Annotated in this window: 56 protein-coding genes (1 of these 56 only partly in view); 22 read left to right on the forward strand and 34 right to left on the reverse strand. The window is 69.8% G+C overall.

The window, feature by feature from the left end; genetic code table 11:
* The 6 genes in view from PCA76_RS20275 to PCA76_RS20300 are tightly spaced (at most 5 nt apart) and all read right to left on the reverse strand, a layout consistent with a single transcriptional unit that may run on beyond the window.
* Window positions 1-27, reverse strand: partial view of an ABC transporter ATP-binding protein gene (locus tag PCA76_RS20275; RefSeq protein WP_272612037.1) — the 5' end (the start) only. The gene continues 1,815 nt to the left of window position 1, outside the view; 27 of the gene's 1,842 nt are visible here — the first part of the coding sequence; its start codon is at window positions 25-27; the stop codon falls past the left edge of the window.
* Window positions 24-1,730 (reverse strand): ABC transporter ATP-binding protein, encoded by a 1,707-nt coding sequence (locus PCA76_RS20280; RefSeq protein ID WP_272612038.1) that lies wholly within the window; start codon window positions 1,728-1,730, stop codon window positions 24-26. Before PCA76_RS20280 ends, PCA76_RS20275 begins: the two co-directional genes overlap by 4 nt.
* 5 nt (window positions 1,731-1,735) lie before the next feature.
* Window positions 1,736-2,584 (reverse strand): ABC transporter ATP-binding protein, encoded by an 849-nt coding sequence (locus PCA76_RS20285; protein ID WP_272612039.1) that lies wholly within the window; start codon window positions 2,582-2,584, stop codon window positions 1,736-1,738.
* Window positions 2,581-3,615, reverse strand: a complete 1,035-nt coding sequence (locus PCA76_RS20290; RefSeq protein WP_272612040.1) for a FecCD family ABC transporter permease — start codon at window positions 3,613-3,615, stop codon at window positions 2,581-2,583. Before PCA76_RS20290 ends, PCA76_RS20285 begins: the two co-directional genes overlap by 4 nt.
* On the reverse strand, window positions 3,612-4,655 hold the full coding sequence (locus PCA76_RS20295; protein ID WP_272612041.1) for a FecCD family ABC transporter permease: 1,044 nt from the start codon (window positions 4,653-4,655) through the stop codon (window positions 3,612-3,614). Before PCA76_RS20295 ends, PCA76_RS20290 begins: the two co-directional genes overlap by 4 nt.
* Window positions 4,652-5,680 (reverse strand): iron-siderophore ABC transporter substrate-binding protein, encoded by a 1,029-nt coding sequence (locus PCA76_RS20300; RefSeq protein ID WP_272612042.1) that lies wholly within the window; start codon window positions 5,678-5,680, stop codon window positions 4,652-4,654. Before PCA76_RS20300 ends, PCA76_RS20295 begins: the two co-directional genes overlap by 4 nt.
* A 238-nt stretch (window positions 5,681-5,918) precedes the next feature.
* On the opposite strand from PCA76_RS20300, the gene PCA76_RS20305 reads away from it, so the two are divergent.
* Window positions 5,919-6,716, forward strand: a complete 798-nt coding sequence (locus PCA76_RS20305; RefSeq protein ID WP_272612043.1) for a siderophore-interacting protein — start codon at window positions 5,919-5,921, stop codon at window positions 6,714-6,716.
* A 68-nt stretch (window positions 6,717-6,784) separates the two neighbouring features.
* Here the strand turns inward: PCA76_RS20305 and PCA76_RS20310 are convergent, their stop codons facing one another.
* From PCA76_RS20310 to PCA76_RS20360, 11 genes are all read right to left on the reverse strand, one after another.
* Window positions 6,785-7,693 carry a hypothetical protein gene (locus PCA76_RS20310; protein ID WP_272612044.1) on the reverse strand — a complete coding sequence of 303 codons (909 nt, stop codon included), beginning with the start codon at window positions 7,691-7,693 and terminating at the stop codon, window positions 6,785-6,787.
* 80 nt (window positions 7,694-7,773) lie between these two features.
* Window positions 7,774-8,571 (reverse strand): SDR family NAD(P)-dependent oxidoreductase, encoded by a 798-nt coding sequence (locus PCA76_RS20315; RefSeq protein WP_272612045.1) that lies wholly within the window; start codon window positions 8,569-8,571, stop codon window positions 7,774-7,776.
* A gap of 72 nt (window positions 8,572-8,643) precedes the next feature.
* Window positions 8,644-9,948 carry an L-fuconate dehydratase gene (locus PCA76_RS20320; protein ID WP_272612046.1) on the reverse strand — a complete coding sequence of 435 codons (1,305 nt, stop codon included), beginning with the start codon at window positions 9,946-9,948 and terminating at the stop codon, window positions 8,644-8,646.
* Entirely contained in the window at window positions 9,948-10,778 is an 831-nt protein-coding gene (locus PCA76_RS20325; RefSeq protein ID WP_442930274.1) for a fumarylacetoacetate hydrolase family protein, read from the reverse strand. The genes PCA76_RS20320 and PCA76_RS20325 overlap by 1 nt, the downstream gene beginning before the upstream one ends.
* Window positions 10,779-10,783: 5 nt before the next feature.
* Window positions 10,784-11,626, reverse strand: a complete 843-nt coding sequence (locus PCA76_RS20330; RefSeq protein WP_272612048.1) for an amidohydrolase family protein — start codon at window positions 11,624-11,626, stop codon at window positions 10,784-10,786.
* The gene (locus tag PCA76_RS20335; protein WP_272612049.1) at window positions 11,623-12,600 is read right to left on the reverse strand and encodes an aldo/keto reductase; all 978 of its coding nucleotides are present in this window, start codon (window positions 12,598-12,600) and stop codon (window positions 11,623-11,625) included. Before PCA76_RS20335 ends, PCA76_RS20330 begins: the two co-directional genes overlap by 4 nt.
* Window positions 12,597-14,129, reverse strand: coding sequence for a sugar ABC transporter ATP-binding protein (locus PCA76_RS20340; protein WP_272612050.1), 1,533 nt, complete (start codon window positions 14,127-14,129; stop codon window positions 12,597-12,599). Before PCA76_RS20340 ends, PCA76_RS20335 begins: the two co-directional genes overlap by 4 nt.
* The gene (locus tag PCA76_RS20345) at window positions 14,126-15,076 is read right to left on the reverse strand and encodes an ABC transporter permease (protein ID WP_272612051.1); all 951 of its coding nucleotides are present in this window, start codon (window positions 15,074-15,076) and stop codon (window positions 14,126-14,128) included. Before PCA76_RS20345 ends, PCA76_RS20340 begins: the two co-directional genes overlap by 4 nt.
* Window positions 15,073-16,146 (reverse strand): ABC transporter permease, encoded by a 1,074-nt coding sequence (locus tag PCA76_RS20350; RefSeq protein ID WP_272612052.1) that lies wholly within the window; start codon window positions 16,144-16,146, stop codon window positions 15,073-15,075. Before PCA76_RS20350 ends, PCA76_RS20345 begins: the two co-directional genes overlap by 4 nt.
* Window positions 16,143-17,231 carry a mandelate racemase/muconate lactonizing enzyme family protein gene (locus PCA76_RS20355; protein WP_272612053.1) on the reverse strand — a complete coding sequence of 363 codons (1,089 nt, stop codon included), beginning with the start codon at window positions 17,229-17,231 and terminating at the stop codon, window positions 16,143-16,145. Before PCA76_RS20355 ends, PCA76_RS20350 begins: the two co-directional genes overlap by 4 nt.
* Window positions 17,231-18,280 carry a sugar ABC transporter substrate-binding protein gene (locus PCA76_RS20360; RefSeq protein ID WP_272612054.1) on the reverse strand — a complete coding sequence of 350 codons (1,050 nt, stop codon included), beginning with the start codon at window positions 18,278-18,280 and terminating at the stop codon, window positions 17,231-17,233. The genes PCA76_RS20355 and PCA76_RS20360 overlap by 1 nt, the downstream gene beginning before the upstream one ends.
* 130 nt (window positions 18,281-18,410) lie before the next feature.
* Here PCA76_RS20360 and PCA76_RS20365 point away from each other — a divergent pair, with 130 nt between their 5' ends.
* The 5 genes from PCA76_RS20365 to PCA76_RS20385 all read left to right on the forward strand — a co-directional run bounded on the left by PCA76_RS20365 (window position 18,411) and on the right by PCA76_RS20385 (window position 22,514).
* Complete coding sequence (locus PCA76_RS20365) at window positions 18,411-19,130, forward strand: GntR family transcriptional regulator (RefSeq protein ID WP_272612055.1); 720 nt, start codon at window positions 18,411-18,413, stop codon at window positions 19,128-19,130.
* 29 nt (window positions 19,131-19,159) lie between these two features.
* Window positions 19,160-19,870 (forward strand): (Fe-S)-binding protein, encoded by a 711-nt coding sequence (locus PCA76_RS20370; RefSeq protein ID WP_272612056.1) that lies wholly within the window; start codon window positions 19,160-19,162, stop codon window positions 19,868-19,870.
* Window positions 19,867-21,342 (forward strand): LutB/LldF family L-lactate oxidation iron-sulfur protein, encoded by a 1,476-nt coding sequence (locus PCA76_RS20375; protein WP_442930146.1) that lies wholly within the window; start codon window positions 19,867-19,869, stop codon window positions 21,340-21,342. The genes PCA76_RS20370 and PCA76_RS20375 overlap by 4 nt, the downstream gene beginning before the upstream one ends.
* Window positions 21,339-21,956, forward strand: a complete 618-nt coding sequence (locus PCA76_RS20380) for a LutC/YkgG family protein (RefSeq protein ID WP_272612057.1) — start codon at window positions 21,339-21,341, stop codon at window positions 21,954-21,956. Before PCA76_RS20375 ends, PCA76_RS20380 begins: the two co-directional genes overlap by 4 nt.
* Window positions 21,957-22,154: 198 nt before the next feature.
* Complete coding sequence (locus PCA76_RS20385; RefSeq protein ID WP_272612058.1) at window positions 22,155-22,514, forward strand: DoxX family protein; 360 nt, start codon at window positions 22,155-22,157, stop codon at window positions 22,512-22,514.
* A 24-nt stretch (window positions 22,515-22,538) separates the two neighbouring features.
* On the opposite strand, the gene PCA76_RS20390 is transcribed toward PCA76_RS20385, so the two are convergent.
* Both PCA76_RS20390 and PCA76_RS20395 read right to left on the reverse strand, forming a co-directional pair.
* Window positions 22,539-23,672: a cupin domain-containing protein gene (locus PCA76_RS20390; RefSeq protein ID WP_272612059.1), complete on the reverse strand. Its 1,134-nt coding sequence runs from the start codon at window positions 23,670-23,672 to the stop codon at window positions 22,539-22,541.
* A 13-nt stretch (window positions 23,673-23,685) separates the two neighbouring features.
* Window positions 23,686-23,952: a hypothetical protein gene (locus tag PCA76_RS20395; RefSeq protein ID WP_272612061.1), complete on the reverse strand. Its 267-nt coding sequence runs from the start codon at window positions 23,950-23,952 to the stop codon at window positions 23,686-23,688.
* Window positions 23,953-24,150: 198 nt separating this feature from the next.
* On the opposite strand from PCA76_RS20395, the gene PCA76_RS20400 reads away from it, so the two are divergent.
* Window positions 24,151-25,629 (forward strand): helix-turn-helix transcriptional regulator, encoded by a 1,479-nt coding sequence (locus tag PCA76_RS20400; RefSeq protein WP_272612062.1) that lies wholly within the window; start codon window positions 24,151-24,153, stop codon window positions 25,627-25,629.
* A 16-nt stretch (window positions 25,630-25,645) separates the two neighbouring features.
* On the opposite strand, the gene PCA76_RS20405 is transcribed toward PCA76_RS20400, so the two are convergent.
* Window positions 25,646-26,656, reverse strand: a complete 1,011-nt coding sequence (locus tag PCA76_RS20405) for an aldo/keto reductase (RefSeq protein WP_272612063.1) — start codon at window positions 26,654-26,656, stop codon at window positions 25,646-25,648.
* A gap of 116 nt (window positions 26,657-26,772) precedes the next feature.
* On the opposite strand from PCA76_RS20405, the gene PCA76_RS20410 reads away from it, so the two are divergent.
* A complete protein-coding gene (locus PCA76_RS20410) occupies window positions 26,773-27,381 on the forward strand; it encodes a TetR/AcrR family transcriptional regulator (protein WP_272612064.1) in 609 nt (202 codons plus the stop codon).
* A gap of 8 nt (window positions 27,382-27,389) precedes the next feature.
* Here PCA76_RS20410 and PCA76_RS20415 read toward each other — a convergent pair whose 3' ends face one another.
* The 7 genes from PCA76_RS20415 to PCA76_RS20445 form a co-directional block, all read right to left on the reverse strand.
* Entirely contained in the window at window positions 27,390-28,271 is an 882-nt protein-coding gene (locus PCA76_RS20415; RefSeq protein WP_272612065.1) for a TauD/TfdA dioxygenase family protein, read from the reverse strand.
* Between the two features lie 17 nt (window positions 28,272-28,288).
* Entirely contained in the window at window positions 28,289-29,068 is a 780-nt protein-coding gene (locus tag PCA76_RS20420) for an ABC transporter ATP-binding protein (protein ID WP_272612066.1), read from the reverse strand.
* Window positions 29,052-30,098: a taurine ABC transporter substrate-binding protein gene (locus tag PCA76_RS20425; protein WP_272612067.1), complete on the reverse strand. Its 1,047-nt coding sequence runs from the start codon at window positions 30,096-30,098 to the stop codon at window positions 29,052-29,054. The genes PCA76_RS20420 and PCA76_RS20425 overlap by 17 nt, the downstream gene beginning before the upstream one ends.
* A gap of 35 nt (window positions 30,099-30,133) precedes the next feature.
* Window positions 30,134-31,000 carry an ABC transporter permease gene (locus PCA76_RS20430; protein WP_272612068.1) on the reverse strand — a complete coding sequence of 289 codons (867 nt, stop codon included), beginning with the start codon at window positions 30,998-31,000 and terminating at the stop codon, window positions 30,134-30,136.
* 246 nt (window positions 31,001-31,246) lie between these two features.
* Complete coding sequence (locus tag PCA76_RS20435) at window positions 31,247-31,876, reverse strand: VOC family protein (RefSeq protein ID WP_272612069.1); 630 nt, start codon at window positions 31,874-31,876, stop codon at window positions 31,247-31,249.
* 152 nt (window positions 31,877-32,028) lie between these two features.
* A complete protein-coding gene (locus tag PCA76_RS20440) occupies window positions 32,029-32,913 on the reverse strand; it encodes a pyridoxal-phosphate dependent enzyme (protein ID WP_272612070.1) in 885 nt (294 codons plus the stop codon).
* A 69-nt stretch (window positions 32,914-32,982) separates the two neighbouring features.
* On the reverse strand, window positions 32,983-33,531 hold the full coding sequence (locus PCA76_RS20445) for a hypothetical protein (protein WP_272612071.1): 549 nt from the start codon (window positions 33,529-33,531) through the stop codon (window positions 32,983-32,985).
* Window positions 33,532-33,823: 292 nt separating this feature from the next.
* On the opposite strand from PCA76_RS20445, the gene PCA76_RS20450 reads away from it, so the two are divergent.
* Genes PCA76_RS20450 through PCA76_RS20460 form a run of 3 tightly spaced genes read left to right on the forward strand, consistent with a single transcriptional unit; the run spans window position 33,824 to window position 35,982 of the window.
* Window positions 33,824-34,255, forward strand: a complete 432-nt coding sequence (locus tag PCA76_RS20450) for an STAS domain-containing protein (RefSeq protein WP_272612072.1) — start codon at window positions 33,824-33,826, stop codon at window positions 34,253-34,255.
* On the forward strand, window positions 34,194-35,408 hold the full coding sequence (locus PCA76_RS20455) for a hypothetical protein (RefSeq protein WP_272612074.1): 1,215 nt from the start codon (window positions 34,194-34,196) through the stop codon (window positions 35,406-35,408). The genes PCA76_RS20450 and PCA76_RS20455 overlap by 62 nt, the downstream gene beginning before the upstream one ends.
* Window positions 35,401-35,982, forward strand: a complete 582-nt coding sequence (locus tag PCA76_RS20460; RefSeq protein WP_272612075.1) for a hemerythrin domain-containing protein — start codon at window positions 35,401-35,403, stop codon at window positions 35,980-35,982. Before PCA76_RS20455 ends, PCA76_RS20460 begins: the two co-directional genes overlap by 8 nt.
* 109 nt (window positions 35,983-36,091) lie before the next feature.
* Here PCA76_RS20460 and PCA76_RS20465 read toward each other — a convergent pair whose 3' ends face one another.
* Window positions 36,092-36,805, reverse strand: coding sequence for a GAF and ANTAR domain-containing protein (locus PCA76_RS20465; RefSeq protein WP_272612076.1), 714 nt, complete (start codon window positions 36,803-36,805; stop codon window positions 36,092-36,094).
* A gap of 104 nt (window positions 36,806-36,909) precedes the next feature.
* Entirely contained in the window at window positions 36,910-38,037 is a 1,128-nt protein-coding gene (locus tag PCA76_RS20470) for a DUF4185 domain-containing protein (RefSeq protein ID WP_272612077.1), read from the reverse strand.
* 244 nt (window positions 38,038-38,281) lie between these two features.
* On the opposite strand from PCA76_RS20470, the gene PCA76_RS20475 reads away from it, so the two are divergent.
* From PCA76_RS20475 to PCA76_RS20510, 7 genes are all read left to right on the forward strand, one after another.
* Window positions 38,282-39,724, forward strand: a complete 1,443-nt coding sequence (locus PCA76_RS20475; RefSeq protein ID WP_272612078.1) for an FG-GAP repeat domain-containing protein — start codon at window positions 38,282-38,284, stop codon at window positions 39,722-39,724.
* Window positions 39,725-39,744: 20 nt separating this feature from the next.
* Window positions 39,745-41,799, forward strand: coding sequence for an N-acetylmuramoyl-L-alanine amidase (locus PCA76_RS20480; RefSeq protein ID WP_272612079.1), 2,055 nt, complete (start codon window positions 39,745-39,747; stop codon window positions 41,797-41,799).
* A 121-nt stretch (window positions 41,800-41,920) separates the two neighbouring features.
* Window positions 41,921-42,712: a peptidoglycan DD-metalloendopeptidase family protein gene (locus tag PCA76_RS32870; RefSeq protein WP_442930275.1), complete on the forward strand. Its 792-nt coding sequence runs from the start codon at window positions 41,921-41,923 to the stop codon at window positions 42,710-42,712.
* 16 nt (window positions 42,713-42,728) lie between these two features.
* On the forward strand, window positions 42,729-43,721 hold the full coding sequence (locus tag PCA76_RS20495; RefSeq protein WP_272612080.1) for an alpha/beta hydrolase: 993 nt from the start codon (window positions 42,729-42,731) through the stop codon (window positions 43,719-43,721).
* Between the two features lie 129 nt (window positions 43,722-43,850).
* Window positions 43,851-44,456: a DUF6518 family protein gene (locus tag PCA76_RS20500; protein ID WP_272612081.1), complete on the forward strand. Its 606-nt coding sequence runs from the start codon at window positions 43,851-43,853 to the stop codon at window positions 44,454-44,456.
* 69 nt (window positions 44,457-44,525) lie between these two features.
* Window positions 44,526-45,260: a DNA alkylation repair protein gene (locus tag PCA76_RS20505; protein WP_272612083.1), complete on the forward strand. Its 735-nt coding sequence runs from the start codon at window positions 44,526-44,528 to the stop codon at window positions 45,258-45,260.
* Window positions 45,261-45,512: 252 nt separating this feature from the next.
* Complete coding sequence (locus PCA76_RS20510; protein WP_272612084.1) at window positions 45,513-46,019, forward strand: MarR family winged helix-turn-helix transcriptional regulator; 507 nt, start codon at window positions 45,513-45,515, stop codon at window positions 46,017-46,019.
* A gap of 147 nt (window positions 46,020-46,166) precedes the next feature.
* Here PCA76_RS20510 and PCA76_RS20515 read toward each other — a convergent pair whose 3' ends face one another.
* The 3 genes from PCA76_RS20515 to PCA76_RS20525 all read right to left on the reverse strand — a co-directional run bounded on the left by PCA76_RS20515 (window position 46,167) and on the right by PCA76_RS20525 (window position 50,709).
* Window positions 46,167-47,894 (reverse strand): IlvD/Edd family dehydratase, encoded by a 1,728-nt coding sequence (locus PCA76_RS20515; RefSeq protein ID WP_272612085.1) that lies wholly within the window; start codon window positions 47,892-47,894, stop codon window positions 46,167-46,169.
* 89 nt (window positions 47,895-47,983) lie between these two features.
* Complete coding sequence (locus tag PCA76_RS20520; protein ID WP_272612086.1) at window positions 47,984-49,501, reverse strand: aldehyde dehydrogenase family protein; 1,518 nt, start codon at window positions 49,499-49,501, stop codon at window positions 47,984-47,986.
* On the reverse strand, window positions 49,498-50,709 hold the full coding sequence (locus PCA76_RS20525) for a fumarylacetoacetate hydrolase family protein (protein ID WP_272612087.1): 1,212 nt from the start codon (window positions 50,707-50,709) through the stop codon (window positions 49,498-49,500). The genes PCA76_RS20520 and PCA76_RS20525 overlap by 4 nt, the downstream gene beginning before the upstream one ends.
* Before the next feature lie 233 nt (window positions 50,710-50,942).
* Between PCA76_RS20525 and PCA76_RS20530 the strand changes: the two genes are divergently transcribed.
* Window positions 50,943-51,764, forward strand: a complete 822-nt coding sequence (locus tag PCA76_RS20530; protein WP_272612089.1) for an IclR family transcriptional regulator — start codon at window positions 50,943-50,945, stop codon at window positions 51,762-51,764.
* Window positions 51,765-51,802: 38 nt separating this feature from the next.
* Here the strand turns inward: PCA76_RS20530 and PCA76_RS20535 are convergent, their stop codons facing one another.
* Complete coding sequence (locus PCA76_RS20535) at window positions 51,803-52,330, reverse strand: CGNR zinc finger domain-containing protein (RefSeq protein WP_272612090.1); 528 nt, start codon at window positions 52,328-52,330, stop codon at window positions 51,803-51,805.
* A 179-nt stretch (window positions 52,331-52,509) separates the two neighbouring features.
* Between PCA76_RS20535 and PCA76_RS20540 the strand changes: the two genes are divergently transcribed.
* Genes PCA76_RS20540 through PCA76_RS20550 form a run of 3 tightly spaced genes read left to right on the forward strand, consistent with a single transcriptional unit; the run spans window position 52,510 to window position 54,516 of the window.
* Window positions 52,510-53,235, forward strand: a complete 726-nt coding sequence (locus tag PCA76_RS20540) for a pyridoxamine 5'-phosphate oxidase family protein (RefSeq protein WP_272612091.1) — start codon at window positions 52,510-52,512, stop codon at window positions 53,233-53,235.
* Window positions 53,225-53,707: a nuclear transport factor 2 family protein gene (locus PCA76_RS20545; RefSeq protein WP_272612092.1), complete on the forward strand. Its 483-nt coding sequence runs from the start codon at window positions 53,225-53,227 to the stop codon at window positions 53,705-53,707. Before PCA76_RS20540 ends, PCA76_RS20545 begins: the two co-directional genes overlap by 11 nt.
* Window positions 53,708-53,760: 53 nt before the next feature.
* Window positions 53,761-54,516: an MBL fold metallo-hydrolase gene (locus PCA76_RS20550; protein WP_272612093.1), complete on the forward strand. Its 756-nt coding sequence runs from the start codon at window positions 53,761-53,763 to the stop codon at window positions 54,514-54,516.
* A gap of 382 nt (window positions 54,517-54,898) precedes the next feature.
* Here PCA76_RS20550 and PCA76_RS20555 read toward each other — a convergent pair whose 3' ends face one another.
* Window positions 54,899-55,927: a hypothetical protein gene (locus PCA76_RS20555; RefSeq protein WP_272612094.1), complete on the reverse strand. Its 1,029-nt coding sequence runs from the start codon at window positions 55,925-55,927 to the stop codon at window positions 54,899-54,901.
* Window positions 55,928-56,040: the final 113 nt, after the last annotated feature.

Genomic DNA, 56,040 nt, shown 5'->3' on the forward strand with positions numbered 1-56,040 from the left:
GCCGGTCGTGATCGACTGATCGGTCATCGCAGGATCTCCTCCCGGTAGCGGGCGTCGCTGGCGAGCAGTTGCTCGTGTGGGCCCTCGGCGACGACCCGCCCGGCGTCGATCACGGCCACCCGGTGCGTGACCCGCAGCAGGGCGGGACTGGTGGTGATGACCACCGTGCCACGGGTCGCCGCCCCGCGAGCCGAGGCCAGCCCCTCGGCGATCAGCCCCTCGGTCACCGCGTCGACCGCCGTGGTCGGGTTGTGCAGCACCAGCACCGGCGGGTCGGCGACGAGTGCCCTGGCCAGCCCGATCCGCTGCCGCTGCCCGCCGGACAGGTTCGCCCCCCGCTCGGTGAGCAGGCGGTCCAATCCGTGTGGGTGTGCGGCGAGCACGTCCTCTGCTGCGGCAGCGTGCACAGCGGCACGCAGGACCGTGTCGTCGAGGTGGGCGCCGGCGCTGAGATTGGCGCGCAGGGTCCCTTCGAACAGCGCCACGTCGTGCTGCTCGACCAGGACCGTGGCGCGTACGGCGTCGATGTGCAGCTCTTCGGCGGGCACGCCGTCGACGTGCAGCGTTCCCCGGTAGTCCTGCCGGGGCACCCGGCCGGCCAGCAGCGCTACCAGCGCCTCGGCATCGCTCGGATCGTAGGCGAGCACGCCCAGGATCTCACCGGAGCGGACGTGCAGGCTGACGTCGTCGAGATTGGCGTAACGGACCGAGTCGAGGGCGAGCCGCGACGTGCTCGGGGCGGGCGGGCCCGCGCTACCTGGCCGGATCACCGGTGCGGCACCGAGGACCCGGGCGACGCGACCCGCGGAGGCCCGGGCCATGGCGAACAGCTGTACGCAGTACCCGAGCGTCTGCACCGGCTCGGCGATGAACTGGGCCAGCCCGACGACGGCCACGAGCTCGCCGATGCTGAGCCGGCCCTGTAGCGCGAGCCAGCCCGCCACGCCCGCGACAGTCGCGAGGAAGAGGCCGTTGACCATGGTGGTGAGCCCGAGGTGCAGGCCCTTGGTGGTGGCGGCACGCAGGGTGACGTCGAGGGCGTGACGGCTGGCGCCCGCGTACCGGCGTGCGGCGTGGTCCTGTGCACCGATTCCGCGCAACACGCGCAGGCCGGTGACGAGGTCGACGGCGAGCGCGGTCGTAGCCGCGAGGGCCTCCTGTTGCGATGTGCTGCGCCGGGTGAGCAACGGCGCCATCCGTTGCAGGGCGACGACCAGCAGCGGTACGCCGATGAGCACCCCGAGCCCGAGAGGGATGTCGACGACGAGCAACGCGACCGCCGCGACCACGATGGCGGTGAGCGCCGCCGCGGTGAGCCCCGCGACCCGCACGACGAGCGCGGACAGCTCGGCGTCGGAGGCCGTGACGGACAGCAGCTCACCGTCGCGCATGCCCGAGCGGTGCCCGTGCGGGTCGAGGGCGCTCCGGGCGATCTCGACCCGGATGGCGTGCGCCTCGTGTTCCACCGCGGCGAATGCCAGCCGGGCACCGGCCCGGTAGGCGAGGGCGAGAACGGTGAACAGGGCGGCAAGACCGGCGAGCGAGAGCAGCAGCGCGCGAACGTCCCCGGTGGAGACCGCACGGTCGATGACGACGCCGATGGCGACCGGGACGAGGGCTTCGGCGGCCTGGTGTGTGCAGAGCAGCGCGATGCCGAGAACCACACGGCCGCGCTGTCGGCGCAGGGCACGGCGCAGCACCACCCCGCCGCTGATGTCGTGGACGGTCATGCCCGTCACGACCGGGTGGCCTGGACGAGCGCAGCGCCCGCCCGGTCGGAGGACGGGACGACGTGATGGCGGCCGATCGGCAGCATCAGCGGCTTCCCGGACGTCGGATCGATGACGACCGTGCTTTCCAGGCCGAAGACGGCGCGCACGCACTCCTGCGTCAGGACCTGCGCCGGCTCACCCGCGGCGTGCAGCCTCCCGCCGGCCAGCGCGATGAGGTGGTCCGCGTACCGGGCGGCGAGGTTGAGGTCGTGCAGCACCATGACGATCGTCGTTCCGCGCGTCAGGTTGAGGTCGGTGAGCAGGTCGAGGACGTCGACCTGATGGCTGACGTCGAGGAACGTCGTCGGCTCGTCGAGCAGCAACAGGTCTGTCTGCTGGGCCAGGGCCATGGCGATCCACACCCGCTGCCGCTGGCCGCCGGAGAGCTCGTCGACCGAGCGGTCGGCGAGGTCGGCCGTCTGGGTCGCGTCCAGGGCCGCCGCCACGGCGGCGTCGTCCTCCTTGCTCCAACGGGAGAGCACCCGCTGATGCGGATTGCGCCCACGCCCGACGAGGTCGGCCACCGTGATCCCTTCGGGTGCGGTCGGCGACTGGGGAAGCAGGCCGAGGGTACGGGCCAGTTGCTTGGCCGGCAGCCGGTGCACCTGCTTGCCGTCGAGTAGGACGTGACCGGCGCGGGGCGCGAGGAGGCGTGACATCGACCGCAGCAGGGTCGACTTGCCGCACGCATTCGCGCCGACGATCGCCGTGATCTTTCCGGGGGGCAGGACGAGGTCGAGCGAGGAGATGACGACGCGGTCCTTGTAGCCGAGCATGAGGCTCTCGACCGCGAGCGTATGAGTGGTGGTCACAGCGAGCCTCCCGCGCGGTTCGTACGGATGAGCAGGTAGATGAGGTACGGGGCACCGAGCACGCCGGTGACGACACCCACGGGGTAGCGCGTGTCGAAGGCGAACTGGCCGACAAAGTCCGCGACCAGCACCAGGAGTGCGCCGACCAGGGCGGACGGCAGCAGCAGGGACCCGGCCGGGCCGATGATCCGGGCGGCGATCGGCCCGGACAGGAAGGCCACGAAGGCGATCGGCCCGGTCGCCGCCGTGGCGAAGGCGATGAGACCGACAGCGGCGACGATGACCAGGATCCGGGTGCGCTCAAGACGGACCCCGAGCGCCGCCGCGGTGTCGTCGCCCAACTGCATCATGGACAGGTTGCGGGCCTGGCTCAGCAGCACCGGCGCCAGGACGGCCACGGCGACGGCCACCGGAGCGGTCTCCTTCCAGGTGGCGCCGTTGAGGCTGCCGGTGAGCCAGCGCAACGCCTCCTGCAGATCCCATTCGGCGGCCTGGGTCAGGACGTACGCGGTCAGGCTGTCGAGCATGGCGGCCATGCCGATACCGATCAGGACGAGCCGGGTGCCGGCGACGCCGTCCTTGAACGACAGGAGGTAGATGACCAGCGCCACCGCCAGCCCGGCGACGATCGCGAAGGCGGACACCCCCGCCTCGCCGAGATTCAGCGTCACGATCGCGAAGGCGGCCGCCGCGCTCGCGCCGGAGCTGATGCCGATCATGTCGGGGCTGGCGAGTGGGTTGCGCAGCATCGTCTGGAAGGTGACGCCGCCGAGGCCGAAGCAGGCCCCGGCCAGGATCGCGAGGACCGCCCGCGGCAGGCGGAGCGTGCCCACCGTGAAGGAGGCCCCGGGAACGTCCTCGCCGGCCAGCACGGCCAGCACGTCGGCCGGCGGATAGAAGGTGCGTCCCGCCATCAACGAGACGACGAACGCGGCGACGACGAGGACGACGAGGATCGTCAGCACGGCACCCCGGCGGCGCGTACGGCGGACCCGGCCGTGGGTGACGGCCTCGAGGGTCGTAGTGCTCACAGCTCGCGAACCTTCTGCCGGCGGACGATGTAGATGAAGAACGGGGCGCCGATCAGCGCGGTCACGATGCCCACATCGATCTCCGCCGGACGTGCCACCACCCGGCCGACGACGTCGGCGGCGGTCAGCAACGCCGCGCCGAGGAGCGCGGAGAACGGTAGCAGCCACCGGTGATCGAGTCCGATGAGGAGGCGGCACACGTGCGGTACGACCAGGCCGACGAATCCGATGGGTCCGGCCACCGCCGTGGCGGCGCCGCACAGCAGCACGGAGCCGGCACCCGCGACGCCCCGCACCACGGCGACCCGCTCGCCGAGCCCTGCCGCGAGGTCGTCGCCGAGCGCGAGCGAGTTCAGTGCCCGGCCGGACAGGAGGCAGATCACGAGACCCACGGCGAGGAATGGCAGGGCCTGCCGGATGCTGTCGTAGGTCGCGCCGCCGACCCCGCCGATCTGCCACGAGCGGAAGTTGCCGGCAACATCGTTGCGGGGCAGCACGAAGGCGCTGATCAACGACGCGAGCGCGGCGGATGTGGCAGCGCCCGCGAGCGCGAGTTTGAGCGGCGTCGCGCCACCGCGTCCCAGTGAGCCGACGGCGTACACGAAGACGGCCGCGAGGCCGGCGCCGAGGATCGCCACCCACAGGTAGCTGGTCGGCGAGGTCAGTCCGAACATGACCATTCCGGTGACCACGGCGAGCGACGCCCCCATGTTCACGCCCAGGATTCCGGGATCGGCCAGCGGGTTGCGGGTCACACCCTGCATCACGGCCCCGGCCAGGCCGAGCGCCGCGCCGACGATCACGGCGAGCAGGGTCCGCGGGATCCGTTTGGTGACGGCGGCCTGTTCCATGGTGTCGTCCGCGCCCTGGAACGCGGCGAGGATGTCGGCCCAGCCGACGTTGCGGGAACCCAGCGCGACCGATGCCGCCATGAGCGCCAGCAGCACCGCGGCCGCGACGACAAACCAGAGCAGACGTACCCGTGCCGGACGCCGCACCACGGCGGCGTCCGGCAGGGTACGCGAGTCGAGCGCGGTCATGACACCTGATCGGCAGCCTTGGCGAGCATCGCGACGTAGTCATTCAGCACGAACGGGATGGCCAGCGGGGTCGGGTTCGCCGCGGTGCCCAGCGGGGTGGTGCCGGAGAGCATGACCACCGAGCCGCGCTTGATAGCGGGGATCTTCGACAGCAGCGGGTCGGCCTGCGCGGCGGCGAGGAGCTTGTCGTCACCGTAGGCGACGATGACGTCCACGTCGTTGAAGACCTGGATCTGTTCGGCGCTCTGGTTGAGGCTGAACTTGTCCGTGCCGGCGGAGAGCGTGGCGATGCTGCCCGGCACCTTCAGGCCGAGGTCGGCGAAGAACTGGGCCCGGGTGTCGTGCGTCGTATAGAAGCCGATCTTGCTGAGGTCGGTCGGGTCGACGTGCGTCATGAACATCGCCGACTTCCCCGCCAGTTGCGGGTACTTCGCGGCAGCGTCGGTCATCTGCTTCTCGAAGTCGGCGATCAGGGCGTCGCCCTCCGTCGCGAGGCCGAGGGCCTGGCTCTCCAGCTTGATGGTGTCGCGCCACGCCGTGGCCCAGGGCGCCTCGGGGTAGGCGACGACCGGGGCGATCTTGGCCAGGGTGTCGTACTCCTGCTGCGTCAGGCCGGAGTACGCGGCGAGGATGACGTCGGGCTGGGTGTCCGCGACGGCCTCGAAGTTGATGCCGTCGTTCTCGTCGAACAGCACCGGCGCGGTGCCGCCGAGAGTCTTGAGCTTCTCGGCGACCCACGGCAGGATGCCGTCGCTGTCGTCGTCGCCGAAGTTGGCCTTCGCCATCCCCACCGGAACGATGCCGAGAGCGAGCGGAACCTCGTGGTTCGCCCAGGCCACCGTCGCGACCCGCTTCGGCTTCTCCTTGATCGTCGTCGTGCCGAGCGCGTGTTTGATGGTGATCGGGAACGCGGCGGTGCTGGCACCGGCGGGGGCGTCCTCCTCGGCCTTCGACTCGCCGCAGGCGGCGAGCGCCAACGTGGCGGCCAGGGCGACGACCCCGGTCAGGAAGCGGTTTGAACGCATAGAACGACACTCCGTTGCTGGGTAAGGGGAGGCTAACCTAACACACGAACATGAGCCTCTTTCACCACTGCGGTTCAAGCAGGAGCCGTCGGCCGTCGAGCCCACCCAGGCACGGAGTTGACGAGAAGTGAGGCTAGGCTAACCTAATCGTCGGACCGACCGCACGGCCTGGTGTCGGCCATCATCGGCTGGCCACCGGACACAGGTGGCGGCTCACGATCCACGAAGGAGCGACATGATGACCGTCGACGCCACCCTGGTCGAGGCCACACTCATCAGGCGCCCGATGTTCGTCGAGGTTGTCGCCAGCCGCCTACTCACGCCCCATCTGCGGCGCATCACGGTGACCGGCCCGGATCTCGACCGCTTCGGGTACGGCGGGCCGGACCAGTTGGCGCGGGTCTTCCTCGCGCCGGCGCCCGGTGTCGAACTGCACCTGCCGGACTCCGAGCAGTGGTGGCCCGCCCTGCGGGCCATGCCGGCGGAGCTGCAGCCGGTGGTCCGCAACTACACCGTCCGGCGGCTCGACGCCGGACGCCGCGAGATGGACATCGACTTCGTGCTCCACGGCGACGGTGGACCGGCGTCCGCCTGGGCGCGCAGAGCCGCGCCCGGCGATCGGATCGGCGTGCTCAGTGACGGCGCCGACTACGCCCCGCCCGCCGACACCGAGTGGCAGTTGCTCGTCGGCGACGAGACCGCTCTGCCGGCGATCACCGCGGCCATCGAGGCGCTGCCCCCGCACGCACGGGCGATCGCGCTGATCGAAGTGGGTTCCGCAGAGCACGAGATCGAGGTACGCACGCCCGTCGACACCACGCTGACCTGGCTGCACCGCGGCGGCGCACCGGCGGGCGGCAGTGACGTGGTGATCCGTACGCTGCGCGAGCTGACGCTGCCGGCCGGCACGCCGTACGCCTTCGTCGCGGGGGAATCCGCCATGGTGACCACCGTCCGTCGGCACCTGTGCACCGAGCGCGGCATCGCCAAGGACCGGGTCTACTTCTGCGGCTACTGGAAGGTCTCCGCGCACTGAGCTGCCCGGTGGTCGGCGGATGCCGGCGTACCAGGCGATACGCCGACCCCAGCCGGTGCCGCGCGGGTCTACCGCGCGCGTCCGCCCGGTCGACCTGTGTTGGCAGCGGAAGGCCGGTGAGCGATGCGGGGAGCCCGTACCACCGGGGAGTTGCTGGACCCCGGGCGGAAGTCCCGCGCAGCGCTGGCCACCATCTCGTCGGGATCGCGAGCGAGTGCCTGCCGGATGTGCGACGGAACGACCTCGGATGTCGCCACCGCCAGTCGGACCTGCACCGAACGGTCGTCGACCAGGCGCTCCAGGTCAGCCTCGTCCAGCTCGACCGCGCGGACCAGCGCGGCGCGGACGTCGACCACCGGGTCCGCGGCGAGCGCGCTGCGCTGTTCGGCGGTGGTCCGCGGGTTGCGGGCAACCCCCTTGCGTACGCGTGCGGTGCGATCGGCCAGCAGGGCGGTGATCGCGTCGGGGTCATGGGTGTGGGTGGCGAGTCGTTCCCGTACCTCGGGTGAGACGTCGTCGGTCAACTTGGCGGCCAGTTCGGGCTCCAGCTCCCGACTCTCGGCGAGGAGACCGCGAAGCTCCTTGTCCGACGCCTCCGACATCACCCGGCGGATCGACTCGTCGCAGGCCGGGTTGCTGGCGACCGCCCAGCGGACCCACCGGTCGGCGTCCTTCACGAGGCGCATGAGGTTGGCGACCGAGGTCGAGGGGTTTCTCGCCACGGCCTCCCGGACCTGACGATCATGGTCCCTGGTCAGCGGTCGCAGTGCCTGCGCCGGTGCGTCGGCCCGAGCGGCGACCGCCTTACGGACCACGGCCGACGGGTCGGACGCCAGGTCGATAAGGGTCATTTGCGGCGTTGTGGGGTCCTGTGCGAGGGCGAGCCGTTCGTCAGCGCCGCCACCGATCGGACGGTGGGCGGTGATGTCGGACCCGCTGTGACGGTCGGGCTCGCCGACGTCTTGCTGTTTCCCCATGGCGCAATCATCTCACGCGCCCGATCAGGCGGTGCGAGCCTGACCAGCGCCGCCCCGGTAGCAGGAGCCGCCGGCGGACCTCAGGACACGACCGCACCTGGTTCGGCGGGGGCGGGCGCGGTCGTCGCTCGGGCGGGCAGCCGCAGGCCGGACATGCCGCCGTCCACCGCCAGCGACGACCCGGTCACCGAACGGGTGCTGGGCGACGCGAGGTAGACGACGGCGGCGGCCACCTCGTCGGCGGTCACCAGGCGCCCGGTGGGCTGGCGGGCAGCGAGCTGCCGCTTCTCCGCCGTCGGGTCGGCCGCACCAGCGAGCAGGCGGGCCACCCAGGGCGTGTCCACGGTGCCAGGGGCGACACAGTTGACCCGGATCCCCTCCGGCACCAGGTCGGCGGCCATGGCGAGGGTGAGGGCGTGCACGGCACCCTTCGATGCCGAGTACAGGGCACGTCGAGGCAGACCGACGGTCGCCGCGATCGACGAGACATTGACGATCGCCGCGGACGCCGACCGGCGCAGGTACGGCAGTGCGACCGCGCTCGTTCGGGCCACGCCGGCGACGTTGACGTCGAGCACCCTGCTCCACTGCTCGTCGTCGTTCTCCTCGACCGTGCCCACGGCGGAGATGCCGGCGTTGTTCACCAGGATGTCGATCCCGCCGAATGCCTCGGCGACCGAGGCGACGGCCGCGCTGAGCGAGGACCGGTCGGCCACGTCGGCCCGGACGCCATGGACGCGGGGATCCTCGGGCAGGCCCGACAGATCCAGATCCAGAACGCCCACCCGGGCGCCGACGGCCAGGAACGCCTGTACGCAGGCGTGGCCGATTCCCGAGCCACCCCCGGTCACCACCGCCACAAGGTCATCACACCGCATGCTTCTCTCCCATTGCGAGTAGTTGACGCACCGCCGTCAGGAAGGCCATGCGGTCGAGCGCGTCCAGGTCGGTCAGACCCATGCCGGCCCGTCGGGGTACGCGTACGTGGCGAGGCTCTCGGGACGCATCGCGGCGGAGAACCCGGGGGCGGTGGGCGTGACGTAGTGCCCGTCCTGGATCACCACCGGATCGAGGAAGTGCTCGTGCAGGTGATCGACGTACTCGACGACCCGGTCCCGCGTCGAGCCGGTCACCGCCACGAAGTCGAACATGGACAGGTGCTGAACCAGTTCGCAGAGGCCGACTCCCCCGGCGTGCGGGCACACCGGCACCCCGAACTTCGCGGCCAGCAGCAGGATGGCGACGTTCTCGTTGACGCCGCCCACCCGGCACGCGTCGATCTGCACGATGTCGACGGCACCGGCCTGCAGCAGTTGCTTGAACACCACCCGGTTCGCCACGTGCTCACCGGTGGCGACCCGGATCGGCCCGCCGTCGGGCGCGCTGGTGGCGAGGGCGGAACGGATCGCCGCGTGGGCGAGCACGTCGTCGGGGCTGGTCGGCTCCTCGATCCACCACGGGTCGTACGGCGCCAACTCCCGCATCCGGGCGACCGCCTCGGCGACGTCCCAGCGTTGGTTGGCGTCGACGGCGATCCGGATGTCCGGGCCGACCGCTTCGCGGGCGATCTTCAGGCGGCGTACGTCGTCGGTGGCGTCCGCGCCCACCTTCAGCTTGATCTGGGTGAACCCGTCGGCCACCGCCTGCTTGGCCAACCGGATCACCTTGTCGTCGGGGTAGCCGAGCCAGCCGGGCGACGTGGTGTACGCCGGGTAGCCCCGCTCGGTAAGCCGGGCGACTCGTTCGGCCCGGCCCGGCGCGGCCGCGCGCAGGATCTCCAGCGCCTCGTCGGGGGTGAGAGCGTCGGTGAGGTACCGCCAGTCGACCAGGTCGACGATCTGCTCGGGGCTCAGGTCGGCCAGGTAGCGCCAGACCGGTTTGCCCGCTCGCTTGGCGACCAGGTCCCACATCGCGTTGATCACCGCCGCGGTCGCCAGGTGCATCACCCCCTTCTCCGGGCCGAGCCAGCGCAACTGCGAGTCCTGGGTGAGCGAGCGGGCGAACGCGCCGAGGTCGACGGTGTCCGGGTCGAGCCCGACCACGTACGGCACCAGCGCCTCGATCGCCGCACGGCAGACGTCGTTGCCCCGCCCGATGGTGAAGGTGAAACCGTGCCCGTCCGGCCCGTCGTCGGTGCTCAGCACCAGGTACGCGGCCGAGTAGTCGGGGTCGGGATTCATGGCGTCGGAACCGTCGAGGTGACGGGAGGTCGGGAACCGGACGTCGTACGTCTCGACGGAGGTGATCACCGCCATCAGGCGCTCCTGAGCGCGCTGCTCTGCCGGCCGAGGCCGTCGATCTCGACGTCCATCACGTCGCCGACGGCCAGGTACGGGAACCGGCCGGAGAGCGCCACCCCCTGAGGGGTGCCGGTGTTGATGACGTCGCCCGGGTCCAGGACGGTGAACTGGGACAGGTGCCAGACCAGGTACGCCACGCTGAAGATCATGTCTTTCGTGCCGGAGTCCTGTCGGGGCTCGTCGTTGACCCAGGAGCGCAGGCGCAGCGCCTGCGGGTCGCCGATCTCATCGGTGGTGACGAGCCACGGGCCGAGGGGTTGGAACGTCTCGCAGGACTTGCCCTTCGACCACTGGCCGCCGGAGACGGCGAGTTGGAAGTCTCGCTCGGAGACGTCGTTGGACAGCACGTACCCGGCGATGTGCCCGAGGGCGTCGGTCGGTGAGGCGAGGTAGCGGGCCTGCCGGCCGATCACCACCGCCAGTTCCACCTCCCAGTCGGTCTTCGTCGAGTTACGCGGGATCAGGACGTCGTCGTAGGGGCCGACGACCGTGTTGGGCGCCTTGTAGAAGATGATCGGGGCGGTCGGTGGCTCGGCGCCCGACTCGGCGGCGTGCGCGGCGTAGTTCTGCCCGACGCAGAGAACGACTCCGGGACGGGCGATCGGCGCGCCGATCCGCTGACCGGTGATGTCGATCTCGGGCAGGTCGATGGCGTCGCGGACCCGCTGGACGCCGTCGCCGGCGAGGAACTCCCCGTCGATGTCGGCGGTGAGCGACGAGAGGTCGAAGTGCCGCCCGTCGACGTACAGCACGGGGCGTTCCCGTCCCACGGGCCCGACGCGCATGAATCTCACGAACCAACCTCCAGTGCATAGGTACGAATTGCGGTGCCGGCCAGGACCGCGGTTCGCTCGTCGGGCGACAGCTCACCCAGACAGGCGTCGAGCGCTGCCCACGCCTCGGCGTAGGAGGCGACGAGGTCGCAGACGGGCCAGTCCGAGCCGGCCATCAGCCGGTGCGGGCCGAACAACTCCAGCGCGGTGTCGACGTACGGCCGGATGTCGGCCACCCGCCACCCGGGGCCGGCCTCGGTGAGCAGCCCGGAGAGCTTCGCGACGACGTTGTCGCAGCCCGCCAGGTCGCGTACCGCCGTGCGCCACTCGGCGAGGCCGGTGGCGGCGATCCTGGGCTTGCCCAGGTGGTCGAGGACGAAGGTGGTGCCCGGCGTGGCCCGCGCCGCCTCGGCGCAGGCGGGCAGTTGTCCGACGTGGACGACCAGGTCGACGGTGAGGCCGGCGGCCCCGATCGCCACCAGGGCGGCGCGCACGTCGGGGCGAGCCAGGTGCCCGGGGTCGACGACGCCCTGTACCTGGTCGCGGATGCCGACCAGCTTCGTGGCGCCGGGCAGGTCGCGGTAGCCGGCGAGGGTGGCGGCGATGGCCGGGTCGGTGAGCGACGCCCAACCAACCACACCGGCGATCCGGGCGGTAGCAGCGGCGAGAGCCAGAAACTCGGCGGTCTCGGCGGCGTCGCAGCGGCCGGCCTCGACCAGCAGGGTCGCCGTCACGCCGGCCTCGTCGAGCCGGGGTACGAGGTCGGCGACGGTGTAGTCGCGCCGGATCGACTCCAGGCCCGGTGCGGCGAGCCAGGGGTAGTCAGCGGTCCACAGGTGGTGGTGCGCGTCGATGATCACGGTGTCGGCACCTCGCCCGACAGCAGGCCCTCGGCCTTGAGCTCGGCCCACAGCGCACCGGGCACGTCCCACTCGAACATCGCCACGTTGTCGGCGATCTGCTGCGGGTCGCGGGCGCCGATCACCACGCTGGCGACCGCCGGATGGCCGAGCGGGAACTGGATCGCCGCGGCCCGCAGCGGCACGCCGTGCCGCTCGCAGACCGCCCGGATCGCCGTGGCGCGTTGGACCAGCTCCCGGTCGGCCGGGGCGTAGTCGTAGTGGGCGCCCGGCCTCGGGTCGGCCAGGAGGCCCGAGTTGTAGACCCCGGCGGCGAGGACGGAGATTCCCTTCTCCTGGCACACCGGCAGCAGTTCGTCGAGGCCGGACTGGTCGAGCAGGGTGTACCGGCCAGCGAGCATGAAGCAGTCGAAGTCGCCGGCGTGGGCCAACTCGACAAGTGCGGGGGCCTGGTTCATCCCGGCGCTGACCGCGCCGATCTCGCCGGCTTCCCGCAGCTGGGCCAGCGCCGGGTACGCCCCGGCGACCGCCTCGGCGAGGTGGTCGTCCGGGTCGTGGATGTGTGCGATGTCGATCCGGTCCAGCCCCAACCGGGCCAGGCTCTCCGCATGGGAGCGGCGCACCCCGGCGGCGGAGAAGTCGAACTGCGGCGCGAGGTCGGTCGGCTCGGCCCAGAACTCCTGCCCGTCACCACCGCCGGGGACGAGCAGCCGCCCCACCTTGGTGGAGAGGGCGAACTCGGTGCGCGGCTTGTCGGCGAGGACCGCTCCGGCCCGCCGCTCGGAGAGGCCGCAGCCGTAGAGCGGGGCGGTGTCGAAGTAGCGCAGCCCGAGGTCCCAGGCCGCCTCGACGGTGGCGTGGGCGACCTCGTCGCCGACGGCGGTGAAGAGGCCACCGATCGGGGCCAGCCCGAGGCCGAGCCGGGTCACCGCCACGTCGGTACGCCCCAGCGTCACCTGTTCGGTGGCCTTCACGCCGCGACCCCCTGCCCGTCGTGGATGAACCGGATCACCGACTGGCTCATCCGGTCGTAGTCGTGGTCGTTGTCCAGCTCACCCACGATGGCGAACTCCCGCATCACCGCGATCCGGTCGGTGAGGGTGACCATCTCCGGCAGGTCCGACGAGATCAGCAGGATGGCCATGCCCCGCGCGGCAAGGCCCGCGATCAACTCGTGGAACGCCGCCTTGGTGCGGACGTCGATGCCGACGGTGGGTTCGTCGATGATCAGGACGTCGCAGTCGGCGGCCAGCCACTTGGCCAGGCTGACCTTCTGCTGGTTGCCGCCGGAGAGCTGGCCGGCGAGTTGGTCGGGCGAGGCGAGGCGGATGCCCAGCCGATCGACGTACTCGTCGACCAGCACCCGCTCCGCCCGGTCGCGGACAAGTCCCAGCCGGGCCAGCCGGCGCCACACCGTCACCGCGGTGTTGCGGGCGACGGTCTGGTCGAGGAAGAGCCCCTCCTCCTTGCGGTTCTCGGTGACGTATCCGATCCGGTAGCGGTGCAGGGCGTCGCCCACGTCCCGGATCCGGGCTGGGCGCCCGTGCACCCGCACCTCACCGGCGGTGATCCGGTCGAGGCCGAGGAGCGCCTTGGCCAGCTCACTGCGGCCGGCGCCGACCAGCCCGTACAGGCCGACGATCTCGCCCGGGCGTACGGCGAGGCTGACGTCGTGGTGGCCGGCGCCGGTGGAGACGTGATCGAGCGCCAGCGCCGGTTCGGCGTCCGCCGTTACGGTGCGGGCGGCAAGGTGCACCTGCTGGTACGCCCGGCCGACCATCAGGTCGACGATCTGCTCGCGGCTGTGGTCGGCGAGGGACTCCGCCTCGGCGACGCTGCGCCCGTCACGCAGCACGGTCACCGTGTCGGCGACCGCGAAGACCTCTTCCAGTTTGTGGCTGACCAGCACGGTGGAGTGACCCCGTTCCGACAGCCGACGCACGATGCCGTAGAGCCGGTCGGCCTCGTCGTTGGTCAGCGACGCGGTCGGCTCGTCGAGCAACAGCACGGTCGAGTCGGCCGACAACGCCTTGGCGATCTCCACCAACTGCATCTGGGCCACCGACAGCCGCGACACCGGCAGGTCGGGGTCCAGGTCGAGGTCGAGCAGGTCGAGGCAACGGCGGGCCTCGGTGCGCAGCGCCGCCCGGTCGAGCAGGCCGGCGCGCCGGGGCAGATGTTGCAGGCAGATGTTCTCCGCGACGGTGAACGCCGGAATCAGGTTGCGCTCCTGGTGGACCACACCGATGCCGGCCCGCTGGGCGTCCTGCGGGTTGCCGAGCTGCACCGTGCGCGGCTGCCCGTCCGGCCCGAGCAGTCGCAGCTGCCCACCGTCCGGCCGGTACACCCCGGTCAGGATCTTGATCAGGGTGCTCTTGCCGGCGCCGTTCTCGCCGAGCAGCGCGTGCACGCTGCCGGCGGTCAGGGTCAGCGTCGCCTCGTCCAGGGCACGCACCCCGGGGAACGTCTTGACCAGCTTCTCCGCGGACAGCACGACGCTCATCGCCTACCTCCGGAGAGCTTGTCGCGGAACTGACCCAGCAGGACCGCGCCGAGGACGACCGCCCCGATGATGAGGTCCACCCACCGCCGGTTGATGTCGAACTGCGACTGGCTCACGTCGACAAGCCGCACCAGGAATGCCGCGAGCACCGTGCCGGTCACGCTGATCATGCCGCCGGCCAGGGCCACTCCCCCGATGATCGGCGCGGCGAAGCTGGGCAGCAGCAGGTCGTCGCCGATCGAGGCGTTCACCGAGCCGAAGGCGGCCACCACGATCACGGCGGCGAAGCCGGCCAGCAGGCCCGACAGGGTGTGGGCCAGCACCAGCGCCCGGTCGTTGGAGATGCCCGACAACCGCGCGGCGAACGGGTTGCCGCCGGAGGCGAGCAGGTGCCGCCCGGGCACCGTACGCCGGAAGAACAGTGCCGTCGCAACGGCGATCGCGACCGCCAGCAGGAACACCACGGGTACGCCGGCCAGAGATGCCTGCCCGAGTTCCCGCAGCCCGGGCGAGTAGCCCTGGTAGGTGCCCGTGCCGTTCACCCCGTACCGCAGCCCTTCGAGGATCGTCATGGTGGCGAGGGTGACGATGAAACCGTTTATTCGAGTGAAGATCACCAGCAGACCGTTGACCAGCCCGACGACGGCGCCGAGGGCCAGCGCGGCGAGCACAGCGACCGGGGCGGGGAGCCCGGCGTCGATCATCAGCCATCCTGAGGCCACCGCGCAGAACCCGGTGAGCACCCCCACCGAGAGGTTCATCTGACCGACGGCGAGCACCACCATCTGGGCCAGGCCGATGACGATCGGCAGGGCGAGGAAGCGCAGGAACGCGTCGAGGGTGCCGGCGGTGAGCAGGTTGAAGTCGGTGGCGACCGCGAGCGCGGCGAACCCGAGAGCCGCGATCACCGCGAGGGTGAACTCGTTGGTCCGGACGAGGCTCCTCATGATGACGACACCGCCCTTCGCTCGGCGATCACGGCCCGAAGCCGGTCCAGCGACAGCGCCGCGAGCAAAACCAGTCCGATGTAGAGCTTCAGCTCCTCCAGGGAGAACTGCAGCAGGTTGAGGCCCTTGTAGATGACCTGGGTGAGGGTTGCGCCGAGCGCGGTGCCGAGGACGCTGACCGCGCCACCGGCGAGCAGTGTGCCGCCCAGCACCGGGGCCAGGAACGACGGCAGCAGGAACGACTCACCGATGCTGGCGGAGAATGCCCCGTTGTTGGCGGCGAGCAGGAAGCCGGCCAGCGCGGCGAGCAGCCCGCTCAACGCGTGTGCGGCGACGACTCGGCGGTGCGTGGGGATGCCGGACAGCTTCGCGGCAAGCGTGTTGGAGCCGGTCATGAGGATCTCCCGGCCCAGCCGGGCATGCCGGAACAGCAGCCCGACGCCGAGCGCCGCAACCACCGCGATCGGCACGACAAGCGGGATCCGGGGTCCACAGACCTCCCCCATGCAGTAGTCGGCGAAGGTGTCGAAGCGCAGGGCGGACAGCCCGCTGGGCTGCACCGCGAACGCCACCCCGCCGGTGGCCCACGTGTAGAGGATCGTGACCAGGCCCAGCAGCCCGAAGTCGAGCGCGAGGGTCACCACGAAGCTGTTCACGCCGGTCTTGGCGATGAGTAGGCCGGCGAGCGCGCCGATGCCCGCCCCGACGACGAGACCCACGAGCAGACCGACCAGCAGTGGCAGGCCGAGCCGGTCGTAGACCAGGCCCATCGCGAAGGTGGACAGCGCGGCCATCCGGCCGACGGCCATGTTCATGTGCCCGAGCGAGAGCACGGCGAGCTGGGCGAGACCGACCACGACGTACACGCTGATGTCGGCCTGTAGCGGTGCGAGGGTGAGGCGGGGGTCGAGGAACGCGGGGGTCAGCGACGAGAAGAGGACGACCAGCGCGGCGATGACGATGAGCAGGCCGAGTCGGGGGTTCGCCCAGACCGGCAGGGCCCTGGTCGGGGGCCTCGGATCGCCGGCCGGCGGCGCCGCTGGCGCCTCCGGCGCTGTTTCCGTCTTCACGCCACCCTCCTGTCCTCGATCGCGTCGCGGTCCCAGTCGATCCCGAGGCCGGGCTCGTCCGGGGCGACCGCATGGCCGTCGACGATGGCGATCTCGGTCCGGGTGATCGCGCGCAGTTGCGGGATGTGCTCGACGTAGCGACTGTTCGGCACGGCCGCGCAGAGGCTCACGTGCAGTTCCATGAGGAAGTGCGGGCAGACCACCACGTTGCAGGCCTCGGCCAGGTGCGCGACCTTGAGCCACGGGGTGATGCCACCGATCCGCGCGACGTCGACCTGGACGATTCCGGCGGCCTGGCGACGCAGGTACTCGGCGAACTGGCCGATCGAGTACATCGACTCCCCGACGGCGATCGGGATGCTCGTCGCACGGGCGAGCAGCTCGTGCCCGGCGACGTCGTCGGCCGGCAACGGCTCCTCGAACCAGGCGAGCTGGTGCGGTTCGAGGAGCCGGGCTCGGCTGATCGCCTCGGCGGCGGTCAGTGACTGGTTGGCGTCGACCATCACGTCGAAGCGGTCGCCGAGGGCCGCCCGCACCGCACCGATCCGGGCGGCGTCCTCGGCCGCGTTCGGCTTACCCACCTTGAGCTTGACGCCGCGCCAGCCGGCCTCCTGGGACGCCTTCGCACCGGCGACTAGCTCATCTTCGGTGAGGTGCAGCCAGCCACCCTCCGTGTCGTACAGCGGGATCCGCTCCTTGGCGCCGCCGGCGAGCACCCACAGGGGCAGGCCGGCGGCTCGGGCGCGCAGATCCCACAACGCGGTGTCGACCGCGGCGAGGGCCAGCGAGGTGACAGCACCGACGGCGGTGGCACGGGTGGCGGCATGCAGGTCGCGCCACACCGCTTCCACCCGGCTCGCGTCGCGGCCGACCAGGTGTGGCAGCAGGTAGTCGCGCAGCAGCGCGAGCACCGCGGTGCCACCGGTCCCGATCGTGTACGAGTAACCCGTGCCGTGCCCGCCGTCGGCCGTCCGCACCTCGACGAAGACCGTTTCCTGCTTCAGGAACGCCTGTATCGCGTCGGTGCGGACGGTCTCGACGGGAATGTCGACGAGGTAGGCCTCAGCCTCCGTGATCTTCGACATCAGCTGCACTTGAGGAGATCGCCGTCGAACTTCTTCTTCAGCTCCTCGGTGGTCGCGGTGCGGTCGGCCTCGTAGCCCTCCAGGTTGTCCTTGGTCACCACGAACGAGCCGGAGTCGATCGTGACCCCGGGCGTGGCGATCGTGCAGCCGCCGCTGAGCTTCATGAGGGCGTACGAGCCGACCCGGGCCTGGCCGACCGGGTTCTGCAGGATGGTGGCGGACACCGACCCGCCGCGCAGTCCGTCGAGGACCGCCGGGTCGTCGTCGATGGCGATGACCTTGATGGGCAGCTTCGACTGGCGCACGCCCTCGGCGGAGGCGACCGCCGGGTTGTAGGCGGTGTTCACGATCGCCTGGATCTGACGACCCTTGGCGGCGAGGAGGTCGGCCACGGCCTTCTGGGCGCTCTGCAGGTCCTTGTCGATGTCGGTGACGCTCTGGATCAGCACCACCTTGCCGCCGGTCTCTCCGACCGCCTTCTCCACGCCCTTGATCCGGCGCTGGGTGTTGGAGTCGACCTTGTTTCCGGTCAGGTGGACCAGGTTGCCCTGACCGCCCATCGCGTCGATGGCGGCCTTGGCGCCCTTGTACGCGGCGACCTCCACGTCGGTGGAGAGGCAGAAGTCGGCCTTGTTGGCCCCAGCCGGGCAGGATGCCAGGGAGGCGACGGGGAAGCCCTGCCGCTTGAGGTCCTCGAAGGTGGAGTTGATGTTGTCCGGTGAGACGCCGAAGACCCCGAAGGCGTTGTAACCCTGTGCGGCCAGGGACTTGAGCACGTCGTTCTGCTTGGTCTGATCCCAGCCGGCCGTCTCGTTGAAGGTCACGTCGCCGAGGGCGAACTCCGACTTGGCCTTGGTCCCGGCGTCCTTCCAGGGCTGGAAGTAGGGGTGCGAGCCGCCGGGCACGAGCGCGACCTTGACCTGCGCTGGTTCCCGACCGCCGGCTTCGGTGTCGGTGTCGGCGCTCTTCTTGGTGCAGGCCACGGTGGTCGTGGCGAGGGCCAGGACGGTGAGGCCCGAGCCGATCCGGGACAGCATTCTGCGCGACATGTTCGTCTCCTCGGGGGTGGTGGTGGTGAGACGGCGGCGGGGGGAGGGGAACCTATTTCCTATAGGATATTGCTTTGCTAGTGTGTACTCGCTCAGACCGGCACAGTCAAGGGGTTGTTGAGGAGACGAGATGGCCCAGCAGGAAGCTCGCGAGGGCCGACTCCGTCCCGCCCGACGACTCACCCTCAGCGAGGATGTCTACGAGTCGATAAAGACGCTGGTCATGGACCACATCCTGCCGCCCGGCGAGCGGGTCAACATCGACGCTCTCGCCCGGGAGCTCGACGTCTCCCCCACCCCGGTGCGCGAGGCCCTCGCCCGACTGGAAGCCGACGGCCTGGTCCGCAAACGCCCGCTGTCCGGCTACACCACCACGCCGCTGCTGAGCCGCGCCGAGTTCGACGACCTGTTCGACGTCCGCCTGGTGTTGGAGGGCGCGACCGCCGGCCGGGCCGCCGCACACGCGTCCGCTGAGGCGCGGCAACGCATCAGCGCCGAGGCGTCGGCGCGCATCGACGTGGAGGCCGGCGACGGATACCGTCGACACGCCGCCTTCACCGCACTGGACGCGAAATTCCATGACCTGATCGCCGAGGTCGCCGGCAGCCCACTGCTCCGCGACAGCATCACGCGACTGCACTCGCACCTGCACCTGCACCGGCTGTACTTTCCGGTCGCCGGCGCCCCGGACACCAACACCGAGCACCAGCGCATCGCCGCCGCCATCGTGGCCGGCGACTCCTCGGCCGCCACCGAGGCGATGCGCTCCCACCTGACCGCCGCCCGGGAGCGCCACCTGCCCGCCTTCGACCAGCTTCCCGCGCCCGGAGCACCGCACGACTCGGCGTGACCCGCCCCCGACACATCCGAGGAGCCGCCATGCGGATCGCCCTCTTCATCACCTGCGTCAACGACCTCGCATACCCGGGCACCGGCATCGCGGTCACCCGCATCCTGCGGCGGCTCGGCCACACCGTCGACTTTCCCACCGACCAGACCTGTTGCGGGCAGATGCACGCCAACACGGGTTACCGGGCCGAGGCGATGCCGATGGTGCGCAACTACGTCGACGTCTTCGACGAGTACGACGCCATCGTCGCGCCGTCCGGATCGTGCACGGCGATGATCCGCGACCAGTACCCACGCCTGCACCCGCCCGCCGCGCCGGTGGCCGCCCGCACCTACGAGCTGTCCGAGTTGCTCGTCGACGTCCTCGGTGTCACCGACGTCGGTGCCGAGTTCCCGGAAACGGTCACCTACCACCCCACCTGCCATGGCCTGCGAATGCTGCGACTGGGCGACCGGCCGCTGAAGCTGCTGCGCCAGGTTCGCGGGATCCAGCTGGTCGAGCTCGGCGACGCCGAGGAGTGCTGCGGCTTCGGCGGCACGTTCGCCCTGAAGAACCCGGACGTCTCCACGGCGATGCTCACCGACAAGTGCGCCCGGGTCCGCGACACCGGGGCACGGGTGCTCGCCGCCGCCGACAACTCCTGCCTGGCACACATCGGGGGCGGCCTGGACCGCCACCGGTCGGGCGTGCGGGCCGTGCACTACGCCGAGATCCTCGCCGCGACGGGGGCCACCTCGTGAACCGTCCCGGCGTCGACCGGTCCGGCACTGGCGCGTCGGCCGCGCCGGCCACCGGAGGCGGGCGGATTCGCACGCCGCTGCCCTTTCCCACCGCAGCCGCGCCGGCCGTCGCCGACACACAACTGCGGGCCAACCTGCACCGGGCCACCCGCACCATCCGTGGCAAGCGCGCGCGGGTCGTCGACGAGGTACCCGACTGGGAGGCTCTTCGTGACGCCGGCGCCGCGATCAAGGCGGACGTCCAACGCCGGTTGCCTGAGCTGCTGGAGCAGTTCGAGGCGTCCGCCACCGCTGCCGGCGCCACCGTGCACTGGGCCCGCGACGCCGCCGAGGCCTGCCGGATCGTGGTCGAGTTGACCCGGGCCGCCGGGGCCGACGAGGTCGTCAAGGTCAAGTCGATGGCAACCCAGGAGATCGAGCTCAACGAGGCCCTGGAAGCAGCCGGCATCGCCGCGTACGAGACCGACCTCGCGGAGCTGATCGTGCAGCTCGGCGACGACACCCCCTCGCACATCCTGGTGCCGGCGATCCACTACAACCGGGCACAGATCCGGGAGATCTTCCACCGTCGCATGCCCGACGCGCCGGCCGACCTCAGCGACGAACCGTCCGCGCTGGCCGAGGCGGCACGCGCCCATCTGCGACGACGTTTCCTCTCGGCCCGGGTCGCCGTCTCCGGCGCCAACTTCGCCATCGCCGACACCGGCACCCTGGTGGTCGTGGAGTCCGAAGGCAACGGGCGGATGTGCCTCACCCTCCCGGAGACGCTGATCAGCGTCGTCGGCGTCGAGAAGCTGCTGCCGACCTTCACCGACCTGGAGGTCTTCCTGCAACTGTTGCCGCGATCCTCGACCGGTGAGCGGATGAACCCGTACACCTCGATGTGGACCGGCGTCACCCCCGGGGACGGCCCCCAGTCCGTGCACGTCGTCCTTGTCGACAATGGCCGGTCCGCGGTGCTCGCCGACCCGGTCGGGCGGCCGACGCTCTCCTGCATCCGCTGCTCCGCGTGCCTCAACGTCTGCCCGGTGTACGAGCGGGCCGGCGGGCACGCGTACGGATCGGTGTATCCGGGTCCGATCGGCGCGATCCTGTCACCCCAGCTGACCGGCGTGGCCGACAACGCTTCCCTGCCGTACGCGTCGACCCTCTGCGGCGCCTGCTACGACGTGTGTCCGGTAAAGATCAATATTCCGGAGATCCTGGTCCATCTACGCCAGCAGGCACCGCATCCGCTGGCTGAACGGGCCACCATGCGCGTCCTGTCGTGGGTCATGCGGAGCCCTCGGCGATGGGCCGCCGCCCTGCGCCTGGCCCGGGCCGGCGCGGGTCCTCTCGGCGCGTACCGCGAACGGCGCACCGGCGCTCGTACGCTGCGCCGGCTGCCCTGGCCCGCCTCGGCGTGGACCCGCTCCCGAGACCTACCGCTGCCCGCGCCGCAGACCTTCCGTGAATGGTGGGACCAGCAGTGACCGCACGTGACGAGATCCTGGCGCGGCTCCGGACGGCCCTGGCCGACAACCCGCCGCCGGTGGAGGTGCCTCGCCAGTACCGCCAGGTCGATGATCGCCCCGACCTGGTCGAGATCCTCATCGACCGGTTGGAGGACTACCGGGCGGTCGTCCACCGTGGCCTCGGCGCGCTTCCCGCGCTGTTGGCGAAGGTCGGCCGGCTCGCCGTTCCCACCGACATCCCCGCCGAGTGGCTGGCCGGCTACACCGGGCAGGTGCACCGCGACGCTCCCCCGCTGTCGTCGGCCGACCTCGACGGCCTGGACGCGGTCCTGACCGGCTGCGCCGTGGCGGTCGCCGACACGGGCACCATCATCCTCGACGCCGGCCCGGCGCAGGGGCGGCGGGCACTCACCCTGGTGCCCGACCGGCACATCTGCGTCGTCCGCAGCGACCAGGTCGTCGGCCTGTTGCCGGAGGCGCTGACCCGGCTGGACCCGCGCACGCCACAGACCTGGATCTCAGGTCCGTCCGCGACCAGCGACATCGAGCTCAACCGGGTTGAGGGAGTGCACGGCCCTCGCAGGCTGGAAGTCGTCCTGGTCGGTCTGGACGACGATCCCAGGGGACGCTAGCCGGTCGACTCGACCCGCACGGCCCGCCGCCGCCGCCGTCGCCACGACGCGAGCAGTTCGTTGATCAACTGAGCGCCGCCGGAACTCTTCCTCTGGTGCGGCCGACCAGCCCGGACGCCATACCCGTCATCGAAGGCATGGATCGGTCACACCCCGCAGCGCCAGCTCGTCCTTGTAGCACCTACCAAGGAGAGCCTCATGTTCGTCGCTTACGTCACGGTCACCATCCTCGCGGCGGTCTTCACCGGAGTCGCCGCCGTCACCTACCTGATCGGCCACGACTATCCGAAGGCACAGGTGGACATGAAGCGCCTGCCCCGGTCCTGGGTGCCGGTGTTGGGGACGTTGCTGGCAGCCGGCTCGTTGGGGCTGCTGGCCGGGTTCGCCGTGCCGCTGCTGGGCACCCTCGCCGCCGCTGGCCTCGTGCTGTACTTCGTCGGCGCGCTCGTCGCGCACCTGCGCGTCGGTTCCCGCCAGCTCGTGGGATGGGCCGTGTTCTTCGCCACCGCGGTGGCCGCGCTGGCCGTGAACCTGGGCTACCACTCGGATGCGTGGTGAGGCTGGGTGAATCCGCCGCCGGGGTCAGACCACGGTTTGTTTGGTGGTCGGCAACGCGTCGACGATCGACTTCTGCACGTTGATCGTGTCCGCGATGATCTCGTGTGGCGTGTTGGCCATCCACTGCATCACCGAGATGTCCTCGAAGCGGGGATGCCGGAACATCTCCAGGAACACCAGCGGCTCGTCGCCGGTGTTCTCGATGTAGTGGCCGTACGCGAAGGGGACGTAGCCCACGTCGCCCGCCTGGAAGTCGAACGTCCGGGCGGCGGCCTGAGCCGCGAAGACGCCCATCCGCCCGGTGCCGGAGATGTAGTACTGCCACTCGTCGGTGGTGGGATGCCAGTGCAGCTCGCGCAGTCCCCCGGGCTCGACCTCGACGAGGGCGGCGGCGGTGGTCACGGACGCGGCGAAGTTGGTCGAGTCCGTGACCCGGACCGTTCCACCCCGGAAACGCTGCGGGGTCTGGGCGGTCATCCGGTGTTTGAAGCTTCGCGGGATGTCACCGGTGGGGCTGATCACCCGGTCCTGTTGCAGGGGCGGCGGGACGTCGCCCTGGAAGATGTACTTCTCCCGCTCGGGCAGGTTCTCCATCTGTTCCATCGTCCAGCCGAAGTTCTTCGCGAGGACGTGCCGAGGCGTGTGTGCGAAGAAGTCGCTGAGCAGGAACGTGTTGTTCTCCGAGAAGGCGCCGTCGTTGAAGACCAGCAGGAACTGGGCGCCGTCGTCCAGCGCCTGGATGTTGTGCGGCACGCCCTGCGGAAAGAACCACAGATCGCCCTCTCTCACGTCCTCGATGAAGTTGCGCCCCTCATGGTCGACGGCGCTGATCCGGCAACTGCCGCTCAGCATGTACGCCCACTCCGACTGTTGGTGCCAGTGAATCTCCCGGTACGCGCCTGGCTCCAGGCCGAACTGGACGCCGGCCAGCTGACTGGCGATCGGCAGATCGCGGCTGGTGACCTCCCGGGTCCAGCCGCCCTTCTCCACCCGGGTGTGCGCCTGGGAGAACGAGAACTTGAGGTTGGGCACGAGCCGGCTGTCCGTCGTCGGCGGCACCAGAAGATCGGGGTTCTGCCGCTCAAGCTCGATGTTGCGGCCCGCGAAGGGCGGTGCGCCCTGGTCGCCGCGTCGCGGCTGGGGATCGCTGTTCGCCATGATCGCTGTCTCCTCACTCCGGTGGGATCGGATGTGGCGCGGGAACGGACCTGCCCCGCAGGCGTAGCCGGGACGACAACCCCAGCAGGGTGCGCACCCCGGGCCAGCCGTACTGGACCGCTATCGCGGCGGGAATCGCCACCGCCGTCGCCATCAGCACCACGCGGATCCACCGCGGAGCGTGTCCACCCGCCCCGGTGCTGGCGAACAGGACGAAGACCAGCAGTACGACCCGGAGCCGGCGCAGGCCGGGAAGTGGTGACGACGTCGAGTGGGCCATACCTTCGATGATCGGGGGCGGGCCAGCGCCGTCGCATCACGTGATCGCGCCATTGCGGCGCGTCAGAACCCGGACGGCAGGCGCATTCGGCGCAATCCCGCCGGTTCGTCGATCTGCTCGCTCGCCCCAGCCACCATGGCTAGGCTCGGTCGCAGGACGGCCTTTCGACGCGCCGGGTAACCACCGGGGAGAACGCCATTGTCCGAATCATCCTTCAACGCCGGAACGCTCCAAACTGACGACATCGCCGCCGACGCCGACGCCGAGCAACGACGGCATCGGCTGTTCACCACGGCGGAGCCCTCGGTCGCCCTCGCCGGTCTTCGAGAGGCGCTGGACCAGCGACTGGACGCCCGGAGCCGAAGCACTCTGCTCGCCATGGTCGCCACGATCGCGGCCCGCACGGGACACCCGGACGCCGATGCCCTGCTCCGCGACGCGGGCACCGCGCACGCCACGTCCGGTGACCATTCCTCCGCCCGCCACCTCGCCCTCGGCCGGGCGGCTCGCTCGTTGTCGCACGGGGATCTGCCAGGCGCGCACGCCGTGCTGGCAGCCCTGGACCCCGACGCCTGGGTGGCACGCCAGGACGCCACGTCCATCCGGGCTGAACGAATCCTGGTGCAGCTGGGCCTGGCTCGGCACCAGGACGCGCGGACCGCGATCTGCCAGGCGTCCGACGACACGGCGCCGCCCGACACCCCGGTCAGCAGCAGGCTGACCGCCCTGGACTGCCTGCGGATGGTCGCGGTGGGCGAGCTGCCCGAGGCCGCCGCGCTGGCTGTCACGACGCTCAACTCAGGCTCGGCGGACATCAGCCCGGAGGTGCGCGCCCTCCTTGTCGCGGTGATCGCCGAGGTCCGCTACCGCCAGGGAGAACACGATGCCGCGCGCGCCGCCCTCCGCACGTGCCTTGCGGAGAGACAATGGCCCGACAGTACGATGTGGACGCCCGCCTTCTGTGTCGCAGTCCGCGACCCGGCAATCAGTGAGCCAGCGAGCCTCCTCACCAGAGTCGTCGCCGACCTGCACCGGTCGGTCCGATCGCTCCTGCCCGTGCCGCAGTTCGGCCCCCGACTGGTGCGCGCGGCGGTGGCCGCTGGCGACACCCGGGCCGCCCGTCGGGTCACCGAACTGGTCGAGCTGGTGGCCACGCGCACCCCGGTCCCGCTGTGGCACGCACTCGCCAACCAGACCAGAGGGCTGCTCGATCGTGACCCGGACGCGCTCCGGTCGGCGGTCGACGGCTTGCGCACCACCGCCGCACGGCCGGCTCTGGCCGACGCGTTGCTCGACCTCGCGAACAACCGACGGCTGCGGCCCGCCCAGGCGTGGGATGCCGCGCACGAAGCGGCTGCCCTCTACGCCCGGATCGGCGCCCCTGGCGACCAGGCGATAGCCGACCGGCGATGCGTCGAACTCGCTGCCACCCCGCACCACCGGCCGTCGATCGGCGAGCCGCTCCGCACCGGCATCGAGGCGCTCACCCCCGCCGAGGAGCGGGTGGCCGAGATGCTCGCCGCCGGTGCCACGAAGAAGGAGGCGGCCGGGAGCCTCTTCGTCTCCTTCCACACGGTGGACACGCAGCTCCGATCCATCTACCACAAGCTGGGCATCCACAATCGGATGCAGTTGGTGCGGGCCTGGGACCGGTACAAGGCGATAATCAGCCGATGACCGAGCCGACCGAGGGTCACTTCTCGCTGTCGAGGTTGGCCATCATCGCCGTCGCGTACCGCTCGCCGGAGGCGGCACCGGCCGGCACGGCCCGCTCGATCTCGTCCAGCGCGGCGCGGTCCAGCACCAGGTCCACGGCGGCCAGCGACTCGGCCAGCCGATCCCGGCGACGCGCGCCGACCAGCGGCACGATCTGCTCGCCCTGCGCCGCCACCCAGGCGATCGCCACCTGGCTCGTGGTGGCCCCCAGCCGCTGTGCGACCCGGCCGAGCGCGTCCACGAGGCGCAGGTTCGCGGCCAGGTGCTCGCCCTGGAACCGTGGGCTGTTCGCCCGGAAGTCCGTGCCGGTCAGCTCGCGGTCCGCCGACCAGTGCCCGCTCAGCAGACCTCGCGACAGCACCCCGTAGGCGGTCAACCCGATGCCCAGTTCCCGCAACGCCGGCAGAATCGTGGCCTCCGGGCCACGGGACAGCAGCGAGTATTCGATCTGGACGTCACTGATCGGTGCCACCGCCGCCGCGCGACGGATGGTGTCCGCGCTCACCTCGGAGAGCCCGATGTGCCGGATGTAGCCGGCCTGCTGCATCTCGAGCAGTGCCCCGACAGTTTCTTCCACCGGCACCTGCGGGTTCAGCCGCGATGGCCGGTAGATGTCGATGTAGTCGGTACCCAACCGCCGCAGCGAGTACGCGAGCCGGTCCTTCACCGCCACCGCCGACACGTCGTACGGTGCGGCCTGGAACCCGCCGTCCGGCGTCCGGCGCGAGCCGAACTTCACGCTGACCACGACCTCGTCCCGGCGACGCTCCCGCAGCGCCCGGCCGATCAGCATCTCGTTGTGACCCGACCCGTAGAAGTCCCCGGTGTCGATGAGGTTCACGCCGGCATCGATGGCCGTGTGCAGTGTCGCGATGCTCTCGGCCTCGTCCGCCGGCCCGTACAGGTCCGACATGCCCATCGCGCCGAGCCCGATGATCGACACCTCCGGCCCGGAGGCACCCAACCGTCGCCGTCGTAGATCCGTCATGTCTGTCGTCTCCTCCGGTCGTCGTCGCGGTGGCTCGCTGTGGCGGGACACTGCTGTGTACGCTGTGTCCATATAACCAGCATGAAGACGCCGTGTCCATATAACCGGGAGGACCAGTGGCTCAGCTCACGCCGGATGCCAACACGCCACCCCGCCGTGGTCGGGGTCGCCGACCCGCCGACCAGGTACGGGCCGAGATCCTCACCGCCGCCGGCAATCTCCTGCTGGCCGAGGGCATGGCCGGCTTCACCATCGAGAAGGTCGCAGCCCACGCCGGGGCCAGCCGGATGACGATCTACAAATGGTGGCCCTCCAAGGGTGCCCTCGCCCTGGACGGCTACTTCACCGTCGTCGCACCCACCCTGGCCTTCACCGACACCGCCGACATCGTCACCGACCTGACCAACCAGCTCGTCGCCTTCGTCCACCTCATGCGGGACACCTCCGCCGGGCGGGTCATCAGCCAACTCATCGCGCAGGCGCAGACCGACCCGGAACTGGCCACGGCGTACCGGCAGCGCTACTCCGGCCCTCGCCGGGCCCTCGCCGTCGACGCCCTCACCAAGGCCATGGCCCGCGGGCAGCTACGCACCGACATCGACCCCGAATCCGTCGTCGACCAGCTCTGGGGCGCCTGCTACCACCGGCTCCTCGTCCCCGACCTGCCGCTCACCGAGGACTTCGCCCGCACCCTGGTCGCCAACCTCATCCGCGGACTGCGCTGACCGCCAGGTCACACCACCGGGCCACGCCAGGGATCGACCGTGCCCTGTGGGCGGTCGCCGCGCAGGGTGATGCGGTGTACGACCCGCCGGGCACCCCCGTAGTCGCGGTTGGCGTAGTGCGCGGTGCTGCGGTTGTCCCACATCACCACGTCGCCGGAACGCCATCGGTGTCGCACCAGGTGCTCGGGCTTGGTGAGGTGGGCGTAGAGCAGGTCCAGGATCGCCCGGCTCTCCGCCTCCGACACGCCAACGATGTGCGAGGTGAAGCCGGGGTTGACGAAGATTCCCCTGCGACCGGTCTCCGGGTGCACGCGTACGACGGGATGCTCCACCGGATCCAGCCGGGTGACGACTTCGCCCTCCCACACGTTGCCCCGACCACCACGACGCTGCGCGAGGTAGTAGCCGAATTCCCGGTTGCCGTCGTGCACGGCGACCAACTGGTCCACCAGCCGCCGCACCGGCTCGGCGAGGGAGTCGTACGCGAGTTGGCTGTCCGCCCAGCTCGTGTCGCCACCGCTGGGCGGCAGCGTCACCGCGCGCAGGATCGAGCCGAGAGGTGGCCGGGCAACGAAGGTGACATCGGTGTGCCACACGTCGGCGAACCCGTTGTCCGCACTGTCCAGTGCGTACACCTCGGGGTGTTTCTCGTCGACGCCGCCGACCACGGGGTGCGAGGCGGTCAGTTCGCCGAGCCGGCGCCCGAGGCGCACCTGGCCGTCGTCGTCGAGCTGTTGGTCGGCGAAGAACAACACCTTGCGGTCCACCAACGTCGCGCGCACCGCTGCGAGCTCCGCGTCGGTCGCGCCGTGCAGGTCGAGACCATACACCTCGGCGCCGAAGTACGGCCCGAGCGGGTCCAGCGTCAGATTTACGAGAGTATCGGTCATGGCGGTTCCCTTTCGATTCAGGCGGCGGCGTCACGCACGGCGTGGCCGATCGTGGCGCGGAGGGCCGCGTACTCCGGTGAGCCGCGCAACTCGTCCGGTTCGACGCCACTGCGCGGGAGGTCGACGTCCAGGTCGAGGGCAACCCGGCCGGGCCGACGGGTCAGGACGATCACCCGGCTGCCGAGGAAGACCGCCTCGTCCACGCTGTGCGTGACGAACACGCACGTACGGCCGGTTTCGGCACTGACCCGGCGCAGGTCTTCCTGCAACCTCTCCCGGGTCAGCGCGTCGAGGGCCGCGAACGGCTCGTCGAGCAACAGCAACGGATTGTCCACGGCCAGCGCCCGTGCGATGGCCACGCGCTGTTGCTGGCCACCGGAGAGCTGCCAGGTACGGCGGTGCGCGACGTGCGGCAGGCCGACCCGGTCCAGCAGAGCGGACACCCGGGGGGATCGCTCGGGCGCGGGCACCCCGGCGTAGCGCAGCGCGAGCCCCACATTGCCGCCGACCGTCTTCCACGGCAGCAGCCGTGGTTGCTGGAAGACCAGACCGGCGTTTCGTCCCGGCACCGGCGGCAGGCCGGCGGCGATCACCGTGCCGGTCGTCGGCTGTTCGAAGCCGGCGATCAGCCGCAGGAGCGTCGTCTTGCCACATCCGGAGGCTCCCACGAGGACCAGGAAGGTGCCCGGCGGTACGCGGAGGTCGACCGGGCCGAGGGCGGTGACCGCCGCCGACCCGGTCCCGTACGTGTGGGTGACGTCGCGGACCTCGACCGCGGCGTCAGGGTCGGAGGACACTCGGCAGACCCTTGGTGTAGATGGCCGCTTCGAACACCGACCGGTCCGGTATCGCGTCGATCTTCTTCTGCGCCTTGAGGAAGACCGCCGCGTTGTAGAGGTTGTCGGCGAGCGCGCCGACCTTCTCGGGCGAGCCCAGCCACTCGGGGCTGGCCAGCTCGGCGGGCTTGAGGAACACGCCCTGACTCAACTGGTGCTGGGCCGCGGCGGTGTCCAGGTTCAGCTCACGACCCACGGCGGTCGCCGCGGCGGTCGGGTCGCTCGCGATGAGGTCGAGGGCCTTCGCCTCCGCCTTGCGCCACGCGTCGACGGCCTCGGGGTGCGCGTCGGCGAACGCGGTGGAGACCACGCCGAGATCCAACGTGGGCTTACCGGCGGTGGCCAGCTCCCGGCTGGTGATCAGCACCTTGCCGGTCTTCTTCAGCTCGTCGAGGGACGGCAGCCAGGAGTACGCGGCGTCGAGGTCACCACGGGTCCAGGCGGCGAGGATGTCCTGCGGTTCCAGATCTACCAGGGTCACCTCGCTCTCCTTGACGCCGGCCTGGTTGAGTGCGGCCAGCAGGCTGAAGTGGGCGGTCGACGCGAACGGCGTGCCGATCTTCTTGCCCCGCAGGTCGGTGATGCTGGCGACGTTGGCGCCGTTGCGCGCCACCAGCGCCTCGTTGTCGCCGGCCACGTCGAGGACGAAGGCCACCTTGTAGGGCAGGTTCAGTGGCGCCGACAGACCGCGCGCGACCGGGCTGGAGCCGATCGCGGCGATGTCCACACTGCCGGCCGCGAACGCCGTGTTGATGCTCGCGCCGGAGTCGAACTTGGTCCAGGTGATCTTGTAGTCGGGTAGTGCCTTCTCCAGCAGTTGCTGGTTCTTGACGATCAGGTCGCCGCTGGGGAACGCCTGGTAGGCGAGCCGGATGCTCTTGCGCTGCGGGTCGCCACCGCCACTGGCGGCGCCGTCGCCGCACCCGGCGAGTGGAACGGCGGCGAGAAGCACGGCGGTCGTGAGGAGAGTTCGGAATATTGGTCGACGCACGGGGCGTCCCTTCTGAGAGGTGGGAAGAGCGCGGGTCAGCCTCGACCGCGCCAGGGAACGAGCCGGTCCTCCGCCGTCCGCAGCAGCGCGTCGATGAGGAGGCCGGACAGGCCGATGGCGAACAGCCCGAGCACCACCACGTCGGTCTGCGAATACCGTTGTGCGTCGCGGACCATGCCCCCGATGCCCGGTACGCCATTGATGGTCTCGGCGGCGACCACCGACGAGTAGGCGATACCCACGGCGAGCCGGATGCCGGTGAAGATCTCCGGGAGCGCGTGCGGCAGCACCACGTCGCGGGTCACCGCCCAACGGCCGCCACCCAACGCCCGAGCCGCCTCCACGAGAGTGGCGGGCGCGGCCTTGACCGCGGAGGCGGTGGCGACCGCGACCGGGGGCAGCGCGGCGATGGACAGGAGCCACAACTTCGGGGTCTCGTCGATGCCGAACCAGATGATGAGCAGACTGAAGTACGCCAGGGGTGGCAACGCGCGGACGAAGGTGACGACCGGTTCGGTCGCGACCCGCACCCAGGCGACAGTGCCCATCACCAAGCCGAGCACCAGGCCGGCCGCGACGCCCACCACCGAGCCGATGAGGATGCGACGCAGACTCACCCCGAGGTGCTCGATCAGCAGGTGGCCGCTGTAGCCCCGGACACCGTCGTGGGTGGTCGAGGTCTGCACCAGTCGGTCCCACACGGCGCCCGGCGCTGGGATGAACGTGGGGTTGTCGGTCAGCACCGCGAGGATCTGCCATATCGCCAGCAGGACCACGAGGGTGACGGCGCGGAGCGCGATGCGTCGCCACCAGGCGGCCCGCCCCGCTCGGCGTGGCTGGTGAGCCGGTGGTGGGGCACCGACATCGGAGCCCACGGTCTGTACTGCGGCAACAACGGTCACGGCTTCTCCCGATCACTATGACCCACTATTCCTACAGCTTTAGTGGGTTATGCACAACGGGCCGCCCACTTCATGGAATCCCCCGATCGCGGACCTGGTGAGCCTGTCGGGTGCCGACCGTCCCGACGCTCTGACCGACCAGACGAGAACGATGACGCCGGTGAGTCATGTCGATGACTCACCGGCATCACGCTGATCAACACAATGGAGCCCCGGACCAGGCCCAACGCCTCGCGTCGTCGAGGGTCACTCGGGCGGCGTGGCCCCCGACTGCTCGCTCACCATGTACGTCGCGTACCAGTCGGGCCAGTTGTCGTCCCGCTCGCCGGTGCGCTCTTCGTGCTCACCGTGGGCGGCGGCCGCGCGCCGAAGAGCGCTCGCCAGGTCGCTCGCGGAGCCGAACGACGTCAGGCCACCCTCGATGCGCCCGGGAAGCCTGGTCGTGATCTCCTGAATGAGCCAGGTGTTGCCGTCCGGGTCGCGGAGCGTGGCGCGCGAGAAGTAGCTGCGCCGCTCGGGGTCCAGCCCGGCGACCGGGCCGTCCGGGCTGACATGGAAGATCTCACCCACCTCGACACCGGCAGAGATCAGAGCGTTCCGGGCTGCCTCAAGGTCGGACACGATCAGGTACGCGCTGGCCGAACCGGGCGCCGCCGCCGTGAGCTCCGCATCGAACTGGAGCGAGCACCCGGAGCCGTGCGGCGTGAACTGGATGATGCCGGGTGGTGTCTGGTCGAGCCGCCAACCGAGGCGTTCGTAGAACGCTTTCGCGCGGCCGACATCGGACACGGGGATGACGATCACCTCGAGCTTCACGTCGACGCTCTCGATGCTCGACGTGCCACTCGTGTCGCCCTGGGCATCCTTCGGGCTCATCGGGGCCTCCCTGGCGTGCGTACGGCTCATGCGCTTGCCCGGCGTACTCGTGGATCTTCGGCCGGCGTGCCGCGACGGCCCCGAGCACCACGCTACTGCTTGCGTCTTGGCCGGGGTGCCGCTCCGCGAGTTCGCCCGGCGAATGAGGCCGGCTAGAGCTCAGGGTGGCCGAAGAGCCCCGGCAGTCCACCGCTGTGCAGAAAGACCACCTTGTCGCCGCGCGGGAAGCTGCCGGCCAGCAGCGCGGCCATCGCCCGGCCGGTGTACGTCGGATCGAGGAAAATTCCCTCTTCGCGCGCGGTCGTCTCCAGCGCCGCCCGCACCGCGTCGGTGAGAGTGCGGTAACCCGTACCCACCTGCGAGCCGTCGATCCGCAGCGCACCTGGCTCGACCTCGCCGACGAGCAGCCCGGCGACGGTCGCCCGAGGGTCGGGCACGGCACCGACATCCACGCCGACCACCCGCTCGGCGCCCAGCTCACGCACCAGCCCGGCCATCGTTCCACCGGAGCCGAGCGCGACCACGACCTCGGTCCCGTCGATGTCCGGCACCTGGGCGCGCAGTTCCCGGCCGCAATCCACATAAGCCTGCGTCGATGCGGGCGAGGTGCCGCCGAACGGGATGACGTACGCCGATCGCTTCTCTGCCTCGATTGCCACCACCTCGGCGAGCGGGCTGTCCCCGCCCCAGACGATCTCCGCACCAGCGAGCTCGTCGAGCAGCAGGTTGCCACGCCGTTTCGTCGCGGGCGGACCGGCAAGCACCAGTACGCAGGCGAGGCCGAGCCGCGCGGCCGCGGCAGCGGTGAGCCGGGCATGGTTGCTCTGCGGCGCCCCCGAGGTGATCACGGTGGTGGCGCCGATGGCGACCGCCTCGGCGCAGGTGTACTGCAGCTTGCGGATCTTGTTGCCACCTCCGCCGAGGCCGTTCAGGTCGTCGCGCTTGAACCAGAACTCGGCCAGCCCCAGCCGGGCGGCGAGCCGCGGCGCGGCCTCCAACGGTGTCGGCCAGGTACCGAGGGAAACGGGAGCGATCATCCGTGCAGCTAACCACTCCGCTGCCCTTCATGCAGCTCCTCGACCGACCCCGCCTCGTGACACGGACCGCTATGCCCGACGCGTCCGCGCAGCGTGGGCTGCTGCTCGCGGCAGAGGACCGACGTCCGAGTGGCGACCGGGGCGGAGCGCGGCGTGCCGCTGCCCGGGACCGGCGCCGTCGCGAGCGGCGAGCGAATCCGCCACCACTCCGGTAGCGAACGCATAGATGGACTTGTGCAACACGTCGACGGCGAGTTCCGGGCGTGGCCAGGTCTGCGGTGGTGCACCCACACCGGTGGCGTTCTCCAGGATCTGATCGTTGGCCAGTCGCAGCACCGTGAACATTCCGGAAGCCCATGCGCCCCGCAGCCCGGCCTGCGCCATGACACTGCGCAGCACGCCGACCAACGCGCCCTGACCGTAGTGCATCGCCAGGTTCTGCCACCGCGGTTGCTGCCCCGGGGATTCCGGCAGGCCGGCCAGCCGTACCAGAACGTGGGCCGGCACATACGAGTCGGGTCGGCCTGTCACCCGCTGTTCAATCTTCTCGGCAGCCGTCATCACCGCCGCGCCCACCAGACCCGCTGTCAGTCCCTGCCACACGGCTCGCTTCAGCATGGTGAGGCCCTACCCGCCGGGCGGGCACCCATACCCCCGTCCCCGCCCAACCCTGAGCGTCAGCCGATCTCGGTCCCGGCAGCGGTTTGGTTTACGACCTTTCGTGGCGGGTAGGGACGCTATCGGGTCAAGACATGCGCCCTCCAGTGGTCAACCCTGCCTCGCGCGCACGCGGCGGGCGGGCCACCCCCCTCAAGGGCGGAGGCAGCATGTGACAGACCAGGCACCCCTTCTCCAGCCGCTGCGACACGGCCCCCAGTTCGATCACCGGACCGCCCACACCGGGCCCATCATGTCCCTGACGTTGATCCGCGACGGCTCCTTCAGCCTGATCAGCGCTGCCGGAGAAATCGACATGAGCAACGCCCACCTGCTCACCGAACTGGTGGAATTCCTCTGCCGCGCACCCGCGCCACTGATCACGGTGGATCTGTCGGCGGTCCGCTTCTTCGGCGCGCACGGCATCAGCGCTCTGCTCAGGGCCAGCCAGGAGGTTGCCTGGGCCCGGGGACGGCTGACGCTTCGCGCTCCCTCGCCGTTCGTTCTCCGTGTCCTCGGCGTGGCCGGGGTGATGCGGCACCTCGAACTTGACGTCACGTCGACACCAGCCCGCGCTCCGATCACCCGAGTGCGCGGCCCACATCCCCCAACAAAGGAGAGACATGTTCAATCCACTGGACCACAAGGGGATTCCACTCGAGAGCCAGATTCGCAACTGGCGTGAACTGAACGTCGAGCCGATCGACCCGGAGGCGGTCGACCCGTACACCCGGTGTCGGATCATCACGATGAACGGCATCGAGGTCGAGGCGATCAACTTCCAGCACCAGTTCGCCCGGAACTGCCCGGACCAGGAGGTCCGCCGGCAGCTCGCCTACGTCCGGTACGTGGAGAGCCAGCAGCAGCGGGTGGTGAACTGGTTGCTACCCGGCGTCGCCAGTGTGCTCGAGACGACGCTCGGCTACGAGCAGGTGGCCGTCGACCTCACCGCCTGGGTGGCCCGGCACGAGCCCGACCCCTACCTGAAGCAGGCGTACGAATTCGGCGTGCTGGAGGACTTCGACCACCTGTACCGCTACGCCAACCTCTACGAGATGGTCGAGCGACGCAAGGCGGAGAAGATTGTCGACGGCCTCACCGAGGTCATGCCGGGCCGGCCGACGGTCCAGGAGCACCGGCATCCCTTCGACGAGGTCCGCACCCCGTACGACCGCAACTCGGTGGACCCACGCTCCAAGCTGCACGCGTTGACGATCCTCTCGGCCGAGCAGCAGGTGATGTTCTACTACATGAACGTCGGCCCGCAGTACATGGAACCGATCGCGCGCCAGCTCTACCAGGAGATCAGCCTGATCGAGCAGGAGCACGTCACCCACTACGAGTCCCTGCTGGACCCGGGTGAGAACTGGTGGGAGAGGCTGGTCACCCACGAGTACAACGAGTGCTGGCTCTACTACTCCTTCCTGCAGCAGGAGAGCGACCCCCGGATCAAGGCGGTCTGGGAGCTGCACCTGCAGATGGAGTTGGCTCACCTCCAGCAGGCCGCCGACCTGCTGCGCCGGCACGACGGCCGGGAGCCCGAGGAGATTGTCGGCTCTGTCGGTCTGCCCGAACCGCTGACCTTCGAGCCCAACAAGGACTACCTGCGCCACCTGCTGGCCACCCAGATCGACGCGACCAAGCTCGGCGAGGGCTACGTCACCGACGCCCACGAGCGCTTCGAGTGGATGCAGCAGCAACTGCACGACGGCCAGAAGCCGCCAAGCGAGCAGGTCATCGACATGCACCGGGAACGCTTCGGCGACGAGTACCGCATTGAGACCGAGGGGCCGCACCCGATCGAGGGCCTGCGCGCCAAGGGAGGCAGCCATGCCTGACACCGGCACCCCGACCACTCCCGGCCCCCAGGAGGATGTCGTCGACCTGCTGCTCGCCCAGCACGCCCAGATCGAGCAGCTCTTCCTGCTGGTCATCGGCAGCACCGGCGACACCCGGCGCGACGCCTTCGACGAGTTGGTCAAAGTCCTCGCCGCGCACGAGACTGCCGAGGAAGAGGTTGTCCACCCACTCGCCCGTACGCTGCCCGGCGGGGGTGGCGACGCCATGGTCGACGACCGGCTCGACGAGGAGCGGCAGGCGAAGGAGACGCTGCAGACCTTGATCGCTGGCGGCGTGGACGCCGACGGCTTCGACACCGGCATCATCCTGCTGCGCGACGCCGTGCTCGTGCACGCCCGGTACGAGGAGCGCTACGAGTTCCCCCAGCTCCGCCAGCACGTCCCGTCCGGCCGGCTGCGCAGCCTCGCCACAGCCGTCCGGGCGGCGGAAGCGTCCGCTCCGACGCGGCCACATCCCAGCGCCCAGTCGGCCAAGGGCAACCTGGCCGCTGGTCCGGTGCTGGCGGTCATCGACCGGGTACGCGACGCAGTGCGGAAGCCGTCGGACAGCTGACCCTGGGCGACCGGATCGTCCGCGCAGAGAGCCGATGGGCCGCCCGCCTCGTGCGAGCGGCCCTTCGGCCGCACAGTGCCCAGCTTCCTTTGATCAGCTGAGCCGACACTCAGACCCGAGTGTGTCGAACTGCCCGGGCGACAAGGGCCTCAGCGACGTCGCGTACCTTTCGATTGGTGTCCTGAGAGATCTTCGACAGCAGCGCGAACGCCTCCTCCGGCGAGCACCGTCGGTCCCCCATGATGATCCCCTTGGCCTGCTCGATCACCGCGCGATTCCGCATCGCCTCCTGCATCTGCGCCGCTAGCGTGGCGGCGGTGTCGTACAGGTGCGCGTTGGCCAGCGCCACCGCCGCGTACGCGGCGAAGCCCTCCGCGCTGGCGATCGATGGCGGATCGAAGGCATTCGTCGAGTCGCCGTAGACGTTGAGCCCACCCACCACCGATCCCTGAATCGGGAGCCCGATCGACAGGGAACTTCCCACCCCGACGGTTCGAGCCTTCGCCGCCCATGCCGGCCAACGCCGCTCGGCGGCCATGTCCGGCACCGAGACGGTGTCGCCGCTGGCGGAGGCATCCAGGCAGGGACCCCGGTGCTGCTCGTACTGCCACTCGTCCAACTCGCGGGCCACGTCGCCGGTGAATGCCGCGGTCCAACTGTCCCGACCTCGGACCAGAGTGACCGACACCTCCATGGCCCCGGGGACGCTTCGGTTGGCAAGCTCGGCGATCCGGCGCAGCATGTCGTCGAGGCTGATTTCGTCGAGCCTGACCCGGCCCAGCTCGGCCAACGCATCGACGTGATCCACAGTCGGCCGCATCATCGCAGTAGATCCCTCTCGGTCGGTGTCCACCGGAGTCGGGTTCCTACCCCTGAGTCACCCATTCACACCCCTGACTCAGAGCGTCGCGGACAGTCAGCGACCCGTCACACAGAGCCAACAAACTGGCTGACGTGGTAGGCGGTGCTGCGGCCGTCCGGCGTACGAGTCCACTTCGAGACCATCAGGTGCAGATCGTCGGCGTTGCGACTCGACCAGGGATGGATGAACCCGCCGTAGAGTGCGGGCTCCTGCCAGCTCGTCACCTGGATCTTCTCCGCCGTCCATACACGATCGGGTCCGGGCGCGGTCCGGGTGACCAGGCACCCGTTCTGGCAATTCAGGTATGACATCACCCAGGTCCCATCGCTGAGCCGGCGCACCGACGGCTCACCGAAGCGACCGGTGAGGATGGGCGTGCAGGGCCGTCCCCAGCCCCAGTTCGTACCGTTCCAGCCCCACCCCTCGTACGACTCGGGGTAGAACAGGCGGTCCCACCGGACGCGACGCAGCATCATCGGACCGTCCTGCCGTCCTGACCGTACCGAGAAGACGTAGACGTGGTCGCCGTCCCGCTGCATGGTCCACATCTGGAACGGGTCCCTGTTGTCCGGGCTGTTCCACCACTTGAGCGGCGTACGGGTGAAGTCGTTGCCGTTGTCGGAGAAGGCCAGCCCCGCGTAGCGGGACTTCCACTGCGGCCCGGCCGGGCCGGCGGAGTTCCAGTTCTCGATGCTCATGTAGGAAATGACCTGCCGACCGGTCTCCGGAAAGCTGATTCCGTCGTTGGGGATGACGGTCACCTCCGCAAGGCCGTCGATGCCGATGCCGTGGTGGCCGTTGTGCATCAGTTCCGGCGCACGTCCGTTGCCGGCAACCCGCGCCGCGCTGTCGAAGACCACTCCACCCGGTGCGCCGGGGTGGACGCCGGAACGCAACATGACCGGTGACCGCCAGTCGTTGGGCAATGGCGGGCCCTCCGGCCACGGGGTGTTGAAGGTGTCGCCGAAGAGGTAGCCGATGGACCCGTTCTCAAGCACGTAGGGGATGCCCAGGTCGGTGCCCGCCACCCGCCAGCGGCTGTTGGTGTCGAGGTCCGCGCCGGTCAACCGCTTCTTCCACACCGCCGCCTGGGCCGGAGCGGCCGTTGTCATGACGGTGCCCACAGCACCGACCGCGCTGGCTGCGCCTATCGCGGCGGCGCGACCGAGGAGCGAGCGACGACGCATACCCATGGCTGCCCTTTCCTGTCGCACTCGTGTGGCCACGGTGCACGGTTGGACACCGGTTGCGGGCGAGTAAACCTCGCGACAATCGTCGGTGTCAATACCTGCCCGCGATGACCCAGGCATTGAAGGATTTTTTCACCTTACATTGACAGCGATCATCGTCCTGATGACACTTTCAGCAATCGATTCCCGTGTCACAGGCGGTTGCGCGACGCCACCAGGCCGACCACCCGACCTCGCGAGGAGCATCGTGAGACGTACCCTCCTGGCCCTTCTGGTCGCCCTCGGCGCCGCCGCGGCGACGGTCACGGCAGCGCCGGCGCACGCCGACCCGATCGGCACCCTGGCCTGTCCCTCCATCCCCGCCAACCGCGACCCCGCGGTGACGCTTGTCGTCTACCGGGTCGCCCGCGCCCACAACGCCAACGACAAGGTGACGCTGTCCGCCTTCGAGGCGGGCTGGGTCGAGTCGCACATGAACAACCTGCCGTGTGGCGACAAGTCGTCGCTCGGGGTGTTCCAGCAGCGCTGGGACTACGGCTGGGGCACTCCGGAGCAGATCATGGACCCGGTCTACGCCAGCACCCAGTACGTCACCCGCGCAATAGTCTGCGACCGCGACAACCCGGGGTACAGCGCGGGCCAGGTCGCCCAGTGCGTCCAACGGTCGGGCTTTCCCGACCGGTACGACCAGGTGGCCGCCACTGCCCGGACCCAGCTCAACGAGGCGGCCCGTACCCACGCCATCGCCGGCGGGTCCGCCACCGACGTCACCGGCGACGGCCGGGACGACATCGTCAGCTTCACCCAGAACGCCCTCGCCGACGTCTACGTCGGCGCCTCCACCGGCAGCGCCTTCGCCGGCACATCCGTGAAGTGGAACGACTTCTTCGCCATCGGCGGAGAGACCGCGTCCACCGGTGACGTCAACGGCGACGGTAGGGACGACATCGTCACCTTCGCCCACAGCAACACCGGTGACGTGTACGTCGCGCTGTCCACCGGCACCTCGTTCGGCGGCGGCGGCAAGTGGCATGACTGGTTCGCCCCGGGCGCGGAGATCGGCGCGGTCGGCGACGTCAACGGGGATGGGCGCGACGACATCGTCGCGTTCACCCACAATCCCGCCGGCGACGTCTACGTCGCGCTGTCCACCGGCACCGGGTTCGGTCCCGGCCTCAAGTGGCACGAGTACTTCAGCCCGTTCGGTGAATTTCCCGCGCTCGGTGACGTCAACGGCGACGGCCGCGACGACCTCATCACCTTCACCCAGGGCCCCGCCACCGCCAGCGACGTCATCGTCGCCCTGTCGAACGGCAGCTCGTTCGGCGCCGCGCAGAAGTGGCACGACCTGTTCGCCGTCGGCGCCGAACAACCGCGCGTCGGCGACATCAACGGCGACGGCCGCGACGACATCGTCACGTTCACCTGCAACGCCGACGCCGACGTCTACGCCGCCGTCTCCACCGGGACGGGCTTCGCGGGAACAACGGTGAAGTGGAACGACTACTTCTGCCTGGCCGGCGAGTTCCCGTACCTCGGTGACGCCAACGGCGACGGCAAGGACGACATCGTCGTCTTCACCAAGGGCGCCACCAACGACGTCCACGTCGGCCTCTCCACCGGCACCAACTTCCTCGGCGCCACCAAATGGCACGACTTCTTCGGCCTCAACGGCGAGACGACGCTGTGAACCGCGGATTGGAGACCCCCATGCGACTGACCAGACGCACGTGCGCACTCTTCCTGGCGGCGGCGCTCGCCGGCCAGGTCGCCGCCGCGCCGGCCAACGCGGCCCGACCCGTGGCGCCCAGCTCGCTCACCGCCGCCTTCGCCCGAGCCGGCGTCGAATTCGACGTGCCCCGGGATCTGCTGGTCGCGGTGGGCTACGGCGAGACCCGTCTGGACGGGCACGGCGGCCTGCCCAGCCAGGCCAACGGATTCGGGGTCATGCACCTCGTCAGCAACCCCACCCAGCACAGCCTCGAACGGGCGGCCACGCTCACCGGCGAACCGATCGACCGCCTGCGCTCGGTCACCTCGGCCAACATTCGGGGCGGCGCCGCGGTGCTGCGCGACCTGGCCGACAAAGAAGGACTGACCGCCGGCGCGCGAGACCGGCTCTCCGCCTGGTACCCAGTCGTGGCGCGGTACAGCGTAGCCGGCACCGACGCGACGGCCCGGCTGTACGCCGACCACGTCTACGACCTGCTGCGGACCGGTATCGCGGCCGGCTCGGTCCGGGTCGCGCCGCAGCCGGTCCGCCCCGAGCTCGGCCGCTACGCCTCGGTCGCCCCGGCCGGCACCGGCCCGACCGCCGCCGCGGCAGCACCGCCGGAATACGGGCCGGCGCGCTGGATCTCCGCCTACAGCGGCAACTACCAGGTCGGCCGATCGTCGCGGATCACGACGGTGGCGGTGCACGTCACCCAGGGGTCGTACGCCGGCACCGTGAGCTGGTTCCAGAACCCGTCGGCGGGGGTGAGCGCGCACTACGTCGTGAAGTCGAGCAACGGTGAGATCACCCAGATGGTCCGCGAGGGTGACACGGCCTACCACGCGCGCTCGGCCAATCCGTACGCCGTCGGTATCGAGCACGAAGGGTTCGTGGACAACCCGGCCTGGTTCACCGACGCCATGTACCGGTCGTCGGCCGCGCTGACCCGCTACCTCTGCGACAAGTACGGGCTGCCGAAGAACCGTACGGCGATCAAGGGGCACAACGAGCTGCCCGGCAACGATCACACCGACCCCGGCCCAAACTGGAACTGGAACTACTACATCTCGCTGGTCAACACCGGAGGCGGCTCGGGAGGTCGCTACCTGGCGGGATCACCAACGGACTTCACCGGTGACGGCCGCGACGACGTGGTCACCTTCACCCAGGGCAGCCTCAACGACGTCTACGTCGCCACCTCCACCGGCAGCGCCTTCTCCGGCACCTCCGCCAAGTGGAACGACTTCTTCGGCCTCAACGGCGAGACCCTGCTCAGCGGCGACGTCGACGGCGACGGCAAGGACGACATCCTCGCGTTCAGCCACGGAGCCCTCGCCGACGTGTACGTGGCCCTCTCCACCGGCACCGGCTTCAGCCCCAGCCAGAAGTGGCACGACTGGTTCGCGCCGAACGCCGAGGTCGCCGCGGTGGGCGACGTCAACGGCGACGGCCGCGACGACATCATCACCTTCACCCACGACACCAACGGCGACGTGTATGTCGCCCTCTCCACCGGCACCGGCTTCGGCCCCGGCCTGAAGTGGCACGAGTACTTCTCGATCGCCGGGGAGTATCCGGCCCTCGGTGACGTCAACGGCGACGGCCGCGACGACATCATCACCTTCACCCAGGGCCCGGTCACGGCGTCGGACGTCATCGTCGCCCTCTCCACCGGAACCGCGTTCGGGTCACCGCAGACGTGGCACGACCTGTTCGCCGTCGGCACCGAACAACCGCGCGTCGGGGACATCAACGGCGACGGCCGCGACGACATCGTCACGTTCACCTGCAACGCCGACGCCGACGTCTACGCCGCCGTCTCCACCGGCACCAGCTTCGCCGGGACCACAGTGAAGTGGAACGACTACTTCTGCCTGGCCGGCGAGTTCCCGTACCTCGGTGACGCCAACGGCGACGGCAAGGACGACATCATCGTCTTCACCAAGGGCGCCACCAACGACGTCCACGTCGGCCTCTCCACCGGCACCAACTTCCTCGGCGCCACCAAATGGCACGACTTCTTCGGCCTCAACGGCGAAACCACCCTCTGAGTACGACAGGAGCCTCGCCATGTCCCGGCCTTCGCGTACCCCCGTGCTCCGCGCCCTGGTCGCGCTGCTCACCCTGGCCACGGCGGTCCTGACCGCCGTGGTGGTGTCACCGTCGCCAGCGATGGCCGCACCGAACTTCAAAGCGCCGTTCCCCTGCGGGCAACGCTGGACCTACGACCACCACAGCGCGGAGGTACGGCAGGCGTTGGACTTCGTACGCGCTGACGGCGGGACCACTGGAGGCACCCCGCAGGTCGCTTCCGCAGCGGGTGTGGCCCGGCAGTACTCGCAGCCGAGCGGAGCCGGCAACTACATCGTCATCGATCATGGTGGCGGGTGGACGACCTACTACTTCCACCTCAGCGCGTACTCGGTCGCCAGCGGCGCATACGTACAGCAGGGCCAGCAGATCGGCATCACCGGCAGCACGGGCAACTCCTCGGGGCCGCACCTGCACTACGAGCAGCTCTACAACGGTGTCGGGCAGACAATCGTCATCAACGGCGTCTCGCTCGCCCCCTACCCTGCCCAGTACAACCAGAAGTTCCTGGTCAGTGACAACTGCGGCGGGTCGTCCGGCGGCCGCTACCTGGCCGGCTCGCCCACGGACTTCACCGGCGACGGCCGCGACGACATCGTCGCGTTCACCCGTGGATCGCTCAACGACGTGTATGTGTCGGCATCCACCGGCTCCTCGTTCGCCGGGACGTCGGTGAAGTGGAACGACTTCTTCTGCCTGCCCGGCGAGTTCCCCTATCTGGGTGACTACAACGGCGACGGCAAGGACGACATCATCGTCTTCACCAAGGGCGCCACCAACGACGTCCACGTCGGCCTCTCCACCGGCACCAGCTTCCTCGGCGGCGCGAAGTGGCACGACTTCTTCGGCCTGCCCAACGAGACCACCTTCTAACTCCAAGGAGACTGCCATGCCCGACGTTCCCCCGTCCGCGTCGATCAGCCGGCGCCGACTGATCGGCGGCTCCGCGGCGGTGGCCGCCGCCGGGATGTTCGCCGGCGCTCTCGCCGCGCCGTCCGCCGCCCAGGCCGCCGGTGACGGGTACGGCCTGCGCATCGTCGACCGCAACGAGAACGGCGGCCGCCTCCAGTACTACCGCTTCGCCACCGATGCCATCGAGTGGGACCCCGCCGTCAACGTGCTGCTACCCGACGGGTACCACACCAGCGGTAAGCGGTACCCCGTGCTGTACCTGCTGCATGGCGGCAACGCCGACTTCCGCACCTTCCACATGCAGGACAACATCATCGGTCTGACCGCCGGCCGGGAGGTCATCGTCGTCATGCCGGACGCGTCGACCGGCTGGTACTGCAATCCGGTGAACAGTTTTGTCGGGCCACGCAACTGGGAGACCTTCCACATCGCCCAGCTGCTGCCGTGGATCGACGCTAACTTCCGTACCTTCGCCGAGTACAACGGGCGCGCGGTGGCCGGCTTCTCGATGGGCGGCTTCGGTGCGCTGAAGTACGCGGCCAAGTACTACGGCCACTTCTGCTCGGTCAGCTCGCACTCCGGGCCGGCCAGTCTCCGCCGGGACTTCGGACTCGTCGTGCACTGGGCCAACGCCACCTCTGCCGCGCTGGATCTCGGCGGAGGCACCGTCTACGGGGTCCCGCTGTGGGACGAGGCCCGGGTCAACGCCGACAACCCGGTCCAGCGCATTCCGAGTTTCCAGAACAAGCGGATCTTCCTGGCGGCCGGAACGTCACCCGACCCGATCAACTGGTTCGACACCGCCAACGAAAGCCAGGTGCTGGCCGGTCAGCGTGAGTTCCGCGCCGCCCTCGCCCGAGCCGGCATTCCGCACGAGTGGCGCGAGGTGCCGGGCGGGCACTTCTTCCGTCACGACCTGTTCGTTCAAGATCTCAACGGCATGCTTGGACGTCTACGCCGCGCCGGCTGACCAGCCAACAAGGCCGGAAGGTGGGCCCCGGGGTGGCCCGGCGCGGGTTCCGGTTTCAACAGCGGCTCCGCTTACGTCAGGTCGAGCACAATGATCGCCATGGTGCGGAAGCTCGATCGCGTGCGTTGGGTGGCGATTGGACCGGCCGTAGGGACGGCCCTGGGTGCCGTCGACTCGGCCGTGAACCATGTGCCGATCTGGCTTGGCGAAGTCGGCATGGCGCGGGCCGATCGGGGTGCCTGGTCACAGGCCGCAGAGTTTGCCAGCCTCATCCTCGACGCCGGATGGGCGTGGGCCGCAGTGGCCGTGCTTGCGGGTTGGCTGGTGAGCCGGCACATGCGACCCGCGGTGGGAATGTTGCGCGGGGCGGCCGCCGGGGCGCTCACGTTGGTGTTCGCCACCACCGCGTACTACGGCATGGACGTGATCTTCGACGGCGGTGCATGGTGGGACATGAGAACCCGGTACTGGCTGATCGGCAGCGTGGTGCTCGGCCCGGTGCTCGGGGTCGCCGGCACGTTGATCTGGCGCCCCAGACCCGCCGGGGCACTCGCCGCACTGCTGGTGCCTGCCGGCGCCGCCCTGCAGATGGTGGTCCTGCCTCCGCCGGCGGAAAGCCTGATGGCTCAGCCGGTGCGGCTGGCTGTCTGGGCTTTTGCGGCGGCAGCCGCTGTGCTGCTCGCCTGGGCCAGCGGTCGTCGGCGGACCTCGGCGCGATCAGTCAGGCCGAGCTGACGTGAGATTGACCGGCTCACTGCGGACACGGCACGGTAGGCACCGGCGGTCGCGGTAGCTTGGACGGTCATGGCCACTATCGCCGACGTGCGTCACGAACTCGCCACCTTTGCCGACCCCCGTCGAGCCGAGGCGTCGAGCCGGTTTCTGCAGATGGCTCCCGGGGGTTACGGCGAGGGCGACAGGGCCATCGGTGTCTCCGTGCCGGAACAGCGCAGGGTGGCCTCCCTGTTCTGGCACGACCTCTCCCTGGCCGAAGCAACGAAGCTGCTGAGCAGTGGCGTGCACGAGGAGAGGCTGACGTCGCTGTTCATCCTGGTGCGAAAGTTCGCCAAGGGGGACGAGGACGAACGAGGCCAGATCTTCGACATCGTCCTGGCCAACACCGCCCGCATCAACAACTGGGACCTGGTGGACTCGTCCGTGCCGTACATCGTCGGCCCTTGGCTGATCGACAAGGACCGGACCGTCCTGGATCGGTTGGCCGAGTCAAGCCTGGTGTGGGACCGGCGCATCGCCATCATGGCAACCTTCGCCTTCATCAAGACCGGTGACTTCCGCTGGACGTTCCGACTCAGTGAACGGCTGCTGCGCGACCCGCACGACCTCGTTCGGAAGGCGGTGGGCTGGATGCTGCGCGAGGTGGGCAACCGTGACAGGGCGGCGGAGGAGGAGTTCCTGATCCGCCGCTACCGGGACATGCCACGGGTCACGCTGCGGTACGCGATCGAGAAGTTCGAGCCGCAGCGACGTCGGGAGTACCTGTCCGGCGCGGTCCAGATGGCTGGCTCCGCCGGGTGGTGAGTCGTAGACCGGCGCGTCTGTGACCTCGCCGCCCGCGCCGCCGAGGCGATCCACGCCGCCGCGCCCGGAACCGACCCGTGCGCCGCGGTGACGAGCGTCCTCCCCCAGACCGGCCAATCCGCGCACTGACTCAAACCGGCCGTACGGCCACCACCGGCCTGAGTCGCCGCGCCGCCTCATAGCTCGCGGTAACTTAGGCAAAACAAGCTTAGCGTCAAGTAACTTGCACGTTCACTATGCCAGAATCAGGTCATGCGGCAGGAGAGAGCGACGGCGGCCGGCGACGGGGTGGACGCCATCGTCGGCCAGTGGGCGGTCGAGCGGCCCGACCTGGAGACCCTCCCGATGGAGGTCTTCGGTCGGATCTACCGGATCTCCCGGCTGATGGGCGACCGGATCGAGCGCGTGTACGCACCGTTCGGCATCGGACGCGGCGAGTTCGACGTGCTCGCCACTCTGCGCCGGTCCGGCGAGCCGTTCACGCTGTCGCCGAGCCAGTTGTCGGCGGCCCTCATGCTCACCACCGGCGGCATGACCGGCCGACTGGACAAGCTGGAACGGGCCGGGTTGCTGCAGCGCATCCCCGATCCGACGGATCGGCGTGCGCTGCGAGCCGAATTGACCGCCAAGGGCCGACAGATCGTGGACGAGGCGCTCACCGCCGGGCTCGCCGAGCAGGCGGCGGCGCTGAACCAGCTACCGGCCGCGCAACGCAAGCAACTGGCCGGACTGCTGCGTACGCTGCTCGCCGTCTGCTGATCCGCGCCGGAGTCATCCACGTAAAACACTGGCCCTGCCACAAGGTGAAGCCGGCCCAGCGCAAAGCGGAGGGTGGATCGGTCCCGTGGTGAGCGACACCTCGAGCCTGCCGCTGGGCAGGTCAAGCCTCGTACGATTCCGTGGTGGTCAGTGTGAGTGACGGGGCACGTCACTGCCGCTGCCGCCGACGAGGAAGTCGAGGTCCGCGCCCTCATCGGCTTGCAGGACGTGCTCGCTGTACAGCCGCGCCCAGCCCCGGTCGGCCACCAACGGCGGTGGCTGCCAGACGGAACGGCGTTGTGCGAGTTCCGCGTCGTCGACCAGCAGGTCCAGACGCCGCGTCGGGACGTCGACTCGGACCAGATCGCCGGTGCGCACCAGCGCGAGAGGGCCGCCCACGGACGCCTCCGGGGCTACGTGCAGGACGCAGGTGCCGTACCCGGTGCCGCTCATCCGGGCGTCGGAGATCCGCACCATGTCCGTGATGCCGTCGGCGAGCAGCCGTCGTGGCATGGGCACGTTACCCACTTCCGGGAAGCCGGGGTAGCCGCGAGGTCCGGCGTTTCGCACCACGATCACCGTGTCGGGTGTGACATCGAGGTCCGGGTCGTCGGCGGCGACGACGTAGTCCTCGATCCGGTCGAAGACGAGCGCCGGTCCGGTGTGTTTGAGGAGGTGGGCGGAGGCGGCGGAGACCTTCAGCACGGCGCCGGACGGCGCGAGTGACCCGCGTAGCACCACGGTGCCCGAGCCGGCGGGCTGGAATGGCTCGGCCATGGTGCCGATGACCTGCCGGTTCCAGCACTGGACGCCGTCGATGTTGTCGGCCACGCTCTTGCCGCTGACGGTGACGTGGTCCAGGTGCAGCAGCGGGGCGATCTCCTTCATCACCACCGGAACACCGCCCGCGTAGGCGAAGTCCTCCATGAGGTACGCCCCGGACGGCATCAGGTTGACGAGCATGGGCACGTCGGCGGTGAGCGTGTCGAAGTCCTCCAGGGTCAGGGGGACGCCGAGGCGTCCGGCAATCGCGAGCAGGTGTACGACGGCATTGGTGGAACCGCCGATCGCGGCGTTCACCCGGATGGCGTTCTCGAACGCGTGCCGGGTCAGCACCGTGGACAGCCGTTGGTCGTGCTCGACCATGGCGACGATCCGGCGTCCGGCGGCCTGCGCGAGCGCGTACCTCCGTGAGTCGACCGCCGGAACAGCGGCGGCTCCCGGCAGTTGCACGCCCAGCGCCTCGGTCACGCAGGCCATCGTGGAGGCGGTACCCATGGTCATACAGTGGCCACGGCTGCGGGACATGCCGACCTCCGCCTCCGCGCAGTCGCCCGCGGTCATCCGACCGGCTCGCTGCTCCTCGGTGAAGCGCCAGACGACGGTGCCCGACCCGATGTCCTGGCCACGGAACTTACCGTTGAGCATCGGGCCGCCGGTGATCATCAGAGTCGGTAGGTCGACGCTCGCCGCGCCCATCAGCAGGCCGGGCGTGGTCTTGTCACAGCCGGAGAGCAGGACCACCCCGTCGAGTGGATTGGCTCGGACCAGCTCCTCCAGCTCCATCGCCAGCAGATTGCGGTAGAGCATCGTCGTGGGTCGCATGAGGGGCTCGCCCAGGCTCATGGCGGGGAACTCCAGCGGCAGCCCGCCGCTCTCCCATACGCCCCGCTTCACCGAGTCGGCCAGGTCGCGCAGGTGGGCGTTGCAGGGTGTCAGCTCCGACCAGGTGGTGGCGATGCCGATCACCGGGCGACCGTCGAAGACGTCGTCCGCGAAACCCTGATTGCGCATCCAGGACCGATGGATGAAGCCGTTGCGGCCCTCCGCACCGAACCACTGCCCGCTGCGCAGCGGTCGATTCGTCGTCGACATCAGCACACCTCTCCGTCATCCGTCCGGCCGTGCGCATGCGCGGCGATCAATGAGTGCTCGATGGTTTGGCGGGTCACCTTCCAGTGCGGCTATTCCACCGCTGACTCCAACCTCCCGTCGACTCGCCGGGGAATGGCGGCGTACCCGTCGCGCAGTTCCTCGGGAAGGATCCATTCCGGAGCGTCCTGCCAGGCCAGCGGGCGAAGGAACCGCCGGATCGAGGTGGCGCCCACCGAGGTGTGCACGGCGTTGGTCGACGGCCAGGGCCCGCCGTGGTGCTGGGCCCACGACACCCGGACACCGGTGGGATACCCGTCGAAGACGATGCGACCCGAGTGGGCGGCGAACACGTCGACCAGCCGACGCACGACTGCGGCGTCGTCGCTGGGTCCGCAGTGGAGGGACCCGGTCAACGACGGCGGGATGGTTGCCAGCACGGCGTCGAGGTCGGCGACATCCTGATAACGGACCACGACCATGAGCGGGCCGAAGCACTCGTCGGCGATCTCGGCGGTCAGGCCCGGCAGACCGACCTCCAGGAGCCTCGGCGCGGCGGTGAAACCAGCACCAGGGTCGCCCTGGGAGCGCGCCGAGACCCGAGCGCCGGCCCGCTCGAACGCCGCAGCCTGGTCCTCGTACGCGTCACGGATGCGCTCGTTCAGCAGGACCGTGCCGCCCGAGGCGGCGACGCTCCCCCGCAGCACGTCGACCAGGTGCTCACCGCCCGGATCCGACGGGATGAACGCCAGCCCCGGTTTGGTGCACAGCTGACCACCCGAAGCCGTGAAGGAGGCGAACAGCCCTTCGGCGATCTGGTCTCCCCGGTCGGCGGCCGCGCCGGGTAGGACGACGATCGGGTTCACGCTGCTCAGCTCGGCGTAGAGCGGAATCGGGTCAGCCCGTTCGTCGATGGCCGCCTGGATGGCGCGAGCGGCGCCGACCGAGCCCGTCAAGGCTGCGGCGCGGACCGTGGGGTGGCGCACCAGCGAGCGGCCGGCCTGCTCCCCGTACACGGTCGCGATCACACCCTCGGGGCCGCCGATGTCGCGGATGGCCGACTGGATCGCGTCGGCAGAGGCGTGCGACGTCAGCGGGTGCGACGGGTGGGCCTTCAGGACCGTGGGACAACCCGCCGCGAGTGCGGAGGCGGTGTCGCCCCCGGCGACCGAGAAGGCGAACGGGAAGTTGCTGGCCCCGAAGACGGCGACCGGCCCGAGAGGTACGAGCATCCGCCGCAGGTCCGGGCCACGTCCGAGCGGTGTGTCGGCGGCGTGGTCAATGGCCGCCTCGACGTACCCTCCGTCACGCAGCACGTCGCCGAACATCCGGAACTGGACCGCCGCCCGCGTGAGTTCCTGGTCGAGTCGCGCGTGGCTCAGCCCGGTCTCCGCCTCCGCGGCTGCGACCAGGTCCACGCGACGGGACTCCAGGGACGCGGCGATCGCGTCCAGCATCTCCGCTCTGCCGAGTCTCCCGAGGCCGGACAGCCACTGCGCGGCCTGGGACGCCTGGCCGGCGATCACCTCCAGCCGAGACTCGTCCGTCTCCGTGAGATCCGTCGCGCGACGGTGGCCGTCGCGCGGATCGACCGTGCTGACCGCGTTCACAGCAGTCCTCTCTTCACCAGATTGCCCATGAGATCTCGGACGCCGAACTGCCAGGGCTCGCATTCCTCGGCGTACCGCACGCGGTTGACCAGGGTGCCGAGCGCCGGGCAACTGATGCGCACCACGTCGTCGACCTTGTGGGTGAAGCCCTCACCGGGGCGGTCCCGGTCCTGGATGGGCGCGAACATGGTGCCGAGCATCAGCGCGGCGCCGTCGGGATACTGGTGGTGCGGACCGATCAGCTGCCGCACCAGCGCCTCCGGGTCGCGCGACATCCGTGTCATCTCCGAGACGGCCTCCAGTTGGAAGCCGTCCACACCGCGGACCTTCAGACTGACCTCTAGCTCGCGCACCCGATCCAGGCCGAATCGCTCGTCGAACAGCCGGATCATCGGACCGAGGGCACACGAGGCGTTGTTGTCCTTCGCCAGGGGAAGCAGGAGCGCAGAGCGGCCCTCGACATCCCGCAGGTTCACGTCGTTGCCGAGGGTGGCGCCGACGATCCGCCCACTGGACTGGATGATCAGCGTGACCTCGGGTTCCGGGTTGTTCCAGGTCGACGCGGCGAGCACGCCGACCGGAACGGCGGTGCCGACGGCGGAGAGGATCTGACCCTTGGTGAAGATCTCGGCGTCCGGTCCGATTCCCACCTCCAGGTACTGGCTCCAGATGCCCTCGGCGACCAGCAGCCTCTTGAGCTGTCTCGCCTCCGCCGAGCCCGGAGTCAGGCTGTGCAGGTCGTCGCCGATGTCGGCGAGCATCCGGCGACGGATGTCCGTCGCGAGCACCAGGTCTCCCCGTGCCCGTTCCTCGATGACGCGTTCGATCATCGAGACGGCAAAGGTCACGCCGGCGGCCTTGAGCGCCTGGAGGTCGACCGGGGCGAGTAGCCAGGGCCGGGTATGGTCACGGGTCCCGGCACCGGTGTTGGCCAGAATCTCCTCGAAGCCACCCACCCGCGGCCCGTCGAGCCCGGCCACCGTAGCGGCGGGATCGGGGAGCTCGCAGATGTCCCGGACAGTCGCGAACCGGTGGCTGATGTCGATGACCTCGCCACCTCGGACGGTCACGGGTGAGGGGCCGTCGACGGACGGGTCCCAGATCCGGCCGAGGAGGACGCCGTCGTCGGCATCGTTCGGCAGCGCCTCCGCAGAGGTCCCGAACCAGTCTGCATCTGCGGCCAGCCCGCGGGGCTGTGGCACCGTCATGAGCCGCTCCCCAGCTTGGAGAAGGACTGCTCGTCCCGAGGACGGATGTCGCAGGCCGCGGAGCGCCAGGGCGCATCCGTTGCCTGATCTTCAGGTAGCGGGATCGACAAATTTGCAACGATCGTAGCGTCATGTGCAACGCTGTCAAGCGCCGGATGCGCGTAACGTCAACTAGATTGCACAGGATGCAACGGCAGCGGAGGTGCCGCCGTCGCTTGAGGGGAGACCCAGCCTTGGCGCAATCGATTCGCCGCGCGATCGACCTCATCCGCCGATCGGCGGAGCACCCGCTGTCCCTCACCGAGGCCGCGGACGTGCTCGGCGTCCACAAGTCGACGGCCCTACGGATCCTGCAGACGCTGGAGGCCGAGCGCTTCGTGCGCCGCACCGGCGCGGGCACCTACGTGCTCGGCAGCGGGCTGATCGAGCTGTCCGAGCTTGCGCTGGGCTCGATGGACCTGCGCCAGTTCGCCGCCGCGCACCTCCGTGCGCTGCAACGCGAGACCGGCCACACCGTGCATCTGGCGCAACTGACCGGCGACGAGATCATCTACATCGACAAAGTCGACAGCCCGGCGTTCGACGCCGTCAAGCTGCCGTCCCGGGTGGGGCGCGCGGTGTCGATCTACGCGAGCGCCGTCGGCAAGACGATCCTGGCCTACCTACCTCCGCAGGAACGCAACCGTCTCCTCGCACGCGTCGTCTTCGAGAGGTTCACCGACACCACCCTCGCCGATCACGACTCCCTCGAAGCCGAACTCGCCCGCATCCGCGAACACGGCTGGACCGCGGACAACGGCGAGCACGACGCCTACGTGATGTGCGTCGCCGCACCGATCAGGGATTCGCGAGGGGCGGTCATCGCCGCCGCCTCGCTCACCGCGATCGAGGTCATCGCAAGCCTCGACCAGCTGAAGAGCAAGCTTCCTCTGCTACTGGAGACTGCGAACCAAATTTCGTACGAACTCGGCTACGCCCCGCCGTCCCCGCAAGCCCGGACAGCCAGTCGATTGATGAACGTCACAGCTGACGATCGAGGGAGTACGCGGATCTGACGCCGCCTTGGGCGGGCACAGCGGGTGCGGCGCCTGATCTACGGGGTGGGCGTGCTGCGTTGGCGTTGGTAGTGGCGGGCGGCTTTGGCGCGACCGCCGCACCCGTCCATGGAGCACCAGCGCCGGGTGCCGTTGCGCGACGTGTCGTAGAAGTGCAGGACGCAGGCGGGGTTGCCGCAACGTCGGATTCGAGTGGGTTGCTGGCGCAGCAGGTCCAGGTAGTTGGTGACCGCCCGCCAGGACGGGAGCCAGCCGGCGTCGACGTCGTGGTGCTCGTGCACGGTCGCCTGGCGAAGCGTGTGGCGCGAGGCGCCGTGGGCGAGGATCGCATTGATGTCCCGTTCGGCGTCCTGGCCGGGTTGTTCGAGGACGCGGCGCAGCGCCGAACGCGCTTGGCGCAATGGAACCTCCACCGATGTGGGGTCGCCCGCCAGACGGTGCTCAGCAAGCCATCCCTGCAGCCCGTCGGGTTCGTCGAACAGGTCGACCGTGCGGCCACGCTCGACCCACTGGGTGTTGACCAGGTCCAGGGCGAGGGGTTCACCCACCAGCGGTCGCCGCGTCATGCGACCAACCTTACCACCGTTCGCCGTTTGACAGGTTAGTCGGATTGTCGTAGCTTCTTACCAGTGAAAGCTGTCAAGACGGTTAGGGGCAGTGGCGGTTGCGCCTCGGCGTGGGTCCTTCGTGCCGGTCATCCCACCGAGCGGCGCTTCCATCGCCCCCCTGCCCGCCGGGCAGGCAGTTGTCGCCGCTCGCCTCGGCCCTCACCCGGAAGACGTCCGTCATGCCACATCGCTACCTGCAAGAACTGACCACTGCGTCGGTAATCGCCGCCCAACAGCGCTACGGCAGCCGACCCGCCATCCAACGTATGGTCGCCGGCTGGGACACCGACGCGATGCTCGGCACCGATGAGGCCGCCTTCATCGCCGAACGCGACAGCTTCTATCTCGCCACGGTCAGCGAGAACGGCTGGCCGTACCTGCAGCACCGCGGCGGCCCACCCGGCTTCCTGCACGCCCTCGATCCTGTTGACGGCCACAGCGTCCTCGGCTGGGCCGACCTGCGCGGTAACCGGCAATATCTGTCGGTCGGCAACCTCGCCACATCACCCCGAGTGTCACTGCTGCTCATGGACTACGCCCACCAACGCCGCCTCAAAATCATCGGCACGGCCCGCGTCATCGATGTGCGCGACGGGAAGTCCGCGGATCTGCTGAATCGGCCGATCGCGCCCGCGCAACTGGGCAAAATGGAACGGCTGATCACCGTCGACGTACACGGCTACGACTGGAACTGCCCCCAACACATCACGCCTCGTTTCAGCGAAGGGGAACTCTCCGACGCACTCGCACCGATCCGTGACGAACTCGCCAGCCTCCGCGCGGAGAACCACGCCCTACGCGAGCAACTGCACGGCCGCACCCTCCCCGACCAGCGCCGAGACAGGGACAGCCATGAGCACTGACTCCCACGACACGAGCCCACCGCTGCGACACCCATTGCCCCCATTCACCGCCGAAACCGCTCGAATCAAGGTTCAGGCCGCCGAGGACGCCTGGAACAGCCGCGACCCCCAGCGCGTCGCCGCCGCCTACACACCCGACAGCACCTGGCGCAATCGGTCGACCTTCCTGACCGGCCGCGACGAGATCGAAGCGTTTCTGACTGACAAGTGGGAACGGGAACTCGACTATGTGCTGCGCAAACAGCTGTGGGCGTTCCACCAGAACCGCATCGCCGTACGGTTCCAGTACGAGTGGCACGACACCGCCGGCCAATGGTGGCGCAGCTACGGCAACGAACAGTGGGAGTTCGACGATCGCGGCTTCATGCGCCGCCGCGAAGCCAGCATCAATGACGTCCCCATCACCGCAGACCAGCGCCGCATCCACGGCCGGCGGGCCCCTGCAGACGACACCGACATACCGCTTCGGTGACACGACCACCGGCAGGTCGGCGGAGTGCACACAGGGACATCAAGGAGAAAAACATGGACAAGCTGACCGTGCACGCCATCGGCGGGCCGACCGCCGTCCTCGACTACGCGGGCTCGCGCGTCGTGTTGGACCCGACCTTCGACGAACCGCGGACGTACCAGAACGGACCGGTCACCGCGACCAAGCTGACCGGCCCGAGCGCCCCGCCCGAGGACCTCGACCAGGCCGATGTGGTGCTCGTGTCGCACGAGCACCACATCGACAACCTCGACATCTCCGGACGGGAATATGCGCGGCAGGCCCGCCGGGTGTTCACCACCACGGCGGGGGCACCGAATCTCGGCCCCGAAGCCATCGGCCTCCGACTGTTCGAGCACGCCGAGGCCGGCGGCATGCGCGTCACGGTGGTTCCGGCGCTGCACGGTACGCCGGAGATCGGCGTGGTCAACGGCCCGGTGATCGGATTCGTCCTGGAGGCTGATGGCTGGCCGACGGTCTACGTCAGCGGTGACAACGCCTCACTGGATGTCGTGGCGGTTGTCGCGGAACAGTTTCCGGCGATCGAGATCGCGATCCTCAACCTCGGCGCGGCCCGGATCGCGGTACGCGGCGACGGGTTCCTCACCTTGACGGCGGAACTGGCGGCACGAGCGGCGGCCCTGCTCGGAGTCAGGGCTGTGGTCCCAGTCCACCAGGACGGTTGGGGCCACTACACCCAGGATGCCGATGACGTCGTGCGTGCCTTCGAGAAGGCGGGCCTGAGGGACGTCCTCATCGACCTGCGGCCCGGCGATTCGGCGAGCATCTGACACCGGCGAGGCCAACACCCCGACATCACCGACCTGGAACTCCTGGCGCTCCTCGCCGCCAACGCGGACAGCTCCACGTTGACCGCCCGACGGCGGTAGGCCGCGACGGCTGCGCGAAGGACCAGCCTGAGCTGGCAACCAGGCCAGAGACCGCGCCTATCGACAATGTGCGGGCGGCCACCGATCGGGGGTGAAGAGGCTCTTACCGCTGATCACGACGCACCCGAACATGTCGCCGAGGACCGCTCGTTGATGGTCCGTGAGGGGATTCACGAGTGCCACGTCGCTGCCCGCCAGTACGAAGGTCGGTGGCTCGGCCGGTTGTCGCCGCACCGGGCCATGGCGCCAGACGAGCACCCGGACGCCTGATCTCGAAGGGCTTTCACTCGGCAAGGCGGTGGCATGCACTCCGGTCGTACGGCAGTCCGGCCTCCTTGAAGACGAGCGCGCAGCTTCCGTTCGTCGGAGTCCACAGCGCGTCGTTGCTGACCAACGCTCGCAGCAACGCCCGCTGCGGTTCAGTCAGCGGCCTGCGCTTCCCATAGGGCTGAGGGAACGCGTAGCCCACCAACGCGCCCCAGCCGCTGTCGAAACCAGCCCAACTGTCCCGACTGGCCACCTCGCAGGACGCCGCGGCGATCACGTTGAAGTCCGCGGACACTCGGATCGCCGCGGCGACGAGGGTGAATTGGTGCAGGCCCGGTGGCGGCAGCTCCGCCAGCGCGGCCAGGATCAGCTCCCGGCTCCGCGGGTCGTCTTCGTGGGCCAGCGCGGCCTGGAGCCGTACCGCCGGATCCGGATCGGAGAGCCGATCGCGGAGGTCGACACCGAGCTGACCAAGGCAGTCCATCCACTCCGCCGACAACCCGTCGCCGCGCTCCGACCACCCGAAGATGAGAGCAGCTAGTTCTTCTCGCCGGTCCGCCAGGGACTCCATCCGCGCGATCGCCACAAGATTCTCCGCACGGAACAGGGCCCGGTCCGGCGGGGATGCCGCGAGCAGCGGCAGCACCACAGGGTACGCCTGCGCCACAGCGACGGCGAGGTCCGGCAGGATCCCGGCGAAGTAGCGATCACCAGCGAGCTCGGTCACGCTCAGGGCGGCATCGCCCAGAAACTCCAGGAGCGGTTCGACAACGTCCTGGTGGACCCGCCCACCAGCGAGCAGCACAGTCACGGCCCGGACGGCCGGCGCGGTGGCCGTGTCCGGGACACCCTGATGCAGCACCGCACAGTCGAGGTGGTTCAGCGCGGCATTTCGGGCCTCGGTATCGCCGAACTCGAGCGCATCCAAGTGGGCCGGCGTGTCGGTTGCCAGGCCGTACGCGTGCTGGAGCCGACTCCAGTCAGCCGCCGTTGCGGCGGCGCCCTCGGTCTGCGAGCCGGCCGAGGGTCGAGGCCGCGTTCTCACCCGACGTCCGTCCATGCTGCGCTGCAGCCCTCCCTGACGACCGAAATGGTGCAGGCCATCCTCTCTCTTCGAAAACCCTACCTACCAAGGAGGAAAAACGCTCAGCCATTCCG

The sequence above is a fragment of the Micromonospora sp. LH3U1 genome (assembly GCF_028475105.1).
Taxonomy (GTDB): domain Bacteria; phylum Actinomycetota; class Actinomycetes; order Mycobacteriales; family Micromonosporaceae; genus Micromonospora.

Excerpts from the sequence above, each read along its gene's own strand:
- PCA76_RS20535 (WP_272612090.1), bottom strand. The coding sequence starts at position 52,330 with ATGACGCGGCGACCGCTGGTGGGTGAACCCCTCGCCCTGGACCTGGTC.
- PCA76_RS20370 (WP_272612056.1), top strand. The coding sequence starts at position 19,160 with ATGCGGATCGCCCTCTTCATCACCTGCGTCAACGACCTCGCATACCCG.
- PCA76_RS20465 (WP_272612076.1), bottom strand. The coding sequence starts at position 36,805 with ATGATGCGGCCGACTGTGGATCACGTCGATGCGTTGGCCGAGCTGGGC.
- PCA76_RS20305 (WP_272612043.1), top strand. The coding sequence starts at position 5,919 with ATGACCGTCGACGCCACCCTGGTCGAGGCCACACTCATCAGGCGCCCG.
- PCA76_RS20415 (WP_272612065.1), bottom strand. The coding sequence starts at position 28,271 with ATGACCGATACTCTCGTAAATCTGACGCTGGACCCGCTCGGGCCGTAC.
- PCA76_RS20315 (WP_272612045.1), bottom strand. The coding sequence starts at position 8,571 with ATGCGGTGTGATGACCTTGTGGCGGTGGTGACCGGGGGTGGCTCGGGA.
- PCA76_RS32870 (WP_442930275.1), top strand. The coding sequence starts at position 41,921 with ATGGCCGCACCGAACTTCAAAGCGCCGTTCCCCTGCGGGCAACGCTGG.
- PCA76_RS20385 (WP_272612058.1), top strand. The coding sequence starts at position 22,155 with ATGTTCGTCGCTTACGTCACGGTCACCATCCTCGCGGCGGTCTTCACC.
- PCA76_RS20280 (WP_272612038.1), bottom strand. The coding sequence starts at position 1,730 with ATGACCGTCCACGACATCAGCGGCGGGGTGGTGCTGCGCCGTGCCCTG.
- PCA76_RS20325 (WP_442930274.1), bottom strand. The coding sequence starts at position 10,778 with ATGCGCGTCGGGCCCGTGGGACGGGAACGCCCCGTGCTGTACGTCGAC.
- PCA76_RS20445 (WP_272612071.1), bottom strand. The coding sequence starts at position 33,531 with ATGCTGAAGCGAGCCGTGTGGCAGGGACTGACAGCGGGTCTGGTGGGC.
- PCA76_RS20355 (WP_272612053.1), bottom strand. The coding sequence starts at position 17,231 with ATGTCGAAGATCACGGAGGCTGAGGCCTACCTCGTCGACATTCCCGTC.
- PCA76_RS20345 (WP_272612051.1), bottom strand. The coding sequence starts at position 15,076 with ATGAGGAGCCTCGTCCGGACCAACGAGTTCACCCTCGCGGTGATCGCG.
- PCA76_RS20480 (WP_272612079.1), top strand. The coding sequence starts at position 39,745 with ATGCGACTGACCAGACGCACGTGCGCACTCTTCCTGGCGGCGGCGCTC.
- PCA76_RS20470 (WP_272612077.1), bottom strand. The coding sequence starts at position 38,037 with ATGGGTATGCGTCGTCGCTCGCTCCTCGGTCGCGCCGCCGCGATAGGC.
- PCA76_RS20320 (WP_272612046.1), bottom strand. The coding sequence starts at position 9,948 with ATGGCGGTGATCACCTCCGTCGAGACGTACGACGTCCGGTTCCCGACC.
- PCA76_RS20440 (WP_272612070.1), bottom strand. The coding sequence starts at position 32,913 with ATGATCGCTCCCGTTTCCCTCGGTACCTGGCCGACACCGTTGGAGGCC.
- PCA76_RS20525 (WP_272612087.1), bottom strand. The coding sequence starts at position 50,709 with ATGACGGTGCCACAGCCCCGCGGGCTGGCCGCAGATGCAGACTGGTTC.
- PCA76_RS20310 (WP_272612044.1), bottom strand. The coding sequence starts at position 7,693 with ATGGGGAAACAGCAAGACGTCGGCGAGCCCGACCGTCACAGCGGGTCC.
- PCA76_RS20460 (WP_272612075.1), top strand. The coding sequence starts at position 35,401 with ATGCCTGACACCGGCACCCCGACCACTCCCGGCCCCCAGGAGGATGTC.
- PCA76_RS20435 (WP_272612069.1), bottom strand. The coding sequence starts at position 31,876 with ATGAGCCCGAAGGATGCCCAGGGCGACACGAGTGGCACGTCGAGCATC.
- PCA76_RS20405 (WP_272612063.1), bottom strand. The coding sequence starts at position 26,656 with ATGACGGATCTACGACGGCGACGGTTGGGTGCCTCCGGGCCGGAGGTG.
- PCA76_RS20360 (WP_272612054.1), bottom strand. The coding sequence starts at position 18,280 with ATGTCGCGCAGAATGCTGTCCCGGATCGGCTCGGGCCTCACCGTCCTG.
- PCA76_RS20505 (WP_272612083.1), top strand. The coding sequence starts at position 44,526 with ATGGCCACTATCGCCGACGTGCGTCACGAACTCGCCACCTTTGCCGAC.
- PCA76_RS20550 (WP_272612093.1), top strand. The coding sequence starts at position 53,761 with ATGGACAAGCTGACCGTGCACGCCATCGGCGGGCCGACCGCCGTCCTC.
- PCA76_RS20545 (WP_272612092.1), top strand. The coding sequence starts at position 53,225 with ATGAGCACTGACTCCCACGACACGAGCCCACCGCTGCGACACCCATTG.
- PCA76_RS20455 (WP_272612074.1), top strand. The coding sequence starts at position 34,194 with ATGTTCAATCCACTGGACCACAAGGGGATTCCACTCGAGAGCCAGATT.
- PCA76_RS20390 (WP_272612059.1), bottom strand. The coding sequence starts at position 23,672 with ATGGCGAACAGCGATCCCCAGCCGCGACGCGGCGACCAGGGCGCACCG.
- PCA76_RS20300 (WP_272612042.1), bottom strand. The coding sequence starts at position 5,680 with ATGCGTTCAAACCGCTTCCTGACCGGGGTCGTCGCCCTGGCCGCCACG.
- PCA76_RS20510 (WP_272612084.1), top strand. The coding sequence starts at position 45,513 with ATGCGGCAGGAGAGAGCGACGGCGGCCGGCGACGGGGTGGACGCCATC.
- PCA76_RS20365 (WP_272612055.1), top strand. The coding sequence starts at position 18,411 with ATGGCCCAGCAGGAAGCTCGCGAGGGCCGACTCCGTCCCGCCCGACGA.
- PCA76_RS20340 (WP_272612050.1), bottom strand. The coding sequence starts at position 14,129 with ATGAGCGTCGTGCTGTCCGCGGAGAAGCTGGTCAAGACGTTCCCCGGG.
- PCA76_RS20450 (WP_272612072.1), top strand. The coding sequence starts at position 33,824 with ATGTCCCTGACGTTGATCCGCGACGGCTCCTTCAGCCTGATCAGCGCT.
- PCA76_RS20395 (WP_272612061.1), bottom strand. The coding sequence starts at position 23,952 with ATGGCCCACTCGACGTCGTCACCACTTCCCGGCCTGCGCCGGCTCCGG.
- PCA76_RS20295 (WP_272612041.1), bottom strand. The coding sequence starts at position 4,655 with ATGACCGCGCTCGACTCGCGTACCCTGCCGGACGCCGCCGTGGTGCGG.
- PCA76_RS20495 (WP_272612080.1), top strand. The coding sequence starts at position 42,729 with ATGCCCGACGTTCCCCCGTCCGCGTCGATCAGCCGGCGCCGACTGATC.
- PCA76_RS20515 (WP_272612085.1), bottom strand. The coding sequence starts at position 47,894 with ATGTCGACGACGAATCGACCGCTGCGCAGCGGGCAGTGGTTCGGTGCG.